This window comes from Ruegeria sp. AA3, assembly GCF_056542905.1.
The window spans coordinates 1-56025 of record NZ_JBQGAQ010000003.1 but is presented as its reverse complement, the minus strand read 5'-3'; the positions used below and the strand labels follow the sequence as shown (position 1 = coordinate 56025).

General features: G+C 57.2%; 57 protein-coding genes (1 of these 57 only partly in view). 22 read left to right on the top strand and 35 right to left on the bottom strand.

Going from position 1 to position 56025, the window contains the following annotated elements:
- Positions 1-725, top strand: partial view of a threonine aldolase family protein gene (locus ACR0JR_RS06815; RefSeq protein ID WP_480455545.1) — the 3' portion only. It extends 310 nt beyond the left edge of the window; 725 of the gene's 1035 nt are visible here — the last part of the coding sequence; the start codon falls outside the window, past its left edge; the stop codon is at positions 723-725.
- Between the two features lie 18 nt (positions 726-743).
- Here the strand turns inward: ACR0JR_RS06815 and ACR0JR_RS06810 are convergent, their stop codons facing one another.
- On the bottom strand, positions 744-1343 hold the full coding sequence (locus ACR0JR_RS06810) for a 2-hydroxychromene-2-carboxylate isomerase (RefSeq protein ID WP_170473013.1): 600 nt from the start codon (positions 1341-1343) through the stop codon (positions 744-746).
- A gap of 108 nt (positions 1344-1451) precedes the next feature.
- Between ACR0JR_RS06810 and ACR0JR_RS06805 the strand changes: the two genes are divergently transcribed.
- Positions 1452-2471 carry a ribose-phosphate pyrophosphokinase gene (locus ACR0JR_RS06805; RefSeq protein WP_010441767.1) on the top strand — a complete coding sequence of 340 codons (1020 nt, stop codon included), beginning with the start codon at positions 1452-1454 and terminating at the stop codon, positions 2469-2471.
- 51 nt (positions 2472-2522) lie between these two features.
- Here ACR0JR_RS06805 and ACR0JR_RS06800 read toward each other — a convergent pair whose 3' ends face one another.
- From ACR0JR_RS06800 to ACR0JR_RS06765, 8 genes are all read right to left on the bottom strand, one after another.
- Entirely contained in the window at positions 2523-3215 is a 693-nt protein-coding gene (locus tag ACR0JR_RS06800; RefSeq protein ID WP_480455543.1) for a nitroreductase family protein, read from the bottom strand.
- Between the two features lie 98 nt (positions 3216-3313).
- Positions 3314-3664 (bottom strand): H-type lectin domain-containing protein, encoded by a 351-nt coding sequence (locus ACR0JR_RS06795; RefSeq protein ID WP_010441765.1) that lies wholly within the window; start codon positions 3662-3664, stop codon positions 3314-3316.
- Positions 3665-3775: 111 nt separating this feature from the next.
- Positions 3776-4186: a F0F1 ATP synthase subunit epsilon gene (locus ACR0JR_RS06790; RefSeq protein ID WP_010441764.1), complete on the bottom strand. Its 411-nt coding sequence runs from the start codon at positions 4184-4186 to the stop codon at positions 3776-3778.
- Positions 4187-4198: 12 nt separating this feature from the next.
- Positions 4199-5623, bottom strand: coding sequence for a F0F1 ATP synthase subunit beta (gene atpD / locus ACR0JR_RS06785; protein ID WP_039537698.1), 1425 nt, complete (start codon positions 5621-5623; stop codon positions 4199-4201).
- A 20-nt stretch (positions 5624-5643) separates the two neighbouring features.
- Positions 5644-6519 carry a F0F1 ATP synthase subunit gamma gene (locus ACR0JR_RS06780; protein WP_170541380.1) on the bottom strand — a complete coding sequence of 292 codons (876 nt, stop codon included), beginning with the start codon at positions 6517-6519 and terminating at the stop codon, positions 5644-5646.
- A gap of 12 nt (positions 6520-6531) precedes the next feature.
- On the bottom strand, positions 6532-8070 hold the full coding sequence (atpA, locus tag ACR0JR_RS06775) for a F0F1 ATP synthase subunit alpha (protein WP_010441761.1): 1539 nt from the start codon (positions 8068-8070) through the stop codon (positions 6532-6534).
- Positions 8071-8631 (bottom strand): F0F1 ATP synthase subunit delta, encoded by a 561-nt coding sequence (locus tag ACR0JR_RS06770; protein WP_480455542.1) that lies wholly within the window; start codon positions 8629-8631, stop codon positions 8071-8073.
- Between the two features lie 302 nt (positions 8632-8933).
- Entirely contained in the window at positions 8934-9668 is a 735-nt protein-coding gene (locus ACR0JR_RS06765; RefSeq protein ID WP_480455541.1) for a class I SAM-dependent methyltransferase, read from the bottom strand.
- Positions 9669-9729: 61 nt separating this feature from the next.
- On the opposite strand from ACR0JR_RS06765, the gene gloB reads away from it, so the two are divergent.
- The 3 genes from gloB to ACR0JR_RS06750 all read left to right on the top strand — a co-directional run bounded on the left by gloB (position 9730) and on the right by ACR0JR_RS06750 (position 13690).
- A complete protein-coding gene (gene gloB / locus ACR0JR_RS06760) occupies positions 9730-10497 on the top strand; it encodes a hydroxyacylglutathione hydrolase (protein ID WP_480455540.1) in 768 nt (255 codons plus the stop codon).
- 170 nt (positions 10498-10667) lie between these two features.
- Positions 10668-12992 (top strand): ATP-dependent Clp protease ATP-binding subunit ClpA, encoded by a 2325-nt coding sequence (clpA, locus tag ACR0JR_RS06755; protein WP_010441757.1) that lies wholly within the window; start codon positions 10668-10670, stop codon positions 12990-12992.
- An 89-nt stretch (positions 12993-13081) separates the two neighbouring features.
- A complete protein-coding gene (locus ACR0JR_RS06750) occupies positions 13082-13690 on the top strand; it encodes a DJ-1/PfpI family protein (protein ID WP_480455539.1) in 609 nt (202 codons plus the stop codon).
- A 14-nt stretch (positions 13691-13704) separates the two neighbouring features.
- On the opposite strand, the gene ACR0JR_RS06745 is transcribed toward ACR0JR_RS06750, so the two are convergent.
- The 3 genes from ACR0JR_RS06745 to ACR0JR_RS06735 form a co-directional block, all read right to left on the bottom strand.
- Positions 13705-15384: a peptidoglycan -binding protein gene (locus tag ACR0JR_RS06745; RefSeq protein ID WP_480455538.1), complete on the bottom strand. Its 1680-nt coding sequence runs from the start codon at positions 15382-15384 to the stop codon at positions 13705-13707.
- A 3-nt stretch (positions 15385-15387) separates the two neighbouring features.
- Positions 15388-16566: a biopolymer transporter ExbB gene (locus tag ACR0JR_RS06740; protein WP_480455537.1), complete on the bottom strand. Its 1179-nt coding sequence runs from the start codon at positions 16564-16566 to the stop codon at positions 15388-15390.
- Between the two features lie 68 nt (positions 16567-16634).
- Positions 16635-17165, bottom strand: coding sequence for a gamma-glutamylcyclotransferase (locus ACR0JR_RS06735; protein WP_170772623.1), 531 nt, complete (start codon positions 17163-17165; stop codon positions 16635-16637).
- 67 nt (positions 17166-17232) lie between these two features.
- Between ACR0JR_RS06735 and ACR0JR_RS06730 the strand changes: the two genes are divergently transcribed.
- Entirely contained in the window at positions 17233-18234 is a 1002-nt protein-coding gene (locus ACR0JR_RS06730) for a DUF2125 domain-containing protein (RefSeq protein ID WP_170541397.1), read from the top strand.
- Here the strand turns inward: ACR0JR_RS06730 and ACR0JR_RS06725 are convergent.
- The 5 genes from ACR0JR_RS06725 to ACR0JR_RS06705 form a co-directional block, all read right to left on the bottom strand.
- Complete coding sequence (locus tag ACR0JR_RS06725; protein ID WP_480455535.1) at positions 18231-19052, bottom strand: extensin-like domain-containing protein; 822 nt, start codon at positions 19050-19052, stop codon at positions 18231-18233. The genes ACR0JR_RS06730 and ACR0JR_RS06725 overlap by 4 nt on opposite strands.
- Positions 19049-19969 (bottom strand): prephenate/arogenate dehydrogenase family protein, encoded by a 921-nt coding sequence (locus ACR0JR_RS06720; RefSeq protein WP_480455534.1) that lies wholly within the window; start codon positions 19967-19969, stop codon positions 19049-19051. The genes ACR0JR_RS06725 and ACR0JR_RS06720 overlap by 4 nt, the downstream gene beginning before the upstream one ends.
- On the bottom strand, positions 19966-21051 hold the full coding sequence (gene hisC, locus ACR0JR_RS06715) for a histidinol-phosphate transaminase (protein WP_480455533.1): 1086 nt from the start codon (positions 21049-21051) through the stop codon (positions 19966-19968). Before hisC ends, ACR0JR_RS06720 begins: the two co-directional genes overlap by 4 nt.
- Positions 21052-21345: 294 nt before the next feature.
- A complete protein-coding gene (gene rpsD / locus ACR0JR_RS06710; RefSeq protein WP_170473046.1) occupies positions 21346-21966 on the bottom strand; it encodes a 30S ribosomal protein S4 in 621 nt (206 codons plus the stop codon).
- A 212-nt stretch (positions 21967-22178) separates the two neighbouring features.
- Complete coding sequence (locus ACR0JR_RS06705) at positions 22179-22685, bottom strand: hypothetical protein (protein WP_480455531.1); 507 nt, start codon at positions 22683-22685, stop codon at positions 22179-22181.
- Positions 22686-23312: 627 nt separating this feature from the next.
- Between ACR0JR_RS06705 and ACR0JR_RS06700 the strand changes: the two genes are divergently transcribed.
- On the top strand, positions 23313-23720 hold the full coding sequence (locus tag ACR0JR_RS06700; RefSeq protein ID WP_480455529.1) for a hypothetical protein: 408 nt from the start codon (positions 23313-23315) through the stop codon (positions 23718-23720).
- 227 nt (positions 23721-23947) lie between these two features.
- On the opposite strand, the gene ACR0JR_RS06695 is transcribed toward ACR0JR_RS06700, so the two are convergent.
- Both ACR0JR_RS06695 and ACR0JR_RS06690 read right to left on the bottom strand, forming a co-directional pair.
- Positions 23948-24397: a hypothetical protein gene (locus tag ACR0JR_RS06695; RefSeq protein WP_170466098.1), complete on the bottom strand. Its 450-nt coding sequence runs from the start codon at positions 24395-24397 to the stop codon at positions 23948-23950.
- Positions 24398-24527: 130 nt separating this feature from the next.
- Positions 24528-24848 carry a hypothetical protein gene (locus ACR0JR_RS06690; protein WP_480455528.1) on the bottom strand — a complete coding sequence of 107 codons (321 nt, stop codon included), beginning with the start codon at positions 24846-24848 and terminating at the stop codon, positions 24528-24530.
- 280 nt (positions 24849-25128) lie between these two features.
- Here ACR0JR_RS06690 and ACR0JR_RS06685 point away from each other — a divergent pair, with 280 nt between their 5' ends.
- Positions 25129-26226 carry a manganese-dependent inorganic pyrophosphatase gene (locus ACR0JR_RS06685; RefSeq protein WP_480455526.1) on the top strand — a complete coding sequence of 366 codons (1098 nt, stop codon included), beginning with the start codon at positions 25129-25131 and terminating at the stop codon, positions 26224-26226.
- A gap of 54 nt (positions 26227-26280) precedes the next feature.
- Here the strand turns inward: ACR0JR_RS06685 and lepA are convergent, their stop codons facing one another.
- Positions 26281-28080 carry a translation elongation factor 4 gene (gene lepA / locus ACR0JR_RS06680; protein ID WP_170782809.1) on the bottom strand — a complete coding sequence of 600 codons (1800 nt, stop codon included), beginning with the start codon at positions 28078-28080 and terminating at the stop codon, positions 26281-26283.
- Positions 28081-28359: 279 nt separating this feature from the next.
- On the opposite strand from lepA, the gene ACR0JR_RS06675 reads away from it, so the two are divergent.
- The 3 genes from ACR0JR_RS06675 to ACR0JR_RS06665 all read left to right on the top strand — a co-directional run bounded on the left by ACR0JR_RS06675 (position 28360) and on the right by ACR0JR_RS06665 (position 30980).
- On the top strand, positions 28360-29511 hold the full coding sequence (locus ACR0JR_RS06675; protein ID WP_480455525.1) for a hypothetical protein: 1152 nt from the start codon (positions 28360-28362) through the stop codon (positions 29509-29511).
- Between the two features lie 152 nt (positions 29512-29663).
- Entirely contained in the window at positions 29664-29972 is a 309-nt protein-coding gene (locus tag ACR0JR_RS06670; RefSeq protein ID WP_480455524.1) for a hypothetical protein, read from the top strand.
- Between the two features lie 66 nt (positions 29973-30038).
- Positions 30039-30980 carry a LysR family transcriptional regulator gene (locus ACR0JR_RS06665; protein ID WP_480455523.1) on the top strand — a complete coding sequence of 314 codons (942 nt, stop codon included), beginning with the start codon at positions 30039-30041 and terminating at the stop codon, positions 30978-30980.
- A 1-nt stretch (position 30981) separates the two neighbouring features.
- On the opposite strand, the gene ACR0JR_RS06660 is transcribed toward ACR0JR_RS06665, so the two are convergent.
- From ACR0JR_RS06660 to ACR0JR_RS06645, 4 genes are read right to left on the bottom strand one after another with little or no spacing between them, the layout of a single operon-like run.
- Positions 30982-32256 carry an aspartate aminotransferase family protein gene (locus ACR0JR_RS06660; RefSeq protein ID WP_480455522.1) on the bottom strand — a complete coding sequence of 425 codons (1275 nt, stop codon included), beginning with the start codon at positions 32254-32256 and terminating at the stop codon, positions 30982-30984.
- Positions 32257-32259: 3 nt separating this feature from the next.
- Positions 32260-33363, bottom strand: coding sequence for a mandelate racemase/muconate lactonizing enzyme family protein (locus tag ACR0JR_RS06655; protein ID WP_480455521.1), 1104 nt, complete (start codon positions 33361-33363; stop codon positions 32260-32262).
- The gene (locus ACR0JR_RS06650; RefSeq protein ID WP_480455519.1) at positions 33360-33962 is read right to left on the bottom strand and encodes a dimethylsulfonioproprionate lyase family protein; all 603 of its coding nucleotides are present in this window, start codon (positions 33960-33962) and stop codon (positions 33360-33362) included. Before ACR0JR_RS06650 ends, ACR0JR_RS06655 begins: the two co-directional genes overlap by 4 nt.
- On the bottom strand, positions 33959-36403 hold the full coding sequence (locus ACR0JR_RS06645; protein WP_480455518.1) for an FAD-dependent oxidoreductase: 2445 nt from the start codon (positions 36401-36403) through the stop codon (positions 33959-33961). Before ACR0JR_RS06645 ends, ACR0JR_RS06650 begins: the two co-directional genes overlap by 4 nt.
- Positions 36404-36469: 66 nt before the next feature.
- Here ACR0JR_RS06645 and ACR0JR_RS06640 point away from each other — a divergent pair, with 66 nt between their 5' ends.
- The 4 genes from ACR0JR_RS06640 to ACR0JR_RS06625 are packed head-to-tail and all read left to right on the top strand — an operon-like array spanning position 36470 to position 39256.
- The gene (locus ACR0JR_RS06640; protein ID WP_480455517.1) at positions 36470-37357 is read left to right on the top strand and encodes a MurR/RpiR family transcriptional regulator; all 888 of its coding nucleotides are present in this window, start codon (positions 36470-36472) and stop codon (positions 37355-37357) included.
- A complete protein-coding gene (locus ACR0JR_RS06635) occupies positions 37354-38451 on the top strand; it encodes an aromatic ring-hydroxylating oxygenase subunit alpha (RefSeq protein ID WP_480455516.1) in 1098 nt (365 codons plus the stop codon). The genes ACR0JR_RS06640 and ACR0JR_RS06635 overlap by 4 nt, the downstream gene beginning before the upstream one ends.
- A 33-nt stretch (positions 38452-38484) precedes the next feature.
- Positions 38485-38889, top strand: a complete 405-nt coding sequence (locus ACR0JR_RS06630) for a hypothetical protein (protein ID WP_480455515.1) — start codon at positions 38485-38487, stop codon at positions 38887-38889.
- Complete coding sequence (locus ACR0JR_RS06625; protein WP_260023011.1) at positions 38876-39256, top strand: carboxymuconolactone decarboxylase family protein; 381 nt, start codon at positions 38876-38878, stop codon at positions 39254-39256. Before ACR0JR_RS06630 ends, ACR0JR_RS06625 begins: the two co-directional genes overlap by 14 nt.
- A 585-nt stretch (positions 39257-39841) precedes the next feature.
- On the opposite strand, the gene ACR0JR_RS06620 is transcribed toward ACR0JR_RS06625, so the two are convergent.
- Both ACR0JR_RS06620 and ACR0JR_RS06615 read right to left on the bottom strand, forming a co-directional pair.
- Complete coding sequence (locus tag ACR0JR_RS06620) at positions 39842-40108, bottom strand: hypothetical protein (protein WP_480455514.1); 267 nt, start codon at positions 40106-40108, stop codon at positions 39842-39844.
- Positions 40109-40432: 324 nt separating this feature from the next.
- A complete protein-coding gene (locus ACR0JR_RS06615) occupies positions 40433-40882 on the bottom strand; it encodes a low molecular weight protein-tyrosine-phosphatase (protein ID WP_480455513.1) in 450 nt (149 codons plus the stop codon).
- 28 nt (positions 40883-40910) lie between these two features.
- Between ACR0JR_RS06615 and ACR0JR_RS06610 the strand changes: the two genes are divergently transcribed.
- Entirely contained in the window at positions 40911-41615 is a 705-nt protein-coding gene (locus ACR0JR_RS06610) for an NAD-dependent deacylase (protein ID WP_480455807.1), read from the top strand.
- Positions 41616-41676: 61 nt separating this feature from the next.
- Positions 41677-42285, top strand: a complete 609-nt coding sequence (locus ACR0JR_RS06605; RefSeq protein ID WP_050806461.1) for an HdeD family acid-resistance protein — start codon at positions 41677-41679, stop codon at positions 42283-42285.
- A gap of 104 nt (positions 42286-42389) precedes the next feature.
- Here the strand turns inward: ACR0JR_RS06605 and ACR0JR_RS06600 are convergent, their stop codons facing one another.
- The 5 genes from ACR0JR_RS06600 to meaB form a co-directional block, all read right to left on the bottom strand.
- Positions 42390-42830 carry a copper chaperone PCu(A)C gene (locus ACR0JR_RS06600; protein WP_319545108.1) on the bottom strand — a complete coding sequence of 147 codons (441 nt, stop codon included), beginning with the start codon at positions 42828-42830 and terminating at the stop codon, positions 42390-42392.
- A 45-nt stretch (positions 42831-42875) separates the two neighbouring features.
- Entirely contained in the window at positions 42876-43226 is a 351-nt protein-coding gene (locus ACR0JR_RS06595) for a hypothetical protein (protein ID WP_170779438.1), read from the bottom strand.
- Positions 43227-43633: 407 nt separating this feature from the next.
- Positions 43634-43921: a 50S ribosomal protein L28 gene (gene rpmB, locus ACR0JR_RS06590; protein ID WP_008756960.1), complete on the bottom strand. Its 288-nt coding sequence runs from the start codon at positions 43919-43921 to the stop codon at positions 43634-43636.
- Positions 43922-44040: 119 nt separating this feature from the next.
- Positions 44041-45234, bottom strand: coding sequence for a Hint domain-containing protein (locus ACR0JR_RS06585; protein ID WP_480455511.1), 1194 nt, complete (start codon positions 45232-45234; stop codon positions 44041-44043).
- 170 nt (positions 45235-45404) lie between these two features.
- Positions 45405-46382 carry a methylmalonyl Co-A mutase-associated GTPase MeaB gene (gene meaB / locus ACR0JR_RS06580; protein ID WP_480455510.1) on the bottom strand — a complete coding sequence of 326 codons (978 nt, stop codon included), beginning with the start codon at positions 46380-46382 and terminating at the stop codon, positions 45405-45407.
- 120 nt (positions 46383-46502) lie between these two features.
- Here meaB and hrpB point away from each other — a divergent pair, with 120 nt between their 5' ends.
- From hrpB to ACR0JR_RS06565, 3 genes are all read left to right on the top strand, one after another.
- Positions 46503-48941: an ATP-dependent helicase HrpB gene (hrpB, locus tag ACR0JR_RS06575; protein WP_480455509.1), complete on the top strand. Its 2439-nt coding sequence runs from the start codon at positions 46503-46505 to the stop codon at positions 48939-48941.
- A 204-nt stretch (positions 48942-49145) separates the two neighbouring features.
- Positions 49146-49604 (top strand): NUDIX hydrolase, encoded by a 459-nt coding sequence (locus ACR0JR_RS06570; RefSeq protein ID WP_170541471.1) that lies wholly within the window; start codon positions 49146-49148, stop codon positions 49602-49604.
- A gap of 89 nt (positions 49605-49693) precedes the next feature.
- Positions 49694-51172: an inorganic phosphate transporter gene (locus tag ACR0JR_RS06565; protein ID WP_170541473.1), complete on the top strand. Its 1479-nt coding sequence runs from the start codon at positions 49694-49696 to the stop codon at positions 51170-51172.
- On the opposite strand, the gene ACR0JR_RS06560 is transcribed toward ACR0JR_RS06565, so the two are convergent.
- Both ACR0JR_RS06560 and ACR0JR_RS06555 read right to left on the bottom strand, forming a co-directional pair.
- Positions 51141-52148 carry a 2-dehydropantoate 2-reductase gene (locus ACR0JR_RS06560; protein ID WP_480455507.1) on the bottom strand — a complete coding sequence of 336 codons (1008 nt, stop codon included), beginning with the start codon at positions 52146-52148 and terminating at the stop codon, positions 51141-51143. The genes ACR0JR_RS06565 and ACR0JR_RS06560 overlap by 32 nt on opposite strands.
- A gap of 64 nt (positions 52149-52212) precedes the next feature.
- Complete coding sequence (locus tag ACR0JR_RS06555) at positions 52213-53178, bottom strand: pirin family protein (RefSeq protein ID WP_480455505.1); 966 nt, start codon at positions 53176-53178, stop codon at positions 52213-52215.
- Positions 53179-53454: 276 nt separating this feature from the next.
- Between ACR0JR_RS06555 and ACR0JR_RS06550 the strand changes: the two genes are divergently transcribed.
- Positions 53455-53943 carry a peptidase associated/transthyretin-like domain-containing protein gene (locus ACR0JR_RS06550; protein ID WP_480455503.1) on the top strand — a complete coding sequence of 163 codons (489 nt, stop codon included), beginning with the start codon at positions 53455-53457 and terminating at the stop codon, positions 53941-53943.
- Positions 53944-53946: 3 nt separating this feature from the next.
- Entirely contained in the window at positions 53947-54543 is a 597-nt protein-coding gene (locus tag ACR0JR_RS06545) for a ferric reductase-like transmembrane domain-containing protein (RefSeq protein ID WP_480455501.1), read from the top strand.
- A 27-nt stretch (positions 54544-54570) separates the two neighbouring features.
- On the opposite strand, the gene ACR0JR_RS06540 is transcribed toward ACR0JR_RS06545, so the two are convergent.
- Together ACR0JR_RS06540 and argF are read right to left on the bottom strand one after the other, a co-directional pair.
- Entirely contained in the window at positions 54571-54915 is a 345-nt protein-coding gene (locus tag ACR0JR_RS06540; RefSeq protein ID WP_480455500.1) for a 5-carboxymethyl-2-hydroxymuconate Delta-isomerase, read from the bottom strand.
- A gap of 54 nt (positions 54916-54969) precedes the next feature.
- Positions 54970-55896 (bottom strand): ornithine carbamoyltransferase, encoded by a 927-nt coding sequence (gene argF / locus ACR0JR_RS06535; protein ID WP_480455499.1) that lies wholly within the window; start codon positions 55894-55896, stop codon positions 54970-54972.
- Between the last annotated feature and the right edge of the window lie 129 nt (positions 55897-56025).

Genomic DNA, 56025 nt, shown 5'->3' with positions numbered 1-56025 from the left:
TGGTGCCGGGCGGCGACAAAATGACCCCCGAAGCGTTGACCAAGTCCATTGAGGGGGAAGAAACCCGCGGCGTTCATGGTCCTCAACGCGGGCCTGTCTCTATCACTCAGGTGACTGAGCGCGGCTCGGTTTACTCGCTGGCCGAACTACAAGCCCTATGTGGTGTTGCCAAATCTTTTGGATTGCCAGTGCATTTGGATGGCGCTCGTTTCACCAACGCTCTGGTTGCCCTAAATTGCTCACCCGCTGAGATGACATGGAAAGCCGGTGTTGATGCGATCAGTTTTGGCGGCACCAAAAACGGGCTGATGGGTGTCGAGGCCGTGATCTTCTTCGACGAAAGCAAAGCATGGGAATTCGAGCTGCGACGTAAGCGCGGTGCGCACCTGTTTTCCAAGCACCGTTACCTGTCGGCCCAAATGGCCGCCTACCTAAAGGATGACCTGTGGTTGAAATCTGCCCGCAAGGCCAATGCCAACTGCGCGCGTCTGGCGGACGGGTTGCGAGCGGTCGGCGCCGAGTTCCTGCATGAGCCCCAAGCCAACATGGTATTTGCCAGTTTCCCCCGCGGACAGCACAAGCGCCTGCACGAGGCAGGCGCTGTCTATCACCTGTGGGGCGATACGCTGGCGGGCGAAGACGATGACGAGAGGCTGGCCTGCCGCCTGGTTTGCGACTGGTCCATCGGAACCGAACAGATCGACCAGTTTCTAAGCCTTCTTTAGGCGGGCGCGCCTGCCCGGCTATTTCATCTCAGCGAGATGACGGTCCAGGTCGTCAAGACGGTCTTGACCCCAGAACCTTTGACCGTCCGGTGTGATATAAAACGGCGCGCCGAATACACCACGATCCACGGCCTCTTCAAGATTGGCGGCATAGGTTTCCGCACCTACCAGAAGACCGCTATCGGCAAGACTTGGATTAAACCCGGCCTGCTCTAGGCAATCGCGGATAACGCCATCGTCGGCGATGTCCTTTTCCTCTGCCCAGCACGCTCGCAGGAAAGAATGGCACAGCTTTCCGACATCCCCTGATCCATCCTGAATGGCCGCAATCACGGCATATGAGGACGGCGCCATATTCGTAGGCCAGTGCGCAGGTTGCAGGTTCAGCGGCATGCTCAGATTACGCGCTTGGCGGACCAGTTCCTGCGCGCGGTATTCGATACGTGAGATATGTCGATCTTTTGGAGGCACTCCCCCGGTTCGGCCGAACAGAGCAATGATATCCAGCGGTTTATAATTGATCGTCGCACCATGCTTGGCTGCAATCTCTTCAAGTCGCATCCCCGCCAGGTAGGAATAGGGCGAGAGTGTCGCAAAAAAGTAGTCAATCTGGGCCATGTTCACTTTCTCCGCTGCGTTATCTTTGCGCGACGGTAGACCCATGCTAAGCGGTGTCAACATCACGAATCTGTCACATTGCCACTGCTGCCCGGGGAAAATCAGCCGATGCCGACACTTCACGAACCCAAGCTTATCGCTGGGAACGCCAATCTTCCGCTTGCCGAAACCATTGCCCGCCGCATGAGCCTGCATCGCGGCGTTGACCAGGGGCTGGTCGATGCGCGGGTCGAACGGTTCAACGACGGCGAGATTTTCGTCGAGGTATTCGAGAACGTGCGCGGCGAAGATATGTTCATCATCCAGCCGACCTCGAACCCGGCCAATGACAACCTGATGGAGTTGCTGATCATTGCCGATGCCCTGCGCCGTTCGTCCGCGGCCCGCATCACTGCTGTGATTCCCTATTTCGGCTATGCCCGACAGGACCGCCGCACTAAAGCGCGCACACCGATAAGTGCCAAGCTGGTGGCTAACATGCTGACTGGCGCAGGGATCGAGCGTATCCTTACGATGGATCTGCACGCCGCCCAGATTCAGGGCTTTTTCGACATGCCGGTGGACAACCTCTATGCCTCACCGATTTTTGCCCTGGATGTAAAGAAGCAATTCAAAGATCAGATGGACGATCTGATGGTGGTCTCGCCGGATGTTGGCGGTGTTGCGCGCGCGCGCGAATTGGCCAAACGTATCAACGCTCCGTTGTCGATCGTTGACAAGCGCCGCGAAAAAGCCGGTGAAATTGCTGAGATGACAGTGATCGGCGACGTCAAAGACAAGATCTGCCTGATCGTGGACGACATCTGCGATACAGCTGGTACACTATGTAAAGCTGCCCAGGTGCTGATAGATAATGGCGCCAAAGAGGTGCATTCTTATATCACGCATGGCGTCATGAGCGGACCTGCAGTTGAACGTGTAACCAATTCGGTCATGAAATCTTTGGTGCTTTCGGACACAATCCAACCAACAGCCGAGATCGAAAAGGCCGCAAATATCCGCATCGTACCTACGGCTCCGATCTTCACGCAGGCAATCCTGAATATCTGGAACGGCACCAGTGTGTCATCCCTGTTCGAGGATAAGACGCTGACTCCGATTTACGAGTCGCTCTATCACATGGACTAATCAGCAAAACTGCTGACCACAGCTTCTGCCATTTGAGATCATGACGGCCTGCTACTCGGCGACCGTCATGATTTCATCCAACGGCTTTTTCATCTTTGCTACTTTCGGCACCTTCGCCTCTTCACTTGGATGACCAACCGCAACGATCATGATCGGTTTTTCGTGATCAGGGCGATCCAATAGTTTATTCAGGAATTTCATAGGGTTGGGTGTATGAGTCAGGGAGACCAACCCAGCGTGATGCAATGCCGTTAGCAGGAAGCCCGTCGCAATACCTGTACTCTCGGGCACATAGTAATTCTTGAACCGCACCCCATCATCGAAATGGCCCCATCTCTGAGCGAATATCACAATTAGCCACGGCGCATCTTCAAGGTGCGGCTTCTGGTCATTTGTTCCAATCGGTTCCAGCGCTTTCAGCCATTCATCCCCGGCACCGCCATCATAGAACTTGCGTTCCTCTTCTTCCGCTTCCTCGCGAATTCGGCGCTTCATCTCGGGATTTGAAATTGCGACGAAGTGCCAAGGCTGATGATTAGCCCCTGATGGAGCGGTTCCTGCGGCGCGAATACACTCTTCGATGACTGCGCGTGACACAGGGCGGTCCGAATAGTCCCGTACGGTATGGCGACGCTTCATCTTGTCATAAAATGCCTGCGCCTCACTCAACATCTCGTCATCCGACATGTCCATACGATCAGGCAGATTCAAAGCTCTGTATTCAATGTGCTCGCGTGCAAACACCGGCAAGGTCCTCCGTATCCATCGCGCGTCGCAGGCGCTTTTTCCGTTATGGTACGGCTGTCAAAAAGGTGCAATCTCCTCTTACGTGCAATACGGACTCAGGAGATATTCCAATCATCTTCGTGCGCCACCTCGCCGATCGCTGTCCAGGATACCCGAATTCTGGCTATACGCGTATCAGACCAAGTCCGAAACACAGCATTAAATCCCTCGGGGGTAATATCTTCTGCCTGCACCTCAGCTCGCAACGCAGATGACGTATCCACATCCCAAAGCGCCACGCCGATCTGCACAAATGGCACTGATCGAAACGCCTCTTTGAACCGAATGGCAGTTCGGCGTTCGCGCGCGCCTTGCCCGGTCCACATATCTCCACCGTCGGCGAAATCGGAAAACAAAACGGATTCGCCCTGATCAATACCGATGGGATGGGTCAGAAATTTCTTCATCGTGTCGTCTTTTCTTTCAATTCCGGCACCTTACCCTGCACCTTTGACGAAATCACGACAAAAAAACGGCCCCGCAAAGCAGGGCCGTTTCGAATGGGTTGAGACGAACTTTTATAAGCTCATATGCGTTCCAAGGGCTTCCATATCAGCCAGCAACTTAGCTGCATCGTCGACAATGGATTGATCGTCACCCGCTTTCGCGGCCTCATGCGAGGCGCGGGCTTCCGCGATCAGGTCATCCATATGCGACCGGGTCACTTCTGCGACCGGAATGGCTTTTTCTGCCAGAACCGAAAGGCCATCGCCGTTGATCTGGGCAAACCCGCCGGTGACCAGGTATTCGCTGGCGCCTGCGGGTGCCTCGACCTTCAGGATGCCCGGGCGCAGCGTAGTGATTGTGGGGGCATGATCGGGCATCGCCGTCATGTCCCCGTCCGCGCCAGGGATCTGGACCGCTGTGGCCTCAAGCGAAGCAAGGCTCCGCTCGGGGCTGACGAGGTCGAATTGCATCGTGTTTGCCATCAAGGATACTCCTTAGGCGGCTTCTGCGGCCATCTTCTCCGCTTTGGCGATCACTTCTTCGATGCCGCCAACCATCAGGAAGGCCGCTTCGGGCAGGTGATCGTATTCGCCAGCGACAACCGCTTTGAACGACGCGATGGTCACATCCAGAGGAACCTGAACGCCGGGCGAACCGGTGAAGACTTCGGCCACGTCGAACGGCTGCGACAGGAAGCGCTCGATCTTACGGGCACGGGCCACGGTCAGTTTGTCCTCTTCCGACAGTTCGTCCATGCCGAGGATGGCGATGATGTCCTGCAGCGACTTGTAGCGCTGGAGGATCTGCTGAACGTCGGTCGCAACTTTGTAGTGCTCTTCACCAACGATGGCCGGATCGAGCAGACGCGAGGTCGAGTCGAGCGGGTCAACCGCCGGGTAGATACCCTTTTCCGAGATCGCACGGTTAAGAACAGTGGTCGCGTCCAAGTGAGCAAATGAGGTTGCCGGCGCAGGGTCGGTAAGGTCGTCCGCAGGCACGTAGATCGCCTGAACCGATGTGATCGAGCCCGACTTGGTCGAGGTGATACGTTCCTGCAGGGCGCCCATGTCGGTAGCCAGTGTCGGCTGGTAACCCACCGCCGAAGGAATACGACCCAGCAGAGCCGACACCTCAGAACCCGCCTGTGTAAAGCGGAAGATGTTGTCGACGAAGAACAGAACGTCGGTACCGGATTGGTCGCGGAACTGCTCGGCTAGAGTCAGACCGGTCAGAGCAACACGTGCACGTGCTCCCGGAGGTTCGTTCATCTGACCGTAAACCAGGGCAACCTGCGATTCTGACAGGTTGTCCGGCTTAATAACGTTCGATTCGATCATCTCGTGATACAGGTCGTTCCCTTCACGGGTCCGTTCGCCAACACCTGCGAACACCGAGAAGCCCGAGTGCACTTTTGCGATGTTGTTGATCAGTTCCATGATCAGAACGGTTTTACCAACGCCGGCACCGCCGAACAGGCCGATCTTACCGCCTTTGGCGTAGGGGGCCAGCAGGTCAACAACCTTGATGCCGGTTACCAGAACTTCCGACTCGGTCGACTGTTCGTCGAATGTCGGCGCGGGCTGGTGGATCGCTCGAGCCTCGGTTGCTTCAACCGGGCCTTTTTCGTCGATCGGCTCACCAACCACGTTCAGGATGCGGCCCAGGGTGGCGTTACCAACCGGAACCGAGATCGGTGCGCCGGTGTCGGTGACGGCTTCGCCACGGACCAGACCTTCGGTCGCGTCCATTGCGATGGTGCGGACGGTGTTTTCACCCAGGTGCTGAGCAACTTCCAACACCAGGCGCTTGCCGTTGTTGGTGGTTTCCAGCGCGTTCAGAATTTCAGGCAGCTGATCTTCAAAGTGCACGTCGACGACGGCCCCGATGATCTGTGTGACTTTGCCTTTTGCATTCGCCATGTTTCGTCTCCGGTATGTCTCTACAGCGCTTCGGCGCCGGAAATAATTTCAATCAGCTCGTTGGTGATCACGGCCTGACGCGAGCGGTTGAACTGGATCGTCAGCTTGTCGATCATTTCACCCGCGTTGCGTGTCGCGTTGTCCATCGCGGACATCCGTGCTCCCTGTTCAGACGCTCCGTTTTCGAGCAGAGCCGAGAAGATCGCGGTCGCGACCCCCTTGGGCAGCAGGTCGGCCAGAATGGCCTCTTCGCTGGGCTCGTAATCGAACACGGCACCGCTGTCGTCATCCTCGGTTTCCTCGAACGAGGCGGGGATGACCTGCTGTGCCGTCGGGATCTGGGTCACAACGTTGACGAACTTCGAGTAGAAGATCGTGGCAACGTCGAACTCACCCCCGTCGAAACGTGACAGGACGTCCTTGGCAATGTCTTGCGCGTTGTTGTAGCCAATGCGCTTGACCTCACTCAGGTCGATATGCCCAACGAACAGATCGCCAAAATCACGCTTGAGCGCATCGCGGCCTTTCTTGCCGACGGTCAAAACCTTGACCGTCTTGCCTTTGCCGCGCAGCTCGTCCGCTTTGGCGCGGGCAAGCTTGGCGATGTTCGCGTTGAAGCCGCCACACAGGCCGCGTTCAGCTGTCATCACAACCAGCAGATGGACATCATCGCTGCCCGTACCACGGAGCAACTTGGGAGCGCTGTCGCTGCCCCCGACCGACGCCGCCAGCCCCGCCATCACGGCATTGAACCGTTCGGCATAAGGGCGCGAGGCTTCGGCAGATTCCTGGGCGCGGCGCAGTTTTGCAGCCGCGACCATCTGCATGGCCTTGGTGATCTTGCGGGTCGATTTGACCGACTCGATCCTGTTTTTAAGGTCCTTCAGACTAGGCATCGGAACCCCCTATCAAGCGAAGGTCGCGGCGTATTCGTCGATCGCTGCCTTGAGTTTGTCTGCTGCGTCACCTTTGATCTTCGGATCTTCGTCGGTAATCCACTTCAGCAGGTCAGCGTGCTTGCCGCGCAGATGCGCCAGCAGGCCAGCCTCATAGCGGCCAACGTCAGATACGTCGATCTTGTCGAGGTAGCCGTTGGTGCCTGCGAAGATGACGCAGACGATTTCGGCGTTGGTCAGCGGCGAGTACTGAGGCTGTTTCATCAGCTCGGTCAGACGCGCACCGCGGTTCAGCAGCTGCTGAGTTGCGGCGTCGAGGTCCGAACCGAACTGCGCAAACGCAGCCATTTCGCGGTACTGAGCCAGTTCCAGCTTAACAGGACCAGCAACCGATTTCATCGCATCGGTTTGAGCCGAGGAGCCCACACGCGAAACCGACAGACCGGTGTTCACAGCAGGACGGATACCTTGGTAGAACAGTTCGGTTTCCAGGAAGATCTGACCGTCGGTGATCGAGATCACGTTGGTCGGAATAAACGCCGAAACGTCACCACCCTGAGTTTCGATAACCGGCAGAGCGGTCAGCGAACCTGCACCGAAGTCTTCGTTCAGCTTCGCCGAACGCTCCAGCAGACGCGAGTGGAGGTAGAAAACGTCGCCAGGATAGGCTTCACGTCCGGGCGGACGACGCAGCAGCAGCGACATCTGACGATACGATACAGCCTGTTTCGACAGGTCATCATAGATGATCAGCGCGTGGCGACCGTTGTCACGGAAGTACTCAGCCATCGCAGTCGCGGCATAAGGCGCCAGGAACTGCATCGGTGCCGGGTCGGAAGCGGTCGCGGCCACAACAATCGAGTATTCAATCGCGCCGGACTCTTCCAGTTTCTTCACCAGCTGCGCAACGGTCGAACGCTTCTGACCAACCGCAACGTAAACGCAGTACAGTTTCTTCGACTCGTCGTCGCCTGCTGCGTCGTTATACACTTTCTGGTTCAGAATGGTGTCCAGAGCCACAGCAGTTTTACCGGTCTGACGGTCACCAATGATCAGTTCCCGCTGACCACGGCCGATCGGGATCATCGCGTCAACCGATTTCAGGCCGGTTGCCATCGGCTCGTGCACCGATTTACGCGGGATGATGCCGGGGGCTTTAACGTCTGCAACGCCACGTTTGGAGGCATTGATCGGGCCCTTGCCGTCCAGCGGGTTGCCCAGACCGTCAACAACGCGGCCCAGCAGTTCGTCACCGATCGGAACGTCCACGATCGAGTTGGTGCGCTTAACAGTGTCACCTTCTTTGATGTCACGGTCAGAACCGAAGATAACGACACCGACGTTGTCGCTTTCCAGGTTCAGCGCCATGCCCATGATGCCACCGGGGAATTCGACCATCTCACCCGCTTGCACGTTGTCCAGGCCGTATACACGGGCAATCCCGTCACCGACGCTCAGCACGCGGCCGATCTCGGCTACTTCGGCTTCCTGACCAAAATTCTTGATCTGGTCCTTCAGGATTGCAGAAATCTCTGCAGCTTGGATTCCCATTTATCCGACCTCTTTCATTGCATTCTGTAGGGAGTTCAGCTTCGAACGGATCGAGCTATCGATCATTTTCGAGCCCACTTTAACGACAAGACCGCCGATGAGACTTTCATCAACGGTCGCATTGATTGTTACGGTCTTGCCCACACGCTCGGACAGCGTCTTGGACAGTTTTTCCATCTGAGTCTTGGTCAGCGCCTTGGCCGAGGCGACATCGGCGGTCACTTCGCCGCGCTCATCCGCCAGCATGTCGCGCAGAACCTGTACCAGCTGCGGTACAACAAACAGGCGGCGTTTCTGCGCCATTAGACCCAGCGTATTGCGCAGGATGGCATGCAGGCCCATCTTGTCGGCAACTGCGGTGATTGCGCTTTCCTGTTCGGCGCGCGAAACCAGAGGCGATGCAATCAGGTCGCGCAATTCGGCGCTGTCGCCCAATGCTGCTGCCAGATCGTTGATTCCGGTTTCCAGACCTGCGAGGTCATTATTCTCTTTCGCGATCTCGAAGATCGCGGTGGCATAGCGCTCGGCAATGCCTGTGGAAATCGAAGCTGGTTCGGACACGTCCACCCTTCCGATATTTGAGGCCCCGATTTCGAGTAGCGGCCGCTACCTTGGGGCGTGAGGAAACCCCGTCCATTTAGGGCGGGGATCAAAATCACCGGGGATGTAGCAGAGGTGTTCCAACCAAGCAATACGCTATAGCGGTAACAGATTTATCCACAAATCCATATTTTTCATACACTTAAGCCAAGTGCGACCCTTTGGACCGATTGCGGCAGTTGAAAAATGTTACGAATATGCAGGTTTTTGCGATTCCTGTGACCTTTTTCCCGCATTTTTTCCATTCGAAACGCGCCGGATTGTCACGCAGGCTTCAACAAACCATCCAGCGCTTTGATCGGACGTTTCGCGGCGTCTTTGGTGACGTTTCCACTGGGTGGCCGGATAAGCTTGGTCGCCTCAACCATCAGTACCCCACCGGCCATGACGGTTGGAATCCGCTGCCCAGTTTTTTCGATCAGGCTACCTGATTTCAGCCAAAACCGACGAAACGAGGGCGGAAGATATAGCGCCGAGCAATGGCTTTCGGGTACAAAATGATGCGCGCGCAGTTGGTTCTCAAGCTGGCTTGTTGAATAGGGCTGCCCAAAGCCGAACGGCGTCCGGTCTGAACGCGACCAAAGTCCTGCCCGGTTTGGCACGACAAACAATGCCCGCCCACCGGGTCCCAACGCGCGCCAGCATTCCTCAAGCAGTTGACTCGGGCGGTTCGAAGTTTCCAAACCATGCATCACTACCAATTTGTCTACATGACCAGTTTCGATTGGCCACATCGTCTCTTCGGTCAGAACCGAGACATTGGGCATTCCCGCTGGCCATGGCATTACGCCCTGCGGCCCCGGCATCAAGCCGATCACACGACGTGCATCTTTGAGGTAGGGCCGCAACAAAGGTACAGCAAAACCAAAGCCTACCACAGTTTGCCCTTTGGCTTCGGGCCAAAGATCCACCAGTCGCCCACGGATCGCCGCTTGGGCCGCGCGACCCAAGGTGCTGCGATAGTAAAAATTCCTCAGATCCTGCACATCAAGATGCATTGCGGACACCCGGTCAATCGGCTTAGCTGGGCGCAGTCTAGCAATGAAAGGGCAAAAGGCCATGCCTCTTGAGATCGTTACCGTCCCCTGCCTCAGCGACAATTATGCCTTTCTCACCCACGATCCCGTCAGTGGCGAGACCGCATTGGTTGACGCGCCAGAATCCACTCCGATTCTGGCGGAACTTGAGGCGCGAGGCTGGCAATTAAGCCACGTGTTGCTGACTCACCACCATTGGGACCATGTGGATGGATTGAGTGGCATACTGGAAAAACAACCTGCGCGCGTGATCGGCGCAAAGGCGGATGAACACCGGCTGCCAAAACTCGACCAGGCAGTTGTTGAAAGTGACACATTCTATATAGGCAGCGAACCGGTCGAAGTTCTGGATGTCCCGGGTCATACCGTCGGGCACATTGCATTCTACATGCCGGAATCCGGCGCCGTCTTTACGGCGGACAGCCTGATGGCTTTGGGATGCGGTCGGTTGTTCGAGGGCACGCCCGCACAAATGTGGGCCTCTCTCAGCAAGCTGGCGGCCCTGCCAGATGAAACAATCGTGTGCTCGGGCCACGAGTATACGCAGTCAAACGCCAAATTCGCCCTGACAATCGATCCTGACAACCCTGCCCTGTTGGATCGCGTGGCCGATATCAACCGCGCCCGCGCTGCCGGAGAACCCACAGTGCCCTCAGTTTTGGGGCAGGAAAAGGCGACAAATCCGTTTCTGCGCGCTGCGGATCCGGTGATTCAGGCCCATCTGGGTATGAAAAATTCTGACCCGGCGTCGGTTTTTGCCGAAATACGTGCCCGAAAAGACCACTTTTAGTGCCTTTCAAGCCCCTATCACGGCCACGGTCACAACAAATGTGACTGTCAAGTGAAAGAAAACCCTTGAAGCCGGGCCACGATCAACCAAACTCTAATAGTATGAGGACATGGTTGGGATGGGGATCCGGCCTAAGGCCCCCTTCCGGCCCAATACAGAGGAGCACCCGCGTGCCTTCATTCTCGAGCACACTTGAACAAGCCATCCACGCGGCCCTTGCGGCGGCGAATGAACGGCGACATGAATTTGCAACGCTAGAGCATTTGCTGCTGGCGCTGCTGGAAGAACCCGACGCGATACGCGTTATGAAAGCATGCAGCGTTGATCTTGATGAGTTGCGCAGCACCTTGGTCGAATTCATCGACGAAGACCTGTCTAACCTCGTCACCGACATAGACGGGTCCGAGGCCGTGCCAACGGCTGCGTTCCAACGTGTCATCCAGCGTGCAGCGATCCATGTTCAAAGCTCTGGCCGCACCGAAGTGACCGGGGCGAATGTTCTGGTCGCTATCTTCGCCGAACGCGAAAGCAACGCGGCCTATTTCCTGCAAGAGCAAGACATGACCCGCTATGACGCGGTGAACTTTATCGCCCACGGTGTCGCAAAGGACCCGGCCTATGGTGAAAACCGGCCGGTGACTGGTGCGGATGAAGCCGAAGAAGAAGCGCAGACCACCTCTGGCGAGGCCGATCAAAAGGAAAGCGCGCTTGGCAAGTATTGCATCGATTTGAACGCAAAATCGCGCGCGGGAGATGTTGATCCGCTGATCGGACGCTCGGACGAGGTTGAACGCTGCATCCAGGTGCTGTGTCGCCGCCGCAAAAACAATCCCCTGTTGGTAGGGGACCCCGGTGTTGGCAAAACAGCCATCGCGGAAGGCTTGGCACATAAGATCGTGGCTGGAGAAGCTCCCGACGTTCTTGCGGAAACCACTATCTATTCGCTGGACATGGGGGCCTTGCTCGCAGGGACCCGCTATCGCGGTGACTTCGAAGAGCGGCTGAAAGCGGTTGTGACCGAGTTGGAAGAACACCCCGATGCGGTTCTCTTCATCGACGAAATTCACACCGTAATCGGCGCTGGAGCGACTTCGGGTGGAGCCATGGATGCATCGAACCTGCTGAAGCCGGCGCTGCAGGGTGGCAAACTGCGCACCATGGGCTCGACCACTTACAAGGAGTTTCGTCAGCATTTCGAAAAAGACCGTGCGCTTAGCCGCCGATTCCAGAAGATTGACGTAAACGAGCCTTCGGTCGAAGACAGCGTGAAGATTCTGCGTGGTCTGAAACCGTATTTTGAAGAGCATCACTCGATCAAATACACTGCTGACGCAATCAAGACGGCTGTCGAACTGTCGGCGCGCTACATCAATGACCGCAAACTGCCCGACAAGGCCATCGACGTGATCGATGAGGCCGGGGCGGCACAGCATCTGCTGGCCGAGAGCAAACGACGCAAAACCATTGGCGTCAAAGAGATCGAGGCGGTGGTTGCAAAGATTGCGCGTATCCCGCCCAAGAACGTTACCAAGGATGACGCCGAGGTTCTGAAAGATCTCGAAACCTCGCTGAAACGCGTGGTGTTTGGTCAGGATGAAGCCATCGAAGCGCTGTCCAGCGCCATCAAACTGGCCCGTGCCGGTCTGCGGGAACCAGAGAAACCCATCGGTAACTATCTGTTTGCCGGTCCGACCGGTGTGGGTAAAACCGAGGTGGCGAAACAACTGGCGGATACGCTGGGTGTGGAACTGCTGCGCTTTGACATGTCGGAATACATGGAGAAGCACGCGGTCAGCCGCCTGATTGGTGCCCCTCCGGGTTATGTCGGGTTTGATCAGGGCGGTCTGTTGACCGATGGCGTCGATCAGCATCCGCATTGTGTGCTGTTGCTTGATGAAATCGAAAAGGCGCATCCGGACGTGTTCAACATTCTGTTGCAGGTGATGGATCATGGCGAGTTGACCGATCACAACGGTCGTACGGTGAACTTCCGCAACGTCGTGCTGATCATGACCTCGAATGCAGGGGCTCAGGAACAAGCCAAGGCCGCCATCGGCTTTGCCCGCGACCGTCGCGAAGGCGAGGACACTGCAGCGATCGAACGCATGTTCACGCCGGAATTCCGCAACCGCCTGGACGCCGTGATCTCATTTGCGCCGCTGCCGAAAGAGGTCATCTTGCAGGTCGTCGAAAAGTTCGTCCTGCAGCTTGAAGCTCAATTGCTGGATCGTGGCGTGACCATCGATCTGACCCCCCGTGCCGCCGAATGGCTGGCCGACAAGGGCTATGATGACAAGATGGGTGCACGTCCGCTGGGACGTGTCATTCAGGAGCACATTAAGAAGCCTCTGGCCGAGGAGCTGCTGTTCGGTAAATTGGCCAAAGGTGGCGTGGTCCGTGTTTCGGTCAAAAAAGGCGAATTGAGCCTTGAAATCCTGGGGCCCGATCAGCCACGTATACCCGGTGACAAGCCCCCGCTGCTGACAGCAGACTGACCTTAATCTTGAAACCTGCTTGAACGCCTGCCAACTTCATTTGGCAGGCGTTTTTCATTTGCATAAGTCGGCTGAGAACAGGTGCAGAATTGCGTAGAATCGGTGCGTTGATATTTCCCGGGTTTGAATTGCTGGATGTCTTTGGTCCGATGGAGATGTTCGGCCTTCTGGAGGACGATTTCCAATTGGAACTTGTCGCTGAAACCCCAGGGCCAATTCAAAGCAACCAAAGGCTGAAAGCGATCGCCGAACACTCGATCAGCGACGATACCCATTATGATATCCTCTTCGTCCCCGGCGGCACCGGAACGCGCCGCGAAGTCGGGAATCGCCGCCTGCTGGATTGGATCTCGATCAGCGCCGAGAAGGTGGAGTTCACCCTGAGTGTTTGCACCGGCAGCGCCCTTCTTGCCAAAGCTGGTGTTTTGGACACTCGGCGCGCCACCACGAATAAGGCTGCGTATTCGTGGGTCCGCACGCAGGGGCCAAATGTCGACTGGGTGCCTCAGGCGCGATGGGTCGAAGATGGCCCCTTCCTGACATCATCCGGAGTTTCTGCCGGTATGGACATGACGCTGGGCGCTATCGCCTTGATGCACGGAGAAGACAGAGCCGAGGAAGTTGCCAAGTGGTGCGAGTATTCGTGGCACAAGGACAAGAGCCACGATCCCTTTGCCCAAATTCACGGGTTGGTCTGATACCCGTTTGCTGCTTACCGCTCGGTCAGTTTCAACTCGATCCGGCGATTCTGCGCACGGGCCTCGGGGGTGTCCGCTGGGTTAACGGGCTGGAATTCCCCGAACCCGTTTGCTGCAAGCCGATCCGGAGGAATACCCAGCGCATCAACCATATAGCGCACCACAGACAAAGCGCGGCCCTGGCTGAGTTCCCAATTGTCGCGATACCGTCCAGTACTCACAAGCGGTACATTGTCGGTATGCCCATCGACCCGGATGACCCAGTTCAATCCACCAGGGATTTCTGCGGCGACACTACGCAGAATATTGGCGACCTTGGCGACCTCTTGGCGGCCTTCGACAGACAACTCTGCCGAGCCTGTGGCAAAAAGAACCTCGGACGAGAATACGAATCTGTCACCCTCGATCCGAACACCTTCCTGATCGCCCAGCACATCCCGCAAACGCCCGAAGAATTCCGAGCGGTAACGCTGCAGATCTTCCGCCTGTGCTGTCAGCTCCTGGTTTTGACCGGCGAGTTCCTCGGCTTCGGCCTCAAGACGGATACGCTCGGCCTCTTCCAGCAACCTCCGGCGGCGCTCTTCCGAGGCCGCACGCGCGAGGGCCGCATTCAAATCCTGCCCCAGCGTCTGAATCTGAATTTCAGCTGCCGCATTTCGATCTTCATAATCATCCAAAAGCGCCTGCAAGGATCCGAGCTGGCTGCGCAACGCCGACATCTGCTGATTTAACAGGGCGGTCTGCCGCTGCGCCTCTGCCGATATCTCTTTCTCTGACGCAAGTGTATCTTGTGCCAAAGCCAAGAGCGCAGCACGCTCGTCTGCGAGTGACTTTTGTTCGTCGACCTGCGCTTGAGCTTGCGTTTGTGCCTCTAGCGCAGCCTGAAGCTGAGCTCTTAACTCTTCGGCATTGATTTCGCCAAATTTCTGCTCCAACTCTGCCTGCGCGGCTCGCGCTGCGGCCAGCAAGGTCAGTGTTTCTTCGGCTTCCTTACGTTGTGCTTCTAATGCGAGTGTCATCGCCGTCAGCTCGGCATCTGCATCCTGCAAACGATTGCGCAAGGTTTCCGCCGCAGCCGCCTCGGCGAGACGCGCGGCTTCTTCTTCGGTCAGTTGTTGCTCAAGCTCAGTGATTTGAAGGGCTTGAGCATCTTTGTTGGTTTCAAGGTCGGCAATCAAGGCCTCAAGCGCTTCGCGCCGTGCAGCGGCCAGACGCGCGGCTTCGGCTTGCGCGTCGATTTCCTCCCGACTTTGGGCAAGCGCCAGATTGAGGGCCTCTTGTTCAGTCAGCAGTTCATCACGCTGAGTTTCCAGCGCTGTAATATCTCCCTGTGCCCGTTCCTGATCAGCAAGTAATGCGGCGACCTGCGCCTCGAAGTCGGTGATGCGTCCTTGTGCTTGCGCCAAATCATCTTCGACCCGATTCAGGGTCGTGTTCAGCGTTCCCAACCGAGCTTGAAGGCGGCTGTTTTCCCGCTCTTCCAGCCCCAACGCCCCAGCCAGTGCTGCGATTTCGTCGGACAGCGCGGTCAGTTCATCCTCTTGGCCTGAAATGGTCTCGCGCAGCACAAACTGGACAACCATGAAGATGGTCAACACAAAGGTCAAAACCATCAGCAAGCCGGTCATTGCGTCCACGAAACCGGGCCAGACCGAGCCCGAGAACCGTTGACCTGTGCGGCGGGACAGCGCCATCCGTTACTCTCCTTCCGGAGAGCTACGCACCGCGCCGCGTGGAAGAGTGAGTGCTTTGACCAGTAGCTCGAAGTCCTTGCGCAGCTCGTTCATGCTGTCCTGACGACCGGCGGAAATCTCTTCGAGAATACGCAGTAGCTGTACATCCATCGATCGCAGGCGCATCCGGCTTTCGGCATCGATCCCCTCACCCGCGCCGTGTTCGCGCATATGATCCAGCAGTGCATCTTGCCCAAGCGCCACACGTTCCAATGCCGCCGTAACGCCATCGGTCTGGGCCTGCCGCTGGTTCATTTCCCCGATCACATCAACCAATTGACCCAGTTTGGTTGAGACATTGATCCGGTCAACTTCTTGCGCCGAGAACATATCCTGCAGGGCATCCATCTGCTCGGACATCGCATCAAGAACCGGTGTCAGCACGGCCAGTTCTGCGCCCCCTTCATCACCCGCCGCAAATCCGACGCGGGTAATTGATGACAGCCATTCCTCCAACTCACGGTAAAATCGGTTCTGGCCATGACCTGCAAATAATTCCAGCAAGCCGACGATCAGTGATCCAGCCAAGCCCAGTAGAGACGAGCCAAAGGCAACACCCATTCCCTGCAGCTGTGATTCCAGTCCTGTCATCAGACGATTGAAGACGGCCAAGCCCTCCTCGCCTTCTTGAGGGTTCAGGCTGCGGATTGTGTCGACGATGGCCGGAACCGTTGTAGCCAGTCCAAAGAAGGTACCCAAAAGACCAAGGTAGATCAGCACGTTGGTGATATAACGCGTGATCTCACGCTCCTCCTCCACCCGTTCGGCGACGGAGTCGAGGATTGACCGGGTTGAGCTGGAACTGATCTGAGACCGCGCACCCCGTTCACGTAGAAGCGACGCCAGTGGAGCCAACAATTGCGGCGGGCGCACATCGTCCCGCTCGACCCCACCGATGAAAGCTTCAATCCAACGAACCGAGCCGATCAACTGCGTAACTTGCAGAAAACAGGCGGCAACACCGATGACAAAAACGAGCAGGATGAATCCGTTAAGATACAGATTGGCTTGAACGACGGGCATCACATAGGGCAGTGCCATGAACACGCCTAGCCCCGACAGCCCGATTGCAATCAGCATCATCAAGATTTGACGGATCGGTTGTGAGAAATGCGGTCTCACGCCCTGATGTGCCTGCGCCATGCGCGTGGCTCCTGGTATTGTCTGCTCTGGGCTGAACCTAACGAAGTTCGTCCCGCGACGCCAAGAGTTTATGCACTGATTGTCCGCACCCGTTGCGACAACCACTCAAGGTCCGGGTCGTGCAGCCCTATATCGGTCAGGTGCGACGCGGTATTATAGAGATACTCGGTATTCGGTCCGCGCCCGCCAACCGCATGGGCGATGATCTGGGCTTGCTCTTCCAATGGCAGGCCACCGCAATACTGAACATGATGCGCGTCGATTACGTAAGTCACTGCGTTCACGATCGTCCCGCAGTCCAGATGCACATCAAGCATTCGTTCAAGATATGCTGACGAGATCAGCTCGCGCTCGCGCAGCTCCGCCAAGGTGCGATCTTCATGTCCTGCTTCGACGGCCAGAGCCAAACCAGTGCAGAGCGCGTCGGGCTGCTCGTCTAGCGCCAGAACCAGACCGGGGTCCTCTTCGGTGCCGCGATGGTGGATCGAACGCATACAAAACGACCGCGCATATCCATGCAAAGTGGCACGTTCACTGCGGGCTACCGAGAAACCCGGGTTCCAAAGCAGCGATCCATATCCGAATACCCACATCGTCATTGCACTGGTCCTTGCCTGTTTGGCCCTATAAACATCAAATCCGAGGCAGGAAAAAGGGCCATTCATCATGCGTCGTCTGATACGCGTTTTTGTATTTATCGCCCTTGCGTGGAGCGCGTATTGGTTTGTGGCCGGTTACGGGCTGCGCAACGCACTGACCGGTTGGTTTGACAGGCAGCAGGAACTGGGCTGGCAGGCTGACTTCTCAGACGTGACAACAGCCGGATATCCGTTTCAACACATCACGCGCCTAGATAACCCCGCTTTGGCCGATCCAGTTAACGGAACTGCATGGAGCGCGGATTGGATCGAGTTCCAAAGCCCAGCAATCTGGCCTGGCCGTCAGATGCTGCGCTTTGCCAGCACGCCACAGCGCCTGTCCTATTTCGACCAGACCACAACCGTTCAGGCTGAGGAGCTACAAGCCGAACTGCACCTCCAACCTGGCGTCGCACTGGTGCTTGAGAAAATGGCGCTGACTTCTGAACGCTGGTTGCTGACCACCGAAGGTGATCCGCAGGCTGGTGGTCAAACGCTGGGTCTTGTGATGGAACAATCCGGAGCACCCGAAAGCTATGGGATTACGGCAAATGTCGACGGATTTACACCTGGTGATGATCTGAGGCGTCTGATGCGTTCAGCCTCGACCCTACCGCAATCGTTCGAAACACTTGAGCTGGATATGTTTGTCACTTTCGACAAACCCTGGGATCGCTCAGCGCTTGAGCAGCGTCGCCCTCAACCCGTCGAGATCGACCTGCGATTGGCAGAGGTGAAATGGGGAGAGTTGCGCCTGTTCGCCACCGGAGAATTGGATGTAGACGAACAAGGCATCCCAACCGGTGAAATCGCGATGAAGGCGGAAAACTGGCGCGATATGATCGCGATGGCAAATGCTGCAGGCGCACTTCCTGATCAGGCAGTTGATGCGGTGACCCGCGCTTTGGGGTTCATGGCCGGTTTGGGCGGCAATCCGAATGCGCTGGATTTACAACTGAATTTCCGTGACGGATTTGTCGCCTTGGGGCCGCTGCCGCTTGGCCCTGCACCCCGGCTAGTTCTCCGTTAACGGCAATAAGTACCGCTGCGATACCGCGCAGTATCAAGGTGGAAATGATCCCGATGATAGCGATCCAAGTTTGGCCCCAGAACCGTGCCAAACGGCCCACAAGCGCCGCGCCAGACTTTGGTTAGTTGTTTCTTGGACGGATTCTTGCGCCAACCATCCAGGACTGTCACCACCTCACCATCCGCCATCTTGAAACCCGATATGTCGATGGCGCGCCCCTTGCCGTGTTCGGATATTCGCGCCCCTTTGCGGTTGTTCCGCGTTCGACAAGCGTAGTGCGCGGCGACCTGCAGTTCGACCACCGGACCACGTCGTTTGAACGTGGGTTTAACGGCTTTGTCGACCCATTTGTTCAGTGCCTGCGCTGTGCCGCAATCCATCGTTGAAGGGCGGCTTAATTTGACCCCCGAAACCGACGTGATCTGAACCGCGTCCTTGATCCCACAGGCTTTGATCTTGCCGTTAACGCGCCCGACCGCCTTGCCCTGTATGTCGATGTCACCGCACACCGAGGTTTTGCGCAGCTTGCGTTTCTTGAAGAGAACTTGCTGTTCCAATAGTTCTGGTCGAACAAATGGCCGGATCGAATTCTCTGGCCCCAACAATGGGAGATCAACCGGTCGGGCCGCCGCGGCCGTTACCTGAGGTGAATCAGGCCTTAGGATGGGGCGGATGTTGGAAGTGACAACGGTTTTAACCACCTCGGAGTTCGCTGGGCGTGTCAGCGGCACAAGAGAGGCTTCAGGCGCAGCGGAATGTGAAGTCGTTGCCGTCAATACGGCAAAACCTATCAATAAGCCGCTGCTCAAGCCTCTCATGTCGATGTCTTTCCCCGCCCAAAATCTGGTGCATCCGTGTCCTGCCCAGCATCGATAATGCCTCGGCGGATCGCCCGTGTGCGCGTAAAGTAGTCGAACAATTGCTCTCCGTCACCTGTGCGGATAGCCCGTTGAAGTGCAAAGAGTTCTTCGGTGAAACGTCCTAGAATCTCCAGCGTCGCGTCCTTGTTGGTCAGAAAAACATCGCGCCACATAGTCGGATCTGAGGCTGCGATTCGCGTAAAGTCGCGGAAACCGGCGGCCGAGTATTTGATGACTTCGGTGTCTGTAACCCGCCGAAGATCATCTGCGACACCCACCATCGTGTAGGCGATCAGGTGCGGAGCATGCGAGGTAACGGCCAAAACCAAATCATGGTGATCAGCGTCCATCTCATCGACATTCGAACCCATGCCTTCCCAGAAAGCGCGCAGTTGCGCGATTGCGCCTATATCTGAACCTTCTACCGGCACCAGCAGACACCAGCGGTTGTCAAACAGCTCGGCGAAACCAGCTTCGGGGCCGGAATGTTCGGTTCCGGCTAGAGGGTGGGCAGGAATGAAATGGACTCCATCGGGGATGTGCGGCGAGACAGCCTTGATCACATGACGCTTGACCGACCCGACATCCGAAACTGTTGCACCCGGCTTCAGAACTGGTGCGATATCTTCTGCCACGGCTCCCATCGCCCCAACAGGAACACAAAGGACCACTAGGTCAGCATCTTCGACTGCCTCTTTCGCGGTATCGCATACCCGGTCGCAAAGCCCGATACGACGCGCAGTCTCACGTGTCGCCTCAGATCGGGCATAACCGGTAACTTCGCCTGCAAGCCCGGCGCGTTTGATCGCCCAGAACATGGAGGATGCGATTAGGCCCAGCCCAATCAGCGCCACACGGTCGTATATCTGGGTCATGCAGCGCCCCCTTTGAACGCGGTAATGGCTGCAACCACGCGGCGGCAGGCGTTTTCGTCACCTACGGTAATCCGCAGAGCGTTTGGCAGGTTGTAGCCCGCAACCCGCCGAACGATCAAACCCTGAGTTTTCAGGAAATCGTCACAAGCCTCAGCCTCGTTCCGATCAGCAAAGCGGGCGAGTACGAAATTGGTGCAGGAGGCATCTGAAGCCACTCCAACCTTGGCCAGTTCCTCGGACAACCAAATGCGAAGGCGCGCATTCTCTGACTGGCAGAACCGCAGATATTCTTCGTCGCCTACAGCGGCTTCTGCGGCTGCCAGCGCGGTCAAAGACAGATTGAAGGGCTGCCGGACGCGGTTCAGCACGTCGATTATCTCTTTCGCTGCATAGCCCCAGCCAACGCGCATCCCCCCAAGACCGTACACCTTGGAGAATGTTCGGGTCATGATGACGTTGCTAAACTTGTCAACAAGCCAGGCCCCACCATCGAAGCCGTCGACAAATTCTGCATAGGCGCCATCCAGCACCATTAGGCAATCGGTGGGCAACCCCTGCGCCAACCGTTCCAACTCTGCGTCAGAAACCATTGTTGAAGTCGGGTTCCCTGGATTGGTTACAAAGACAATCCGTGTCCGGCCTGTGACCGCAGCGAGGATGTTATCCACGTCCACTCGACGATCCCGCTCGGAAACCATGACTGGGGTCGCCCCAGCCATTCGCGCGATGATTGGGTACATGGAAAACCCATGCTCGGTATAAATCACCTCATCGCCCGGCCCGGCATAGGCCTGCGCTACGAATTGCAGCACCTCGTCACTGCCGACGCCGCATATAATACGGTCCGGGTTCAACCCATGCTTTTCAGCAATCGCGTTGCGCAGGCTGGCGTGATCGGTGCTGGGATAACGATGCAACGAAGCTGCGCTATCGCGCACGGCCTCGATTGCCTTGGGGCTTGGTCCGAAAGGGTTTTCATTGGAACTCAGCTTGATGACTTCAGCCACGCCCTCAACATGTGACTGCCCGCCCTGATACAGTGCGATGTCCATAATGCCGGGTTGTGGGGTGATCTGGTTCATGAGGGGCTCCAATAACGTGGCCCCTCTTACCCTTCTCATCGCATTGAGAAAAGCGGCAATTCCTTCAGACCGCCTCGAAGCAGGTCATCGCCGGTTCAGCAGAATGAAATGCCCGGATATCCTCGGCTCAGCCCTTGCGATATCGCAACGCTCACCGATGGTGCCTCCTCGGATCCGCCTCTTCATCTGGCTCAAAATATCTCGGGGGAGTCGCAAAGCGACGGGGGCAGAGCCCCCCAAATAAAAAAGACCGCGCTGTAAGCGCGGCCCCTAAACTCTACAGGTCGGCGAAGATTAGTTCTTCGCGTAGAATTCGACGACCAGGTTCGGTTCCATCACTACCGGGTAAGGCACATCGCTCAGGCCTGGCGCACGCACGAAGGTCGCGGTCATTTTTGAGTGATCCGCGTCGATGTAGTCAGGGACATCACGCTCGGCCAGAGCAGCCGCTTCCAGAACAACAGCCAGTTGCTTGGACTTGTCACGTACTTCGATCACGTCGCCTTCTTTGACGCGGTAGCTGGGGATGTTGACCCGCTTGCCGTTCACTTTGACGTGGCCGTGGTTCACGAATTGACGCGCGGCAAACACGGTTGCAACAAACTTGGCACGATAGACAACAGCGTCCAGACGACGTTCCAGCAGACCGATCAGGTTTTCACCGGTGTCACCGTTCACACGAACAGCTTCGGCGTAGATGCGGCGGAACTGCTTCTCGGTCAGGTCGCCATAATAGCCTTTCAGCTTCTGCTTGGCACGCAGCTGCAGACCAAAGTCCGACAGTTTGCCCTTGCGGCGCTGACCGTGCTGGCCGGGGCCATATTCACGACGGTTGACCGGGGATTTCGGACGACCCCAGATGTTTTCGCCCATCCGGCGGTCGATTTTGTACTTGGCAGACGTGCGTTTGGTCACGGCTGATCTCCTTCGTTTGGTCGAGGCCACATTGGCCACTATGAAGGGCGTTGTCCTCTTGAGGTTTCCCCCATGACAGGCATCCCCTTGCGGGGGCCACCAACACCAATGAAGCCGCGCTTATATCTGCAGTTTTACCAGAGTCAACATGCCGAACCGAACAGTCGGGCCGTTTTCCGTATTATTCATACAATTTTCAGCGGTGCGGCCTGCTATTCAGCGGCAACACCCACGATTTTTGGCATATCTGCGGGAATTGCGATCACCCCAGCCCCAGAACCGGGGAAGGCAATCACCTTACTGTCATCGATAAATCCAATATCGGCGGGCTCCATATTCTCAGCCGCCTCACTGACCCAAAACTCTTGATCCGCTTCGGGGCATCCGTCCTTGAAAATCAACATCAGAGAAGAACCACCGACAATTTGCACAAGCTCGGCAGTGAATTTCTGCGCTCCATTTGTCAGCTCGACGAGCGAGCCCTGAGCTACAGCAAGCGGGTCAAAAGCAACATCCGCTCGTGCCGCCAGCGCTGATACAACATTTGAGTATGCATCGTTCTGAACATAAACATCAGCATCTGCCGACAATTCGATCTTGCGGCCCCGCCAAGACCAAGCTGCACCGACAACCATATGGGCAAGAGGCGCCGCCTCAAGCCCGTCAATCTCTGTCTGCGACCAAGATATCGCTACCTGACCGTTAAACCCGGTTCCCATATACCCGCCCGTACATTTACTCGCCCAACTTTTTATGTTGCATGTGTATCAGTGAAAAAATGGGCGGAAAAGAGACCGAAATGCAGCATTCACAAAAATGTTGCCAAAGAACAAAGTCACTTTGAGACTTAACCCGTTTCGCCGCCAGGCTACATGCATGCAGCCCTGCAAATATCAAATAACTCGAGTGCCGCAGTCGGCCGATCTTGTGATAGAAATTCCCGATGAGTGCGTTGAAGTAATTGGCAAGAGTATCCGATCTTAAGACCTCTGCGAAAGCACTAACAATGAATGGTCATTGCTGTGAAATCGCCCATAGTGCGTAGAAGTAGCGTAGACGAGATCCAATTTCGGAAAGCAAGCACGACAGGTCTTACTGGAACATTCCTTTGACGAAAGCATGCATTTTGCCCAGCGACGACCAGCTGAGGTACACGTTGGCTATAAGGTCAAAGGTTTTCACAGGCATACACGCACAGGTTGGTTTAAACGTTCAATTTGATACCATATTTTTCAGAAAGAACTCTTGGCTTCACGAATAATCCATTTCAAGGGAACTTCTGTTGATGATCAGTCGCATTTTAGTCGTCGGAGCACTAACCGTTGCTGGCGCAGGAAGTGCCAGAAATGAAGAGGCCCTTGGGCTACCCCGGGTTCAATGGCACGATCGAACTGAATGTCAGGGATTCTGAATCCGATTGGGCTCGGGTCGCGCCAAAGGCTTCCGCGGAAGGTGCCCCGAATATCCTCTTTGTGCTATACGATGATACCGAACTGAGTGCCTGGTCCACTTATTGCCCGTCCAAAGATCTGGCTGATCAGGCAATCCAGATGTTGCGGGATCAGAACTCAACCAACCTGTACATGGCAGCAGCCTTGAGAATCCGATGGGCTGGCAATGAGCCCTATCCACGAAACGATCCAGTGGAGTGGGAAAGCTACCCAGAAACCCTGCAGTGGATAGTTTCAGTTCCTATCAAGCGGTACTCTCAAGGCCGGACGGCAGGTACCTCACCGCGCGCGACGCCGCGCTGAAGGTCCGCGAGATCCAGATGACCCGTGCCGAGGAACGCCGCATTCTCGAACGCGGGGTCTGGACCCTGTCGCGGGCGGCGAGATCGCCGCCCGGCCTGTCTCCTCCCTATGGAGACGATTGTTGATGCGAAGCGCTCCGACCTGAACGGGGTACCTACTACTCCTGCCGCAGTCACAAATCTCAGCGGCATTAACCCCCTTTAACATCCGATCGGGCCGGAAACGCTTCAGTTCACCTGACGTTCCAGAACTGTGCTGTAGGTCGTTCCGTTCCGCAGGCTACGGAAATCGGCAAAGATCTTGCCGTCCTCGTACCGCGCATCGATCAACGCATTGGCGCCAATCACCAGCGGGGAAGTTTCAACAATGCCGATCGAGCCAGACCCATCGAGGCTGATGGTTCCGGTGGCCTCATATTCGTTCCATTCGGTATCGCCATCCCGACGCCACTTGCTGGGCCCCCAGAAGACATTGTCTTCCTGCATCTGGACGTCGAGCATCCATTCGGCCTGATTAAAGCGGGGCTGATCCCCCTTGTAATAATGGCTGGGCTGCACGGTCGTGTAAGACCCGACCCACGTGCCGCGCAGATCCGGTGTGGTATCGGCCAGTGCTGCGGTTCCGAGGGCGAGGGACGTGGCCAGAGCGGCGGCTCCGGCAGTCATGTATCTGGTCATGGGGATCTCCTCCTAAAAGCGACCCTTTGGAGTTCAAAAGCGAACATCCTTGCTGTGGGATACAGATTGGGCGGAGGTGCGCCGGTTACAACTTACCTGAGGGAAACTTCATGAACCGGTAATGTTTGCGTCAGGCCCAGGCCAGCGCAGTGCCGAGGATGACCAGACCGATACCTGCCGCCTCGCGATACGAGAAGTTCTCGCCGAACAGAAAGAATGAGGCGATGGCGATAAGAACCACCTCGGCCCCCAGAATGCCGGTATAGATGATGCCCAATCGTTCGTTGCGCAGCGCGGCGAGTTCGAGCGTCGCCCCGGCCAGCAGGGTCGCGACGATCAGCAGGCCAAGGCCCACACCGGGGAGTTTCCACCAGAACTTCATCGCGATCATGGCCACGGAATAGAGACCCGCCGACCCGAGGGCGATGATAGGGATCATGGATGTGGACATCTGCGCCTCCTGCCGGAATTGCCGTGAGATCAAGTGTAGCAGGATGGCACAGTCGAGGCTGTGAGGTGGTTCACAGTCGCCAATCAGTATGTCCGATAAGGGCTCATTGGTTTTCGACTGAAGCGCCCAAAAATTCCTAAAGGATTGTTCATGTTGGTTTAATGTGAGCCTTATGAGTCAATTCTTACCTGACTCTTGAACACTGACCAAACTTGCCGACCACAAAGCCCATCTCTGGCACCGACAGGCCGGGCAATCAGCGAACAGACGGAGGTCTCTGATGCAGTTTATGTCATCGAAACAAACCCATTCCGACCCACGCTCGAAATTGGCACTCATCAATCGGATTCGTGTGACCGCAATCGCGGCAACCTGTTTTGTTGCAACTGCGACGTGGGCGCAATCAAACGAGCGGCAGGGGGCTGCTTTGGACTATCTGCAAAAAGATCTGGCAAACGTACAAGGGCTGGTTTGGACCGGACACCTCAACCCAGACACCGACTCGGTTGGTGCCAGTTTGCTGGCAGCCCATATCTATGGCGGACAGCCCGGAGTTCCCGGTTCGATCAACCCAGAATCCCGGTTCGCAATTGAACAGTGCAACGCGGTTGAACCGAAGGCTATCGGTGATTTCTCGGGAATGACTGTTGGGCTAGTCGACTTCAATCAAAGCACACAACTTCCGCCCAGAATTGACTCTGAAAACATCGTCGCCTTGATCGACCATCACGCGCTTGGGGGATCGCCGGTCAACCTGTCTGAAGCCATCAGCATCGAGATGCGGCCATGGGGATCAACAGCAACAATACTGGCCGATCAGGCGCAGATGCTTGGCGTTGAACTGCCTGCACCTCTGTCCTGCATCGGGATGGCTGCGATCCTGTCCGACACCGTCAACCTGACGTTGCCAACCACCACGGATTACGACCGCCACTATGTGCAGGAACTGGCGCGGCAGGCCGGCATTGAGGATGTCGATACGTTTGCGGAAAACATGCTGCTGGCGAAATCCGACCTAAGCGCGCTGTCGGCTAAAGATATCGTTCTGCTGGACTACAAGGACTTCGTGTATGGCGGCAAGAATGTCGGCATCGGGGTTGCCGAGACATTGACAGCGCAGCAGCTGATCGACCGTCGGCACGAGTTAAAAGCCGCAATCGAAACGCAAAAGAATGCGAGCGGTCTGGACCATCTGGTCTTTGCGATTGTCGATACCCGCGATCAGAAATCCTACATGCTGTGGGGGAATGACACCGACAAGGACCTGGTTCTTGTCGCATTCGGCGGAGAGATCGCGAACGACATGCTGGAAGCAGAGGACGTAATTTCCCGCAAACGTCAGATTGGTCCGGCAATACAACGCGCGGTCGAGAACTAATCAGGTCACGAGTGACATTTGATTTCGTAGCCAACCTATTGAAGATAGACAGCCTTAGCTGTCCATCTTCAACGCTGAAATAAACGCCTCCTGCGGGATATCAACCTTCCCGAACTGGCGCATCTTCTTTTTACCCGCCTTCTGCTTGTCCAGCAGTTTGCGTTTCCGCGTGGCGTCGCCTCCGTAGCATTTGGCGGTCACGTCCTTGCGCAGCGCCGAGAGTGTCTCGCGGGCGATGACCTTGCCTCCGATGGCGGCCTGGATCGGGATTTTGAACATGTGGCGCGGGATCAGGTCTTTGAGCTTTTCGCACATCGCCCGGCCCCGCATCTCGGCCCGGTCGCGGTGAACCATGGTTGACAGCGCGTCAACGGGTTCGTCGTTCACCAGCACCGACATCTTGACCAGATTGTCCTCGGTATAGCCGGTCATCTGGTAGTCGAACGAAGCATAGCCCTTGGTCACCGATTTCAGGCGGTCGTAGAAGTCAAAGACGACCTCGTTCAGCGGCAGGTCATAGACGACCATGGCGCGGCTGCCCGCATAGGTCAGGTCCAGTTGGATGCCGCGGCGGTCCTGGCAGAGTTTCAGCACGTCGCCGAGATATTCGTCGGGCACAAGGATGGTCGCTTTGATGCGCGGCTCCTCGATATGGTCGACCTTGGACGGGTCGGGCATGTCGGCGGGGTTGTGCAGCTCGATCATCTCGCCGTCTTTCATGTAGACGTGATAGATCACCGAGGGCGCGGTGGTGATGAGCTCGATATCGTATTCGCGTTCGATCCGGTCGCGGATGACCTCAAGGTGCAAGAGCCCGAGGAAGCCGCAGCGGAAGCCGAAGCCCAGCGCGGCCGAGGTTTCCATTTCAAAGCTGAAGCTGGCGTCGTTCAGGGCCAGTTTGTCAATCGCGTCGCGCAGGTCCTCGAATTCGGAACTGTCGACGGGGAAGAGGCCACAGAACACCACGGGCTGCGCGGGTTTGAAGCCGTCCAGCGCGTCTTCGGTGCCGTTGCGGTCATTGGTGATGGTGTCACCAACGCGGGTGTCGCGGACCTGTTTGATCGAGGCGGTGAGAAAGCCGATCTCACCGGGGCCGAGGCTGTCGACCATCTCCATCTCAGGCCGGAAGACACCAACGCGGTCCACGTGGTGCAGGGTGTTGTTCGACATGAACTTGACCCGCATCCCCTTTTTCAGCGTGCCGTCCATGATGCGGACCAGAACGATGACGCCGAGATAGGCGTCGTACCAGGAATCCACCAGCATCGCCTTGAGCGGCGCGTCGAGATTACCTTGCGGCGCGGGCAGCTGCTGCACGATGGCCTCAAGCGTCTCGTGGATGCCCTGCCCCGTCTTGGCCGAAACCTGAATCGCGTCGGTCGCGTCGATGCCGATCACATCCTCGATCTGCTCGGCCACGCGGTCACAATCGGATGCAGGCAGGTCGATCTTGTTCAGCACCGGCACGATCTCATGATCGGCGTCGATGGCCTGATATACATTCGCCAGCGTCTGCGCCTCGACGCCTTGGGTCGAGTCCACAACCAGCAGCGAGCCTTCGACCGCGCGCATAGACCGGCTAACCTCATAGGCAAAGTCCACGTGGCCGGGAGTGTCGATCAGGTTCAGGACGTATGCCTCGCCATTGTCGGCAGTATAGTCGATGCGAACCGTGTTGGCCTTGATGGTGATGCCCCGCTCGCGCTCGATATCCATGCTGTCGAGCAGCTGTTCCTTCATGTCGCGATCCTTGACCGTTCCGGTCTCTTGAATGAGCCGGTCAGCAAGGGTGGATTTGCCATGGTCGATATGCGCGACGATGGAGAAATTGCGGATATGAGCGAGGTCTGTCATGGGTTGGGGATATGTATAGATTCTGGAGTTTGGTCAATGGATGAAAGCACGAACGATCCGTATGACTCTTCTTTTACACCCTCATCCACCAATTCGCCTCATCTAGTCTTTCGGAAGCTGATGTATGCATTTGGAGCGACCGGACCCTACAAGATGCGGTCAATAGGTACAGCAGATGGCAATCATGGTGCTGCCGACGGATCATCCAATACGCAAGACCAAAACCTTACTTATGACTATTAAGCTCTACCGGCTTTAACCACGCTAGCTTATTTGCGGATGTTATTAACTATCGAAACTTGCCTAGAGACGACCAACGCCGAAGACTTTGATGCGGCTGATCTGGCATTTAGCTGCGCTGAGTTTTTTGTCCGCAATGTTGGGGGCAGTTCGACATCAGTTAAGTTTTCATCCGCTTTTGATGCTCAGAGTTTTGATAGTGGGAATCACGACACTACTCCAACTGCAGATAACTCCTACCTGTATGGAATTGGAAACGCGCTGAAACCACTATGTGCAGTCTTCTACGCTAAGGAATTCACAAATACGGACCAAGACCGTTTTGCAGTTGAAGCATTTGAACTAGCTCGTAATGCTCTGGTTAATCACCCCAAAGGGTCAGCATTCATAGGCTCAGTGCTCTCTAACGCATTGACGAAGCCAGCGCCCACTTCCGCGACGCCAACTGAGTTAGAATTGAGCCAAAATCTAACTGGTTTCTTAGATTTTGAACCTCGCTGGTCATTTTGGTCGGAATGGTTTCACAGCTTCTTAGACGGTCGAAGTCTGGAACCGGCACTTCAAAGAAGAGTCGTCCAGATCCACGATGAAATCTGGGAATCCGGTCCGGATGCAGTCGCCGCAGAAATCGAGCGCATTCGAAAAGAGTTGGAGCAACAGCAACGAGCTGCTCGTGCCCCCATAGGGCCAACCGATTACGAAAAATCCTTGGTTAAGAAATCGGTTGTTCAGAATCGTGATGCAATTGTGGTGTCCACCGCAGGGTTGATCGAGCAAGTTGAAGGTTTTCGAGAAAAGATCAGAGGAATGAATTCGCTCGAAGCGGGTATACGCAGCGAAATTCTCGAGTTCACTGACTACTTTCATCGACACCTTCAGCAATTGCTTGAATCGTTACCTCAGTCAACCGATGATATAAGCGAGGATCTCACCGGACGTATCGCATTATGGCTTCGCGACTACAGAGGTGTTTTGTGGACGAAACTGGCGCACTATTCGTCTCCCGAAAATATGGCGGAAGCAACGGTACCGACAGGCATTGTTTTGACGGCAACAGGAATTGGCGCGATGTTGGGCCAACCGCTCGCGGGTGCAGCTGTAGGTGGGCTGATAACTAATCAGATGAAATCAACGCAGGCTGCAAAGGAATTGCTGAAACCCAAGGACACCGGAGAAACGGGCGACAAGTAAATGCCGTCCAAGGATAAAACCCAGCCTCTTAGACTCAGCTATTCACTTTTTCGAACCACCCGATTGATCCCGAATCCACTTTGATTCATACTCCGCCGCAGACCGAGAGGGGCATAAGACCCGTCCGGGCAGGCAAAAAACGAGGCTCGAGTATGAAACAGTTCCTCCTAATCGCGTTTTGTGCGGCATCGCTGACGGCGGTGGCCCACACGGTGGACGCGGCGCAGATCAAGCGGGCGTGTATGGCGTCGGACCGTGAGGCGGCGACGCGGGCGCGGTGTACTTGTATCCAGCGCGTGGCCGATCAGGCGTTGACGCGGGGCGATCAGAAGACCGTGGCAAAGTGGTTCGAAGACCCCCATCAGGCGCAGGAGTTGAAGATGTCGCAGACCGCGCGCGATGATGCGCTGTGGGATCGGTATCAGAACTTTGGCCAGATGGCGCAGGCGATCTGCAGCTGAGCCAGAGGCAATCCTTGACCTGATGCACGCTGCGCCTCAAAAAAGGCGCAGCGAAAGGTATGTGCGATGGTGATGAAAGGGCTGACCCTGCGGGGCCTTGAGGTGTTCGAGGCGCTGGCACGGACCGGATCGGTGGCGCAGGCGGCCGAGATCACGGGGCTCAGCCAGCCGTCGGTGTCTCAGCAATTGCGCAATCTGGAAAAGGCCTTGGGCACCGATCTGGTCGATCACGGGCGGCGACCGATGCGGCTGACGCAGGCCGGGCGCAGTTTCCTGGCGCGCACTCAAGCGGTGCTGGGTGAGCTGCAAGTGGCGCAGAGCGAACTGGCGGTCATGGATCTGGGGCATCTGACCACTCTGTCCATCGGATTGATCGACGATTTCGACAATGATCTGACGCCCAGGCTGGCCACCCTGCTAGCCGATAGTCTGACTCGGTCGAAATTCAAGCTGATCACGCTGTCGAGCCTCGATCTGTTCGAAGCACTGGAGGCACAGCGGTTACACATGGCTGTCTCGGCCCATTCTGGTGAAGTATTGGAAGGTGTCATCGAATACCCTCTGGTCCAAGACCCCTTCATTTTGGTCGCGCCCAAGGGCGCCGAGCAGCCGATGCAGGACCTGCCCTTCCTGCGCTACGCCCGCGAACAGTTGATCAGCCGCCAGATCGAAGGTCATCTAGCCCGGCAGCATATGGAGTTTGAAGAACGGTTCGAAATCGGCTCGCATCTGGCATTAATGGCGATGGTAGCGCGGGGCTTGGGCTGGGCAATCACCACACCGCTGGGCTATATGCGCGCCGCGCGGTTCCATGACGGGCTGGAGGCGCACCCTGCCCCGTTTGGCGAGTTCGCGCGCAGAATCTCACTGATTACTCGCTCCGACTGGTCGGATCAGGTGCCGCAGGAAGTGGCGGATATGATTAAGCGACTAATGCAGAGCCAGATTGTTGACCCTGCTTTGGCGCAGTTGCCGTGGCTGGACGGGCAGCTGAAGGTGATAAGTTAAATCAAGCATGAATGGATCGCACCGCTGCCTGAACTGCATTTTTTGTCAGCTCAAGGTCCATCTCGGAAATCGCCAGTGAAGGATAGAGTTTGCCGGGCGACTTGAAGATGCCGTGGCGTCGAAGCGTCGCATTATAGGCTTCGTTACGCTTTGGGTCGTCATGCTTGGCGGTCCGATAGTCTCTGCAAACACTGGTTGTAAAAAAGATGTCAAACAAGGTCTCATCACCACAGATTAGATGCGGAATATCAGCCTTGCTCAACTCCTCACTTTGCATGTCTTGCAGCTCTTTTCCGATGGCGCGCAGGCGGTCATAGCTGCCCTCGCGGCGTAGGATGTCCATCGTCTTAAGGCCGGATGCGGCAGCGATCGGATTGCCTGATAGTGTGCCAAGCTGCATTAGCCATTTGTTCGCGCCGACAATAGACTTGTCGAAATGCTGCATGATCTCGGTATTGGCCCCAATGGCGGCCAGAGGAAAACCGCCACCGATGATCTTGCCCAAGGTGCAGATGTCTGGAGTCACTCCATAGCGTTCCTGTGCGCCGCCATAGGCCAGCCGGAAGCCCGTAACGATTTCGTCAAAGATCAAGAGGACACTGTATTTGTCGCACAGGTCGCGCAGCCCTTGCAAATAGCCAGGCAAGGCGGGAATTATCCGCTGCAGTGGCTCTACGATAATCGCGGCAACGTCCTTGTTTTCGGCCAGCAGCGCCTCGACCGCGGTCAGATCGTTAAACGGGGCGATCAACATCTGATCAGCTACCCCTTGCGGGATGCCCGCGCTGTCGGGAATAGCTTGGGGGAAGTTGATGCGGACTTCGGGCGCAAGGCTCATCTGTGCTTCGGCGCTCATCCCGTGGTATCCGCCTTCAAACTTCAGGACCTTGTCGCGGCCGGTATAGGCGCGGGCAAGGCGGATGGCGTACATGTCGGCCTCGCCACCCGAGGCCACAAATCGGACCTGTTCGCAGCACGGCACCGCCTCAACAATCGCCTCGGCCAGTTCGATGCCCTTGGCATTGTTAGCAAAGAAGGTCATGCCCTTGGGGAGCTGCTCAAGAACGGCCTCTATGACTTCAGGATGGCCATGCCCCAGAAGCATCGGGCCAGAGCCGATCAGATAGTCGACATATTCGTTCCCATCCTCGTCCCAGACACGGCTGCCTTCACCGCGCGCGATGACTATGCCGGGATCGAAATTGCCGAATCCTCCGGCAGGCAACACGGTGCGGGCACGGGCGATCCAATCGGCTTGAGAGGTCAGTTTCTGCATAGGTTAGTCCAGTTCAAGAATTGGGGTACCAAGGATGTCCGGATCGGGCCTCACCCCAAGCCCGGGGCCTTCTGGTGGTGCAATACGCCCTTCCTTGCGGGACGGACAATTCGGCGCAATGCGTGGCCCTACATAGGACGACAGATCGCAGGTGTTCAGTAGGGCATCTCGCGGTGTCGAGGCGGCGAAATGCAGCGATGCGGCGGTGACGATGTCTGATCCCCAAGTGCATTCCGCACAGATCTCGGCCCCCAGATGCACAGTCAGATCACGCGCGCGGCGCATTGCGGACAGCCCGCCGAATTTCGACAGTTTCAAGGCCACTGCGTCCAGCACGCCCAGTTCATGCGCGTGCATGAGCGACGCCTGATCATAGGCATTTTCGTCGATTTTCATAGGCAGACCAGTTGCCTGTCTGACAGCTGCACAATCTTCCAGCGTTTTGCAGGGCTGCTCCAGCATAACATCCAGATGTGCCACCGCGCGTCCCGTCCGCGTGGCCTGAAGTTTTGTCGCCCCGCAGTTCCAGTCACCATAGACCAGTGGGCCGTCGCCCACGGCCTCGCGTACCTTGGCCAACCGTTCGGCATCTGCTTGCCAGTCGGCGTCGGCCCCAAGCTTGACCTGAAACTGTCGGATACCCGTCGCATAAGCTTCGCGGGCAATCCGCGCCATGTCGTCGGGCGCGATGCAGGTGATCGAGTGATAGAGCGGCATGTCAGCTTGGGTGCGGCCACCAAGCAGCGCGTAAAGGGGCTGCCCGCTCGCTCCGCCGAACAGATCCCACAACGCCATGTCGACGATAGATTTCGCATAGAAATGTCCTTGCAGGAACGCATCCAGTTTGCGCATTGGGGCATCAATGCCGAACGGTTCGACTCCGAGGATTTCGGGTGCCATTTCCTCGATCGCACCGGGGACACCAATGGCGAAGGCGGGCAGGTAATGCGGGATCGGGCAGACCTCGCCCCAGCCTTTCTTTCCGTTATCGGCCTCCAGACACAGGACATGGCTTTTGACCGTGTCGCAGGTCTTGCCCTCGGCCATGTAGTAGGTCTCATGGCTGGTCAGATCGACAGACCATAACGAAATGCGAGAGATTTTCATGATATGTCATTTCCATCAGTCAGTTGCGGCCCGGACTCGAACTGATTGCGCCAGAATACCAGACATAGAACCGAGTCTGCGCCCGTCGTCATCGCGTGAGGCTGGTTAGAGGCGTGGAACGCAGTGTCGCCAGAGCTCAGCCAGCGCTTAGCTTGTCCGGCACGTAGGAACTCTGCCTGCCCGGCAAGCACTAAATAAAGCTCTTCCGCTGGGTGATGATGCCACGGATAGTGCAGATGTGGCGGCATATAAACCAGCCAGACACGGAGTTGGTCTGATGCAAAGCCGCCCTGATCGCCGACCAGACAGAAGCAGCCAAACCGATCCATGAAATCATCGCCTATCCCGCTATCTCGATAATGCTCGAGCCAGTGCGCGTCGCAGGCAAGCGCAAGCACAGCGTCACGCAAAGTCGAGACTGTCCCAGACCGCAAGGCTTGGTCAGTTGCCAGCAAATCAAGCGGGGGCAAGGCCCGCGTCGTGACCTTTTGTGGCACAAGATCAGTCGGAAATGAACTGAACTCCGCAAGAGAGGGGTAGGTACGAAAGCAGCGGGCAAGCTCGGCTGCTGCGTGCGTCCAGACCTGTGCTTGTGTCACGCTATCTCCCTTGCGTCGGTTCTGGGCTTTTTGGATTTGGGGTCGTAGGCGGGATCGCCCAGCACACGGGCTGCACGGCGGATGCCGTGGATCACCACTTCAAGCGCCGTGCCGGGAGTGGCGGCGTGAGGTTTGACATAGGCAAAGGCCAAAATCTTCCCGACTGTTGGGCCAAAGGCCACGGACGCTGTGGATCCGACCACCTGCCCGTTCAAAACCACCGCCTCACCGCCGTGGCCGTCCGCTTTTCCGTCGGGCTCGATTTCCAGATAGGCGCAGACCCACGGCAGGTCAGTATTTAGAGTTTTGTCGCGGCCCAGATACTCCTTGTCCGTCCGAGCAAAACGCAAAACATTAGCCTCGGCCAGTGTGACCTCGTTGGTTAATTCGCCAGCCCCCTTGAAGCCCTTCTCCATACGCATCGCATTCATCGCGAAGCTGCCGTAATCGGCAATGCCGTGTATCTCACCCGCAGCCCACAGCGTAGTGTAGACATCAAGGCTGGCGTCATTGGGCATGTGGAATTCCCAGCCGAGCTCGCCCGCGTAGGACATACGGAATGTCCAGACATTGTGACCTGCAACCGTGATTTCCCGCGCAGACAGCCAGCGGAACCCGGCGTTGGACAAGTCGGCGTCAGTGCAGGCGGCCAACACGTCCCGCGACTTGGGACCGTTCAGGGACAGGGCACTCCACTCGGACGACAGGGCCGTTATCGTCACATCTTCCTCCGCGCGTTGATGGTTCAAGTGGTCCAGCAGGCGTTGTTCGAAGAAAGCGGCGCAGACCAGATAGAAGCGGTCTTCAGCCATCCGCACAATCGTCGTTTCCAGTTCGATCCGGCCAGCGCGGTTCAGCATGTGGGTCAGGGTGATCGAGCCGATCTTCTGCGGCATTCGGTTGGCGGTCAGCCGGTCCAGCAATGCGTATGCATCCGGCCCTTCGACCAGCACCTTTGCGAAGGCGGTCACATCCATGATGCCGACGCCGGTGCGCACCGCTTTCACCTCGGCCGCTACCATATCGTCGACGGGGGAACGGTTGAAGGAATAGTGGTCGCACTGTTCGATCCCCTTGGCGAAAAAGCGTGGGCGTTCAAAGCCATAGACCTCTTCATGCACGGCACCTTTGCTTTTCAGCAGATCATGCAAGGGGGACGGCTTGATCGGGCGTCCGACCAGACGGTTGAAATGTGGGAAGGGGATTTCGTGGCGCAGACAGTAATCCTCTTCGGCCTTCACTACCTGCCAGTTCTTCGTGGCATAACTGCCAAACCGGCGCGGGTCGAATTCGCGCATCGAGATGTCAGCCGCCCCATGCACCATCCAGCGCGCCAGCTCGCGGGTCAGGCCGGGCCCCCATCCAATGCCGATCTGAGTGCCGCAGCAGCACCAGTAATTGCGCACACCGGGTGCCGGGCCGATCAGCGGGTTGCCGTCTGGGGGATGGCTGATCGCGCCGTGCACGACGCGTTGAATACCCAGATCGGCAAAAATCGGCATCCTGTCCAGGCTTTCTTCCAAATACGGCATGACACGGTCATAATCCGCGTCAAACAGCCAATTCTCGTAATGCCATGGGCATTCATCGTGCCAGACCGAGTTCGGGTTTTCTTTCTCGTAAATCCCGATCAGGCCCTTCTTTTGCTCCATCCGGATATAGCCCGAAACTTTCTTGTCGTCACGAATGACGGGCAGTTCTACGTCGAGACCCTGGAATTCGGGCACCTCGTCGGTCACGAAGTAATGGTGCGTCATCGAGGTCATGGGCAATTGCAGCCCCGACCATTCGCCCATCTGCCGCGCATATGTGCCGCCGGCATTGACGACATGCTCGCAGGTGATTGTGCCCTTCCCAGTCTCAACCACCCATTCGCCATTGTCAGCTTGCTTGATGTTGGAAGCACGGCATTGGCGGATGATCCGCACGCCCTTTTGACGGGCCCCAGCGGCCATCGCCATCGTGACATTCGTCGGGTCCACGTGACCGTCATCCGGCGTGTGAAGTGCGCCCAGAACACCACTGAGGTTATAGAACGGGTGCAACTCGGCCACCTTTTCCGGCCCAACCAGTTCGATGTTGAAACCCAGCGAGCGACCCACCGATAGCGTATGGCGCAACCAGTCCATTTCGTCTTCCGTATAGGCTAGGCGAAACGACCCGCAGCCGTGCCATGTCACCGGCTGGCCTGTTTCCGCTTCCAATCCACCGGAATAGAGGCCGATATTATAGTCCACGCACTTCCCCAACCCAAAGGACGAGGTCGAATGTGTGATCTGTCCGGCGGCGTGCCATGTGCTGCCCGAGGTCAGCTCGGCCTTTTCAAGTAACACCGTTTCCTCACCCCAGCCTTCATGCCCAAGATGATAGGCCAGCCCGACGCCCATGATGCCGCCGCCGACGATGACCACGCGTGCGTGGGATGGAAACTCACTTGCCACGACAACATCCTTTTCGAGTCGTTTTCCTCTCGACAGGCTAAGCAAACAAAAATACCATCGTCAATCATGAATGGGACAAATGTATCAAATACGATTCTCGAGCGTCTGGCCGATGAGCTTTCCGAGCTGACGCCCGAGGCACGCAAGGCGGCAACCTATGTCTTGGAAAACCCCCGTGATGTGGGGGTGTCGACGGTGCGCGAAATCGCAGAGGCTGCGAATGTCAAACCCAACACCGTCGTGCGCATGGCCCGTCAGGTCGGGTTCGAAGGCTACGAAGATTTCCGCGCGCCCTTCCGCGATGCCATCCGACGCGGCGCCGCCGACTTCCCGGACCGCGCGCGCTGGCTTCAGGACATTCGCAAATCGGACGATCTGGGCGGGCTATATGCCGACATAGTGCAGGACGTGCTGCGCAACGTCGAAGAGACCTTTGCGGGTATCTTGACCGACGACCTGAAGACGGCGGCCGAGGCGATCTGGGCCTCGCGCAATGTGTTTACCCTTGGCGTGGGCGTCAACAACTCGATCGCGCGCAATTTCACCTATCTGGCCTCGACCGGTATGAAGGAGTTTCACGCCATCCCGCGTCCGGGCTCGACCCCTGTCGATGATCTGACGTGGGCAGATGAAAGTGACGTGCTGATCGCGATCACCTGCAAACCCTACCGGTCCGAGGTGGTCAAAGCCGTCGAGATAGCGCGCGAACAGGGCATGGTCATCGTCGCTCTGTCCGACAGTCCCGCCAGCCCGATCCTGCGTCTGGCCGATCATGACTTCGTGGTATCGGTCGATACACCGCAATTCTTCCCGTCCTCGGTCAGCATCATCGCGCTGCTTGAGACTCTTTTGTCATTCGTCATCGCCGTTGCCAGCGACGAGATCGTCGAACGGGTCGAGAAATTCCACAACCGTCGCCACCAGCTGGGACTGTATCACGAGGAGAAGACATGACCGAACCCATCAGGTCTTTGGCCGCGCGTTATTACACCGATCCCGATATTTATGCGCAAGAAATGTCCGGCCTGCTTGCCCGGACATGGCAATTCGCGGGCCATGTCAGCCAGCTTCCCAATGTCGGTGACTATTTCACTTTTGAAATTGCGGACCAAAGCCTGTTCTCGATCCGTGGCCGGGACGAAGTGATCCGCACCTTCTATAACGTCTGCCAACACCGCGCCCACGAAATGGTCACCGGGACTGGTAACACTCGTGTGGTGGTCTGCCCCTATCACGCCTGGACCTACGAACTGACTGGACATTTGCGCGCGGGTCCGAACATCAAATCCGTTCCGGGCTTTGACCGCTCTGAGATCTGCCTGACCGAAGTCCGGACCGAAGATTTCCATGGCTTTCTTTTCGTCAACCTCGATGACGATGCCGCGCCGATGGACGATTGGTTCCCCGGTGTCCGTGAAGAGATCGCCGAATTCGTTCCCAATGTCGTCAGGCTTGCCCCTCTGGAATGGGTCGAGGTGCCTGAGAACTGCAACTGGAAGGTCTCGGTCGAGAATTACTCAGAGTGCTACCACTGTCCCATTAACCATGCGACCTTCGCCGAGGGTGTCATTAAGCCGGAAACCTATGACATCCAACCGGATGCGGACGGCGGATATGTTCTGCGCCATACGACCGAATGTCAGCCAATGGAAAAGATGACCTATCCCGTGGACATGTCGGTGCCCCATGCAGGGGATTATCAGAGCTGGTTCCTATGGCCCATGTTCTCATTCCAATGCTATCCGGGCAATGTTCTGAACACCTATCACTGGCGTGCCCACGGCCATGAAAACTGCACCGTCTGGCGCGGTTGGTTTACGCCGGAAGGTGCTGAAAGTGAGGTAATCCGGGGTCTTTCCGCTCAAGATCGCGAGACAACAGTAAAAGAGGACATCCACCTCGTGGAAAGCGTGCAGCGTGGGTTGAAATCTCGTGGTTATCGCCCCGGCCCCCTTGTGCTGGACCCCAACTGCGGGGTCAGTTCAGAGCATTCCATTGCTGCATTGCAGCGCTGGATGCGCGAGGCCGTAGATGGTCAAGAACATTAATGCACAATGCACCAACATATTGATCGATCTGTAATGAAGGCCTATCGGCTAAGCTACGTTGATGGCGCGTTAGTCAACGGCAGAGCCAGCCAGTTCCATGCGTTGAACCCTGGCACCGACGAAAAGTTGGCCGAGTGTGCGCTTACGGATGCGGGTGAGGTTGTCGGCGCCGGTATGGCTGCAAAACGCGCGCACCTATCAGGTGCCTTGTCCGATCTGCGCCCAGTCGATCATGGTCGCATGGTGCAGGCCATGGGCCACTATACGCTGACCCAAATTATTGCCAATGGCACATCTTATAGTTGGTCGGCGGTGTTTTCACCTGCAACCTCGACTGCGCCACGACGCCGCCCCCCAGATGCGCGAAGACTTGTGGAACTATGTACAAACCAAAAACGTCGCCATCAAACTGAAGGACTAGACCATGAGCGTATTTGACGAAGATCTGTTTCTGAAAGGGCTCGAACAGCGCAAAACTACGCTAGGGGCTGAATATGTCGAAAAGAACTTGGCTACAGCAGATGATTTCACTCGCCCGTTTCAGGAGGCCATGACCGCGTGGTGTTGGGGCTTTGGCTGGGGGGATGACGTGATCGACGCCAAGACCCGGTCGATGATGAACCTCTCGATGATTGGCGCACTAGGCAAAATGACTGAATGGGAGACCCACTGCCGCGGGGCCATCAATAATGGCGTCACAAAAGAAGAAATCCGCGCAATTGTTCACGTGATTGGAATTTATTGCGGCGTGCCGCAGGCGTTGGAGTGCTTCCGTGTGGCCAAGACGGTGCTGGAGGAGAGTTAGAAAGCGCAAGCGCTGAACCTTACACTTGGCGGTCTCGCGCCACAACGCCGCAGACTAAATCGCACAGACAGTTTCCGAAGTAGTGCCCGGATGTGTTGTGCCGCAAGCAAAGAAGTTCACTGTTTAAGAAACGATCCTCCTCTGGGCGTGCGAGTCGATAGAACATTGGACTTGGTTTAGTGACAGTTCTAGAAGGCGCCGCGAAGCAGTAAATTCGCGCAAGGGATGATCAACTTCGGCCGCCTTCGATCCACACTGGGTCCGCAATAGGGATAATTGCTGCCCTCCAGCGCGACTGTTACATTCGGCACTATGGCCTTCTCTGGCACTTTCGCCGCCTGATGCGCCAATGCAGGAGGTTGGACGCCACTACTGTACACTTGGTCTGCATCCAATGGGGAAGACGCGGGACAAAGGGTCAATACGCTGCGGCTGATCGAGCGTCGGCTGCAAAGTACTGCTTCGGTTCTTTCCATACCACGTATCAACTGCCACTTGTGCGCACCGACAACGGAATTGCGATATGACGCCCTAAGAGTACTCCTGACCGGGCACATCCCACTCGCGCATTATCCGGCGCTTCCGTCAGTATTGCGACTGCAACCCCAGCAGGAACGCAGAAACCATGTCGGTTATCTCGGCTTCCCTCTCCTCGTCCACTTCTTTTCCGTTCAGCCATGTGACGCTTAAAAATACTAAGATCATCGAGCGGCGCGCGATTGTAATCTGACCCAGCTTTTTTCGCCCAAGCTTGCTCAGTACGAGATGGCGGCTGATCAGTTCTGCTTCGATATCCAAACCGCAGACGATAATGGCTTCGTTTTCATCAAAAGCATCGCGGGTAGGATCCAAGCACTTCGTTAGAGACGAAAGTGAAGCCGAGGTGCCGCTGCAAACGCCCGGAGACTACTGGTATCAACCAGGCGGAGAGCATCACAATGACTTGTTTCCCACCGGCGAACCAACAATTCTGTTGATTCAATGGGAAGGTCCAATGGACGTGCGCTTTCATCCGAATGAATAGAACCAAGATTCAATTGGAGGAGTACATGCCCCTCTATTAGTTTTAATTTCACCTCAGTTCGGACATTGGTGCGCAGTACAGAATCGATCTAAATGAGGTCTGAGCAGGCATCGGGGCGTTCAGTGCCCTGAATTCAGGGCGTACTCCAGCTTCTATAGCTCAGCGCTCAAGTACGCCTGCAAGCCATCAACAGCGATCTCGATCAGGTCCAGCGCTCCATCGAAATCGCGGGTATAATACGGATCGGGCACGTGATCGGCGCCGGAATGTGGCGCGAAATCGGTTAGCAGGCGGACAGGAGTATCGCTGCCATCGGGGCGCAGGTCCTCGATATTGGCGATATTATCCGCATCCATACCGATGATCAGATCGAAGCGGTGGAAATCCTCGGCCACGAACTGGCGCGCGCGCAGGTCGCTGAGGTTAATATCGCGGGCGTGGGCGGCTTTTTGCATTGGGCCATAGGGCGGATCACCAATATGCCAACCCGAGGTTCCGGCGCTGTCGGTTTGGTGATGGGGCGCCCGGGCGCGAAAAACGCCCTCGGCTGCCGGAGAGCGGCAGATATTGCCCAGGCAGACGAAAAGGATACGGTGTGTCATGGGAATGGGTGTAGCGCGTGAGGCGGCCATGGAAAAGATCGTCATTCTGACTGGAGCCGGAATTTCCGCCGAAAGCGGGCTGGGCACGTTCCGCGACGAGGGCGGTCTGTGGGCGCAGCACCGGATCGAGGATGTCGCAACGCCCGAAGGCTTCGCCCGCAATCCGGCACTGGTGCACGGGTTTTACAATGCCCGCCGGGTGCAGGCCGCCAAGGCACAGCCCAATGCCGCACATTGGGCGCTTGCCCAGTTACAGAAGCGATGGCCCGGCGAAGTGGTCATCGTCACGCAGAATGTCGACAGCCTGCATGAAGCAGGCGGGGCTGCACGGGTGCTCCATATGCATGGCACGCTGGCCGGTGCCCTATGTGGAGTTTGCGGGCACCGCTGGACCTCGCCACCCGAGATGGAGGTACACGAGCCTTGCCCAGCCTGCTTTCAATCGACGGCCCGACCCGATGTGGTGTGGTTTGGTGAGATGCCTTATTTTATGGATGAAATTTACGATCACCTGGCTGAAGCAGCACTGTTCGCCTCAATCGGCACTTCGGGTCAGGTTTATCCGGCGGCGGGTTTTGCGCAAGAGGCACGGGCCGGAGGTGCGCGAACGATAGAGTTGAACCTTGAACCTTCCTCTGGGGCGTCCGTCTTTGATGAGACACACCTGGGGCCTGCTACCGAGGTGATCCCGTGTTGGGTCAATGAAATGTTGGTACGGGGCCGCACGCGATAGGGGCAGACAGAGTAGCGCTTTCGCGTCTATGGTGCTGAAAACAATAGTGCTGAGTGAGTTCATGACAGATCTACCACCCAAAGACGGAGAAATCCTTGACGATAGCAGCATCAACGCGCGCGACACCCTAAGCGAGAATCTTGCCAACCTGTGGTGGACCTTCTTGCTGCGCGGAATTCTGGCCGGTCTGATCGGGATTGCGGCGCTGTTCTGGCCCACCAGCAGTATCTCAGTATTGCTGCGGCTTGTGGGGGCGCTGCTTATTCTGGATGGTGCGCTCACTTGGCTTGGGTTTGGGCGACGTGGGTTGGTTGGAGGCTTTGGCATCGGTGCTGCTCTGATCGGATTGATACTATTGATCTGGCCGCAGGGAGTGGCGTGGCTGGCCTTTACGCTGATGGGGGCGATGGCGTTATTCGTGGCCATAGGCTCCTTCATGGCCCTGCCTCAGATGCACCCACAGGATCCCGAGCGTGCAACGGTGCGAAATTCAGGTATCTTTGCCCTCATCATCGGGCTGGTGCTTATATTCTGGCCCGGCAGCGGAATGGTGGCTTTGGGTTGGGCAATTGCTTTCTTTGCGTTGACCTCAGCCATCGTGATGTTCTTTCTGGCCGCACGGTTCAAAAATGCGGGTGATCGGTTGGGAATGAAAACTGTCAACCGCTAGCAATACAGGCCGGGCATTGTCCGGCCTGATGCCTTGATGATGGCTGATGAAACGGCGGATTAGTTCGAATGCGAGTGGTCGCGTGAGCCGTGCCCGCCCTGATACTACCGCTCCAAATCTACCGGGATTTCTACAACAACCTCTCCGGCCTGTTCAAAAATCAGCGTCACCGCCACAGAAGATCCCTGTTCAAATGGCGCATTGAGTCCCATGAACATGACATGGTCACCGCCACGTTTCAGCAGGTGGGTTTCACCTGCCGGTATGGCAAATCCTTCTTCGACATGGATCATCTGGGCAACGCCGTTTTCATCAACTTTGTGGGTGTGAAGCTCAACACGTCCTGCCACATCCGATTTGACGCCGATCAGGCGGTCATCGGTATCGCTGTGGTTTTCGATTACCATGAAGGCGGCACCGGCCTTGGCAGATTTACCTGAGGACCGCGCGTAGGCATCGTCAACAACGATAGCATCGGCAGCCATGGCGCCTGAGGTGAATGAAAGCGCAGCCAAAGTTGCGAGCAAAGTGGATTTGAGGGTCATTGCGACTCTCCTTACGTAAATGTCTGATTTTGTTAGATGTCTAATTCAGACAGAGATCGGAGGAGCGCGGGCAGGATGCCGTGGCAAGGGGGCCGAAATCAAATCCGCCGAGCGTAGTGGTGGAGCGGGCAACGCCCTGGACGGAGCCAAAGGCAGGGCAGCGCGCGCGTCGTGTACAGCACCCAGCAGGCTAAGCGCATAGTCCGGACAGTAATGCGGCGCACGTGTCGGTTGACCTTCGTCATCCATATACACAACCACAGGCCCGGTCCCGGTGCACAGAACCATCTGCCCCACCGCGCGATCAATGCCGCGCGATGCAGCAAGGCCCTGCCCCGTGACAATTACGAGCAGGGACAGCGCATAAGGCAGTATCTGGCGGAAAATGTCTTTCATCCTAGCCCGAGATATACGCCTGAGTTTCTATACGCTTCAAGCGAGAAGGCCAGGCTGAGACAGAATGGCCCGGTTCAGGATTTGGGTGGTTTTGCCGGGTCGGCGTTCATACTCGTATGTAGACGATTCACCCGACGTTGCATCCGCGTGCATCGAACCACTGCCGCCGCAAGTGAAGCTGGCAAAAAAGACAATAAATTTGTTACTCGAAACTGCATGATGACCCCCCAGAATCAACAATATGCATAAACATATATTGATCTCATCAAGGCTTCTGTGAACAAAGTCACGGAGAGGCTCACTTTGTTGGCTTTTTGAAAACAAAAGACAGGTCCACTGCAATCATCACCGACAAAAAAGCCCCGCATCCAAGGATGCAGGGCTGAATATTTGTGTGTCGGTAAGACTTACGCCGAAGCTTGCGCTTTGGCGATTTCCTTCTTCACTTTCAAGGCGTTCGCCGACAGTTCGTCATCCTTGGCTTTCGCCAGAAATGCATCCAGACCACCGCGGTGGTCTACCGAGCGCAGGGCTGCCGCCGAGATGCGCAGCTTTACGCCGCGGCCCAGGGTTTCCGACTGCAGGGTAACGTCGTTCAGGTTGGGCAGAAAACGACGACGAGTTCTGTTTTTGGCGTGGCTGACATTGTTGCCAGTCATCGGGCCTTTTCCGGTCAGTTCGCAACGGCGCGACATGGTTTCTTCCTTTGTTTCTGGAGGCCGGGTACAAGACCCGCGGCCAAATCACAAGGGGCGCAACCCGAAGTCGCGCCCGAAAACTGGTTGGATGCGTGTAGTGGGAATCACGCGAAGGGTCAAGACGGGTGCGACGAAATCTTTATCCCGAAGTCGTTTTCCATTGTGGCGCCAGCTTCCGACCGCTGCAATAGAGGTTTGTTGTTCTTCAGATGGCGCGAGATCAACTGTGTCTGCAAACGCCCACGCGGGATCAGGCGGGCCGGATCGGTGCGATAATCTAGTTCGGCCAACTCCGGGAAGATTTCGAATACTTCACGTCTCGCCGCAACACTAAGAGATTTTAACGCTTCGCGGCCGGTATAAAGGCTTTCGGTCGGGGTGTTTTCAGCAAAAATCACTTGATGGCGATCAAACAGCAGGTGAAAATACTCAACGTTTTCCACACTTTCATCAACGTAGATATCCGGCATCGCAGTGAGCTTGATGGCCGGAATCAGAACCTCGGTCGTGCCAAACATGCGTTGGGCGATCTTTGAGTGCACCAGCATCCGGTGCTGGCGCGAGACCAGCAGATCACGATACGGCAACCCCTCACCCAACGCGCCTGCAAGGATGCGCACAGGCCAGAGTCTGGGATTGGCCTCAAGCTGGGGGTGGTCAAATTCGCGCCATCCGATCCAGCGGATCGGGTGCAGGCCCTGCCCCAGCGTGGGGATCAGGTCACCGGTGCGCAGCGACTGGATCGGTGTTTGGCCGTGCTGCGTCGTGATCAATGTATCGCGCGTGAAACAGGGCATGCCTGACCCGTTCTCGAACGCCGAATAGGTGACAGTTATTCCGGATGGCAGAGTGAATGTGCCGCTTGAGATTGAATATCCAACCCCGTCTACGACCGTAATCACCCCGAATGTATCGTCCGTGATAACAGTGCCCTCAGGCAGGTTCAGCGTGTCGGTTCCGCTGCCGCCGCGAATGTCGCCTGTCACCGTGGTGCTGATGAAATTCAGCGTGTCATTGCCGCCGCCGAGCCGGATATTGCCCACGGTTGACCCGCTGACATCAACCGTGTCCGCATCGGACCCGCTGGCGATGCGCCCGCCAACCGTGCTGTTGGTGACAGTGATCGTGTCGATACCTGCGTTGCCCAGGACATTGTCGGCAATGGTACTATCGGTGATGGTGATATCGTCATTGCCGCCACGGCCCCGGATATTATCAATCGGTGTCCCCTGCGGCGTGCCATTCAACGTACCGTTGTCATTTGTGACATCGATATCGTCATCGCCGTTGGTGCCATTGATATTGGGCATTCTGACGTGTCCCGTTCCTCGGAGCATCCGGGCACGATCCGAGCTGATCAAGCCCTTTCTCAACCCGATTCAAACGCAGCAACTCACACTCAAACACAGCAATATATGCAACGATAATACACTACTAGCGGTCAGCGCACCAGCCGCGCGCACATCAATCCGCCAGAGTGTTACGTGTCGGACAGCCCGGCGAGGATTTGTTCGGCCGCCGCCGACGGGCTGAGGCGGCCCGCGCTGACCTGCGTGCCCAGATCACTCATCCGGTCGCGCATCTGTGGCGTGTCGAGACGCGCCAGCAGCGCGTGGCGCACCTCTTGTTTGAACCAGTATTGTGCTTGTGTGGCACGGTTCGACGCCCAATGCCCGGCGTCGCGCCGCCAAGTGGTCAGGGTCTGCATCTCGTCCCAGGCCTGTTCCAGCCCGTGTTCTTCAACCGCAGAAACGGTCATGGCCTTGGGGAACCCTTCGGGGTCCTGCGGGCGTTTGCGCAGCAGACGCAACGCGCCCGCGTAATCGGCGCAGGTGCGGGTGGCGGTCGCTTTCAGGTCGCCATCGGCCTTGTTGATCAGGATCATATCGGCCATCTCCATGATGCCGCGCTTGACGCCCTGCAACTCATCCCCGCCCGCCGGGGCCAGCAGCAGCAGGAACAGGTCAGACATCTCGGCCACCACGGTTTCCGATTGGCCCACACCCACGGTTTCAATCAGCACGACGTCAAAACCCGCCGCCTCACACAGCGCAATCGCCTCGCGCGTGCGGCGGGCAACGCCGCCAAGATGGCTCTGGCTGGGGGACGGGCGGATAAAGGCGTTTTTCTCGCGGCTCAAGCGCTCCATCCGGGTCTTGTCGCCCAGGATCGACCCGCCCGAGCGCGCCGAACTGGGATCAACCGCCAGCACCGCCACGCGCAGCCCCTGCCCCGTCAGCATCATGCCGAAGCTTTCGATAAAGGTCGATTTGCCGACACCCGGCGTGCCCGACAACCCGATCCGCAACGCCTGACGCCCGGCGCCGGTCAAATGATCCAGCAACGCGGTTGCCTGCGCGCGATGATCTTCACGCCCGCTTTCGACCAGCGTGATCGCTCGGGCCAATGCCCTGCGCTCTCCGTTCAGGATCCTGTCGCCAAGCTCGGCAATGTTCATCGGTACGTCCCCGGCTGGAATTTGCCCTAGATGAGAGGGGATGACCCGGTTTGTCCAGCCCCAACCGGGATCGGGTTGGGCGATGCTGGACCTTAGCCGAGGCTTTGGCGATAAGGCGATATGACCCGGTTGCCTATTGACGACGCCATTCCCGATCTTCTGAACGCCCTGCGAGCGCATGGGCGCGCGGTGCTGCAGGCACCTCCGGGTGCAGGCAAGACCACCCGCGTGCCGCTGGAGATGCTGCGGGCGGGTCTGTGCGGGGATCGGATCGTGATGCTTGAGCCGCGTCGACTGGCCGCGCGGGCCGCTGCAGAGCGCATGGCTGAGACTTTGGGTGAACCTGTGGGTCAGACGGTCGGCTACCGCGTACGCGGTGATACGAAGGTTTCAAATTCCACGCAGATCGAAGTGGTGACCGAGGGCATTTTGACCCGCATGCTGCAATCCGAACCGGATTTACCAGGCGTGGGGGCAGTAATTTTCGATGAATTCCACGAGCGCTCGCTGAACGCCGATCTGGGGCTGGCCTTATGCCTTGAGGTGGCAGGAGCACTTCGGGACGATCTTATCCTGCTTGCAATGTCTGCGACACTGGATGCCGAACCGGTGGGGCGGCTGATGGATGCGCCGCTCATCACTTCCGAGGGGCGCAGCTATCCGGTTGAAACCCGTTGGCTTGACCGACCTCTGGGTGCGCAGGCTCGGCGCTTGGATGCGTTTATTGATCTGGTTGTTCAGGCTGAGCGGGAAACTACAGGTGGAATGCTGGTTTTCCTGCCCGGCGAAGGGGAAATCAGGCGCGCCGAGACTGCTTTGACACGCCGCCTGCCCAACGACTGCACGGTGCACCCTCTTTTTGGTGCCCTGCCATTTGCCGCCCAACGCGCAGCAATTGCGCCAGTGACGACAGGCCGCAAGGTCGTGCTGGCGACATCGATTGCTGAGAGCTCGTTGACCATACCCGATATCCGCGTGGTGGTGGATATGGGCCAAGCGCGGCGCGCACGGTTCGATCCGGGTTCTGGCATGTCGCGGCTGGTGACCGAGCGGGTAACACGGGCCGAGGCCATTCAACGTGCTGGCCGCGCAGGCCGGGTAGCCGAAGGCGTGTGCTACCGGCTGTGGTCCAAGGGCGAAGAAGGCGCGCTGCTCGCATACCCACCCGCTGAAATCGAAGCTGCCGACTTGACCGGAATGGCGCTGGAACTCGCGCTCTGGGGCGCGGAGCCGGGTGATCTTGCGTTCCTGACTTCGCCACCTGAGGGTGCATTGACCGAGGCACGATCCTTGCTAACCATGCTCGACGCCTTGGACAGCAAGGGCCGGATTACGGAACACGGGCGCGCGTTGGCTGCGTTGCCGCTGCATCCACGTCTCTCGCATATGTTGGTGCGTGCGGGCCGCGAGGCCGCGCCCTTAGCGGCGCTGATGGCAGATCGAGATCCACTGCGTGGCGCGCCTGTAGATCTGTCGTTGCGGCTCGAGGCGTTGCGGGATATCCGCAAGTTTCGGAACAATCGCGTCTGGCAAGTCAACGAGGGCGCGCTGGACCGGATCAGTACCGAGGGAAAACGATTGCGTGCGCAAGCGCAGGGCTCTGGCGATCTGAGCCCTGCGGCGACGGCAGCCCTGGCCTATCCGGACCGCATCGCGCAGCGCCGCAAGGGTGATACCCCCCGCTATGTACTCTCGGGCGGTAAGGGCGCGGTGTTGGAGGCTGACGACACCTTGGCAACAGCTCCTTATCTGGTGGTCACCGACACAGACGGCAACCCGCGCGAGGCCCGCGTACGCATGGCCGCGCAGATTTCCGAGGGCGAAATCCGCGATTTATTCGGCGATCAGATTGAATGGCTCGATAGTTGCGAATGGTCCAAGCGCGAACGCCGTGTCGTGGCCCGACGGCAGGAACGCTTCGGGGCTATCACCCTGGATGACCGAATTTGGAAAGACGTACCCGAGGACGCTGTGGCTCAGGCAATGCTGGTCGGGGTGCGTGATCTGGGAATACGGCTTCAGGGGGCCTCGGCAAGGTTGGCAGCGCGGGTCGAATTGGTTCGAGCCGAAGGTGTTGACCTACCCGATTGTTCGGAAGGGGGTCTTATGGACGCGCTGGAGGACTGGCTGCTGCCTACGCTCTCGGGCGTACGCAGCGCCGAAGACTGGAAGCGTTTTGACCTGTTACCAGCACTGCGCGCCCGGCTGGATTGGGCACAGACGCAAGAGCTGGACCGCCGCGCGCCAGGGTCGTTTGTAACTCCGCTGGGACGCAAGCTGCCAATCGACTATGGCGGTGCGGTGCCCGAGATTTCGGTGCGATTGCAAGAGGTCTTCGGTGTGACCCAACACCCGGTGATCGGCGGTGAGCCCTTAAAGATCACACTACTATCACCGGCGCAGAGACCGATCCAGATCACTCGCGATCTACCAGGGTTCTGGGCTGGGTCTTATGCGGACGTGCGCAAGGATATGCGGGCGCAATATCCCAAACATCCCTGGCCTGAAGATCCAACTCGGGCTGACCCAACTCTGCGTGCGAAACGCCGAAAGAACTGAGGTTGAAGTCGAAATTCATGTGAAATTTAAAAATCTATCCTGAATTCGCCCCATAAAACGGCAAAAAACACACATAATGAACTGCAATTCGGCCAAAATTGCTCAACAAGGTAGGGACGTATTGTTTAATCTGCGGTACATAATTATGTAATCTTTTCTGACAACATTGAGGGACGCCCATTTAAACGTCCAAGAAGGCCGAGCATGACGAAATGGATACGCAACATCTGGGAAGAGGTCGCGCGACCGTTATTCCAGCGCCCGAACCGGGTGCAGGTTGCGGCGCTATGCACGCGGGGCACAGAGACCGGCGATGATGTATTACTGATCACCAGCCGCGGAACCGGACGTTGGATTATTCCCAAAGGCTGGCCCATTGATGGCCTTAACGGCCCCGAGACTGCGTTGCAGGAAGCATGGGAGGAAGCTGGCGTTCAGGCGACGGATGTTCCAAAGGAACCGATCGGCCAATACTCTTATGACAAGACATTGAACGACGGCACGGCGCAGCATGTGGTCACCAGCGTATATCGTGTTCAGGTGACGAATCTGGCCGACGACTATCCTGAGGCCAATCAGCGCGAACGCTGCTGGGTTTCGCCCAAAGTGGCAGCTGGACGGGTGCAGGAGCCTGAATTGCGCGATCTGCTGCTGCAAATGTAACAATTACGTATATTTCTCATGACAAAGGTTGCCGCTTTCGACGGAACAGGGTAGCGGCGGGCGTCAAATCGAACGGCCTGTGAAAACCGATGTCTGATCTACCACCCAAAGCTCGCTGGCACGCGCTCGACAGCGACCTCCACCGCATTTCTCGTCTTGAGTATGCCAATGCACATGTGGCGCGCCCGCTGCTGGCGCCCGGTATCGCGCTCGTATTTATCGCTCTGGCAGGTTTGGCCGCCGCAGTTATGTTTGGTCGCGCCGATGGCGGATTAATCGTTGTCGCCGCTGCAGCCTTCGGGGCCTATATGGCGATCAACATCGGGGCCAACGACGTCGCCAACAACATGGGACCGGCGGTTGGTGCAAATGCACTGACAATGGGGGGCGCGATTCTGATCGCCGCAATTGCCGAAAGTGCTGGCGCACTGCTCGCGGGTGGAGACGTGGTTTCGACCATCTCCAAAGGGATCATCGATCCAATGTCGGTGCAAAACAGTGATGTCTTCATTTGGGCGATGATGGCTGCACTGATATCTTCCGCGTTGTGGGTAAACCTAGCCACTTGGGTGGGCGCGCCTGTTTCAACCACGCATTCGGTCGTAGGAGGCGTTATGGGCGCCGGCATCGCTGCTGCCGGGCTTGGTGCCGTAAGCTGGGGCACGATGAGCGCAATTGCCGCGAGCTGGGTTATCTCACCCGTGTTGGGTGGCGTGATCGCTGCGGGATTTCTGGCGCTGATCAAACACAAGATTCAATACCAGGACGATAAAATCGCAGCTGCACGTCGCTGGGTTCCCATTCTGGTCGCCGTGATGGCCGGGGCTTTTGCCACCTACCTTTCGGTCAAGGGCCTGAAACGCATCGTCAAAATCGATATTGAGTTCGCCCTGCTGATCGGGCTGGCCTCGGGCGGATTGATCTGGGCCGCGACCGTGCCTTGGGTGCGACGGAAATCCGAAGGCCTTGAGAACAGAACCCGGTCGTTGAAAACGCTGTTTGGTTTGCCATTGGTGATCTCCGCAGGGTTTTTGAGCTTCGCCCATGGCGCAAACGATGTGGCTAATGCGGTGGGCCCGCTGGCCGCGATCGTGCATGCTGCCGAATTCGGAGATTTTGCATCGAAAGTGTCGATCCCGACATGGGTCATGGTAATCGGAGCCTTTGGCATCTCTTTCGGTTTGTTCCTGTTTGGGCCCAAGCTGATCCGCATGGTAGGCAGCCAGATCACCAAACTGAACCCGATGCGCGCGTTCTGTGTTGCGCTTTCTGCAGCGATTACAGTTATCGTAGCCAGTTGGCTGGGCTTACCCGTCAGCTCAACCCATATCGCAGTTGGGGCCGTGTTTGGCGTGGGGTTCTATCGAGAATGGCATGCAGAACGGCGCTGGAAATATTCGAACCTTCAACGACCCGCTGAGCTGCGTCTTGCGCGGGAAGAGCGTCGACGGCGTAAGTTGGTACGGCGATCCCATTTTATGACGATCGTAGCTGCGTGGGTAATTACGGTTCCTGCAGCCGCAGCCCTATCTGCAGTTATCTTCTGGCTACTGACCGCATTTGGTTGATCGGGGATATTACCTGATCGACCGTAAGTGGCCCGCGCGGTGCTTGATGAATAAGGTCGCAGATGTGGCTGTTGATCGGAGTTGGGATCGCGTGAATTTGCCCGAGCTTGATGATTTCGCCTTGCAGATTGTCAATTTCGGTCGGGCGATCCTCCATCAGATCGTAGGCCATCGAGGTACGCGCGTTAGGGTCGATGGTAAGCATTTTTGCTGCAATCCGCGAAAAGATTGGTGTTGGCAACCGCAGTAGATGCGGGGTCGTCCATGCTGGCAGTGGCGTCGTTGAGGCAACTTCGTTTCCCGCGGCTTTCAAAACGCGCAAAGCCTCGGCCATTTGATCGGCCATCAAGCAACGCCAGCTTCGATCAAGCAGTTGATTTTGCAGGGTCAGACCTGATAACGCGTTCAGTGCATTGTTGAGATTGATCACCAGTTTGCCCCATTGCACCGCCTCGATCCGGTCGCTTTCGGTGACGGGCAAATCCGGGGCGCTGAGATGTCGGGCGAGATCACCCGGACCTTGTTCGATGACAATATCGCCGGAAGTGGCGCGATGATAGGACGCGGTATTGGTTGGCACCACATTAAAGGGCACCATTCCGGCCCGCACGTCGCGGCCGTCAAGAACCGCACGTAGTCCGCGGGCGTTTTCCAGCCCGTTTTGCCAGGACAGAACCGGGGCATTCGCCGGCGCGTGCGCCGCAATCAACGCTGCCATCTCGGCTGTTGCGCCGGATTTAACCGTGACGATGACCAATTCAGCGCCCACTAGACAGGCGGGATCTTCGCTGAGCATCAATTTCGCGGTGGGCACATGGCTGTCCAGATCTGCGAAATCGGTGACGGTCAGTCCCTGATCGCGGATCGGCTGCAGCACGCGGGCGCGGCCCAGCAGCGTGACTGCGTGGCCCGCATCTGCCAACAATGCACCGCAATAACAGCCTATGCTGCCTGCGCCCGCGATGACGATTCTCATTGAACTCCTCCGCTGTGGCCCAATGATCACCGGGATGGTTCATTGGCGCCAGAGTGACGTCAAGTCATACACGCGCCAACCGTGGCCGGGTACGTTCAAGCTCGTCTGGGATGGTAATGAACTCCTGATCGTCTCCGGGCGGAAGATGGAACGCACCGTTGGCCCAGTCGGCGGTGTTCCATTCGCGCGTTGCGGTTTCGATCTTTTCCTTTGAGGACGAGACGAAATTCCACCAGATGTAGCGATCCTCGCTCAGGGTTGCGCCGCCCAGCAGCATCAATCGCGCACCCAAAGGCCCCGCCCTGACCGAGAGCTTGTCACCGGGCCGAAACACCATCATACGCCCTTCGTCAAAGGTATCACCGGCTACCTCGACCGAGCCTTGCGTGACATAAACACCCCGATCCTCGTGATCGTCGGGCAATGGGAAAGATGCGCCGGGGTCCAGTTGCACGTCGACATAGAAGGTCTCGGACAACATGGTCACCGGGCTGGTTTCACCATAGGCGGCGCCAAGGATCAGGCGAGCGCTGACACCCCTGTCTTCGATATGGGGCAGCGCGCCCTGCTTGTGATGCTCGAAGTCAGGGGCCATGTCCTCATGGGCTTCTGGCAGCGCGAGCCAGGTCTGGATGCCGAACAGGTTGTGACGATTGCCGCGCGTTTCTGCGCTCGTGCGTTCGGAATGAGTTACACCACGGCCCGCGACCATCCAGTTGACCTCACCGGGGTGAATCATCTGGTGGGTACCGAGGCTGTCACGATGTTCGAACTCTCCCTGATACAGATAGGTTACGGTGCCCAGCCCGATATGAGGATGCGGCCGCACATCAATGCCACTGTCGGTAATGAATTCGGCAGGGCCCATCTGATCAAAGAAGATGAATGGGCCAACGAGCTGACGCTTGACCGAGGGCAGTGCGCGACGCACCTCGAACCCGCCCAGATCTCGCGCACGTGGGATGATCAAGGTTTCGAGAGCATCTTTTTCGGAGGCGCATTCGGGATTATGGGTGGGGTTCCAACTCATTCCAGATCTCCATTTTTTCAGTTCCATAAGACGCGTTCATGTTTGCCAATGCTGAATGTATTGGGAAAATATCGCAAGAAAAGTGCATTTTCGCACAATGATCGTGAAGTCCTTGGAACGACTTGCGGATACTCACCAAGGCGTGGAACGGGGCACCTGATACTCACCTTCGCCGACTCTCGGAATCATGAACAATCGTGCTATCCTTAGAAATCGGGTGTCGCCGGATCAGGGAAGCCGGTCCAAGATGAGGTTCAGCCGACAGGAGTGGATGCAATGACCCGACTCGAAATCAATCGCCGCAAGTTTATTGCGACAGGGGTTGGCACAATTGTAGCCGGTTTGACCGGCGTCATCACACCTGCGCACGCCTCTGGTCTTGCGCCGACACCGTCGATGCGGGGCGGGTCGAACAATTATCGACCCAGCGCGCCGATCGTGGAGCGCATCGGCGGTGGCGGGTTTTGGATGACCGGCACCGTGCGGCGTGCGGGTGACGGAGCCCCCCTGCCCGGTCAACGCATCCAGATCTGGGCCCATACAACCGAAGGGCATGAACGCGATCAGCGCAGCCATGGGGCGACACTCACCGATGCGAACGGAGAGTTCCGGTTGGAAATGCCTCAGATTGTGCCCGCCTTTGGTCAACCACACGGGCATTTGGCCTATGACAGCGGTGAATTTGAGACGGTATTCCTGCGCCCGGTGATGTCGAGCGCGAAGGACAAGACCCTTGCCGCTCATTTTGTCTTGCAACCTGTCTGACGGGTGTTAAGGCAAGCTGCGATTTGGGCGGCATTGGTCGCCACTCTTCTGGTACCGGTCGTAGCGGCGGCTTTCAGCCCGTATCTGGCGTGGCGTGAGCCGATTTACATCCTCGCCGGTTTTGCGGGCATTATCGGGATGTGCCTTCTTCTGCTGCAACCCTTGTTGGCCGGGCGCTGGTTGCCCGGGCTTTCTCCGGTCGACAGCCGCCATTGGCACAGGCGGTGTGGCTTGGCCCTTGTCGCAAGCATCGTGATCCATGTGATTGGCTTGTGGATCACAAGCCCGCCTGACGTCGTGGACGCATTGCTTTTTGTGTCTGCAACACCTTTTTCGACATGGGGTGTCCTCGCCATGTGGGCGGGTTTTGCGGCAGCGGCAATGGGGGTTTTACGGCAGCGCCTAAACTTGCGGTTTCGGGTCTGGCGCTTGGGCCATGCGGGGCTGGCCAGCGTGACCATACTTGGCAGCGTGGTGCATGCGATGCTGATCGAGGGCACGATGGAAGTCATGACCAAAACCGCCCTATGCGGGCTGGTCTTGATGGCGAGCGTCCGGACGCTCGCCCGATTGCGGGTTTGGGAGGTGCATCGGCGTTAGACGCCCAAGGCACGCACACGAACTGCGCTAACCTGATAGACGTTTGGCATAGGTTGCGCGGGTCATTTCAACATCTTGCACAGTGATGCTGCCGACCTCGGGCATGGTCTTGGCTAGAACGTCCAGAATAATCGCGTTCAGCCCGGCGCGTGTCGCCTCATCCCGGCCTCGCATCAGCAAAAGCGTGGCATGGACGAAAGTCTGCGGTTCGGTTCCGATACGAGAAAACGGAACCGGGGTGGCGCGGATTTTGAGCGTTGGCGGGTCAAACTCTTCATGCCCGGCGAGAACTGTATAAAGCTGTTCGCAGATGGCTTGAAAATCATGAGACTGTTCAAGACCAGCCGAGAATTCAAGGGAGACGTGCGGCATGGGAAGCTCCGAGATTTGAGAGAGCCATGTGGCTCTCTCTGTTTTCAGTGTGTCTCAGACGCCCAGGCACCAGCGCATGACCGCCTTTTGTGCGTGCAGACGGTTCTCGGCCTCATCGAAGATCACCGAGTTCGGGCCGTCCATGACCTCGGACGTGGCCTCTTCCTCGCGGTGGGCAGGCAGACAGTGCATGAACAACGCGTCGGGTTTGGCATGCGACATCAGCTCGGCGTTGACCTGATAGGGGCGCAGCATGTTGTGGCGGCGTTCCTTGGCGGATTGGCTGTCATGCATCGAAACCCAGGTGTCGGCGACCACCAGATCAGCGCCCTCAACCGCTTTGTGCGGGTCACGTTCGATCACGACCTTCGAGCCCTGCTGGCGAGCAAGCCCCATGAACTCTTCTTCCGGGTCAAGCTGGGCCGGGCCGGTGAAGGTGAAATCGAACCCGAATTGACCGGCAGCATGCAGGAACGAGGCGCAGACATTGTTGCCATCGCCGGTCCAGACGACTTTTTTGCCTTTGATCGGACCGCGATGTTCCTCGAAGGTCAGCACGTCGGCCATGATCTGGCAGGGATGGGTGCGGTCAGTCAGGCCGTTGATGACAGGCACGTCCGAATATTCCGCCATCTCAGTCAGGATGGTTTCATCGAAGGTCCGGATCATGATCATGTCGACATAGCGCGACAACACGCGGGCCGTGTCGGCGATGGTTTCGCCGTGGCCCAGCTGCATGTCCTTGCCCGACAGCACCATGGTCTGCCCGCCCATCTGGCGCACGCCCACGTCAAAGGACACGCGGGTGCGGGTTGAGGGCTTTTCGAAGATCAGCGCGACCATGCGATCCTTCAACGGCTGCTCATCATCTGGCGCGGCTTTGGGGCGGCCCAGACGCGCCTGTTTCATGGCACCAGCCTGATCGATCATGCCCCGCAAAGCGGTGGCGTCGGTTTTGTGGATATCAAGGAAGTGGTTCATTTTATTTCGCTTTTCAATCAGGCACATTCAGGCCGAAGCCATTGCGTTTTCAACTTGCGCCGCAGCCTTGTCGAGGCGGATCATGGCCTGGGCGATATCATCCTCAGTCACGGTTAGCGGAGGCAGCAA

Excerpts from the sequence above, each read along its gene's own strand:
- ACR0JR_RS06540 (WP_480455500.1), bottom strand. The coding sequence starts at position 54,915 with ATGCCGCACGTCTCCCTTGAATTCTCGGCTGGTCTTGAACAGTCTCAT.
- atpD (WP_039537698.1), bottom strand. The coding sequence starts at position 5,623 with ATGGCGAATGCAAAAGGCAAAGTCACACAGATCATCGGGGCCGTCGTC.
- ACR0JR_RS06635 (WP_480455516.1), top strand. The coding sequence starts at position 37,354 with ATGACCGAACCCATCAGGTCTTTGGCCGCGCGTTATTACACCGATCCC.
- ACR0JR_RS06695 (WP_170466098.1), bottom strand. The coding sequence starts at position 24,397 with ATGACCAGATACATGACTGCCGGAGCCGCCGCTCTGGCCACGTCCCTC.
- ACR0JR_RS06640 (WP_480455517.1), top strand. The coding sequence starts at position 36,470 with ATGAATGGGACAAATGTATCAAATACGATTCTCGAGCGTCTGGCCGAT.
- ACR0JR_RS06740 (WP_480455537.1), bottom strand. The coding sequence starts at position 16,566 with ATGGCGCAGGCACATCAGGGCGTGAGACCGCATTTCTCACAACCGATC.
- ACR0JR_RS06560 (WP_480455507.1), bottom strand. The coding sequence starts at position 52,148 with ATGAGAATCGTCATCGCGGGCGCAGGCAGCATAGGCTGTTATTGCGGT.
- ACR0JR_RS06700 (WP_480455529.1), top strand. The coding sequence starts at position 23,313 with ATGAAGAGGCCCTTGGGCTACCCCGGGTTCAATGGCACGATCGAACTG.
- ACR0JR_RS06550 (WP_480455503.1), top strand. The coding sequence starts at position 53,455 with ATGACCCGACTCGAAATCAATCGCCGCAAGTTTATTGCGACAGGGGTT.
- ACR0JR_RS06625 (WP_260023011.1), top strand. The coding sequence starts at position 38,876 with ATGAGCGTATTTGACGAAGATCTGTTTCTGAAAGGGCTCGAACAGCGC.
- ACR0JR_RS06705 (WP_480455531.1), bottom strand. The coding sequence starts at position 22,685 with ATGGGAACCGGGTTTAACGGTCAGGTAGCGATATCTTGGTCGCAGACA.
- ACR0JR_RS06720 (WP_480455534.1), bottom strand. The coding sequence starts at position 19,969 with ATGACCCAGATATACGACCGTGTGGCGCTGATTGGGCTGGGCCTAATC.
- ACR0JR_RS06615 (WP_480455513.1), bottom strand. The coding sequence starts at position 40,882 with ATGACACACCGTATCCTTTTCGTCTGCCTGGGCAATATCTGCCGCTCT.
- ACR0JR_RS06795 (WP_010441765.1), bottom strand. The coding sequence starts at position 3,664 with ATGAAGAAATTTCTGACCCATCCCATCGGTATTGATCAGGGCGAATCC.
- hisC (WP_480455533.1), bottom strand. The coding sequence starts at position 21,051 with ATGAACCAGATCACCCCACAACCCGGCATTATGGACATCGCACTGTAT.
- ACR0JR_RS06630 (WP_480455515.1), top strand. The coding sequence starts at position 38,485 with ATGAAGGCCTATCGGCTAAGCTACGTTGATGGCGCGTTAGTCAACGGC.
- atpA (WP_010441761.1), bottom strand. The coding sequence starts at position 8,070 with ATGGGAATCCAAGCTGCAGAGATTTCTGCAATCCTGAAGGACCAGATC.
- ACR0JR_RS06725 (WP_480455535.1), bottom strand. The coding sequence starts at position 19,052 with ATGAGAGGCTTGAGCAGCGGCTTATTGATAGGTTTTGCCGTATTGACG.
- argF (WP_480455499.1), bottom strand. The coding sequence starts at position 55,896 with ATGAACCACTTCCTTGATATCCACAAAACCGACGCCACCGCTTTGCGG.
- ACR0JR_RS06555 (WP_480455505.1), bottom strand. The coding sequence starts at position 53,178 with ATGAGTTGGAACCCCACCCATAATCCCGAATGCGCCTCCGAAAAAGAT.
- ACR0JR_RS06675 (WP_480455525.1), top strand. The coding sequence starts at position 28,360 with ATGTTATTAACTATCGAAACTTGCCTAGAGACGACCAACGCCGAAGAC.
- ACR0JR_RS06810 (WP_170473013.1), bottom strand. The coding sequence starts at position 1,343 with ATGGCCCAGATTGACTACTTTTTTGCGACACTCTCGCCCTATTCCTAC.
- ACR0JR_RS06600 (WP_319545108.1), bottom strand. The coding sequence starts at position 42,830 with ATGACCCTCAAATCCACTTTGCTCGCAACTTTGGCTGCGCTTTCATTC.
- lepA (WP_170782809.1), bottom strand. The coding sequence starts at position 28,080 with ATGACAGACCTCGCTCATATCCGCAATTTCTCCATCGTCGCGCATATC.
- ACR0JR_RS06765 (WP_480455541.1), bottom strand. The coding sequence starts at position 9,668 with ATGCATCTTGATGTGCAGGATCTGAGGAATTTTTACTATCGCAGCACC.
- ACR0JR_RS06780 (WP_170541380.1), bottom strand. The coding sequence starts at position 6,519 with ATGCCTAGTCTGAAGGACCTTAAAAACAGGATCGAGTCGGTCAAATCG.
- ACR0JR_RS06665 (WP_480455523.1), top strand. The coding sequence starts at position 30,039 with ATGGTGATGAAAGGGCTGACCCTGCGGGGCCTTGAGGTGTTCGAGGCG.
- ACR0JR_RS06685 (WP_480455526.1), top strand. The coding sequence starts at position 25,129 with ATGCAGTTTATGTCATCGAAACAAACCCATTCCGACCCACGCTCGAAA.
- ACR0JR_RS06690 (WP_480455528.1), bottom strand. The coding sequence starts at position 24,848 with ATGTCCACATCCATGATCCCTATCATCGCCCTCGGGTCGGCGGGTCTC.
- ACR0JR_RS06730 (WP_170541397.1), top strand. The coding sequence starts at position 17,233 with ATGCGTCGTCTGATACGCGTTTTTGTATTTATCGCCCTTGCGTGGAGC.
- meaB (WP_480455510.1), bottom strand. The coding sequence starts at position 46,382 with ATGAACATTGCCGAGCTTGGCGACAGGATCCTGAACGGAGAGCGCAGG.
- ACR0JR_RS06805 (WP_010441767.1), top strand. The coding sequence starts at position 1,452 with ATGCCGACACTTCACGAACCCAAGCTTATCGCTGGGAACGCCAATCTT.
- ACR0JR_RS06745 (WP_480455538.1), bottom strand. The coding sequence starts at position 15,384 with ATGGCGCTGTCCCGCCGCACAGGTCAACGGTTCTCGGGCTCGGTCTGG.
- rpmB (WP_008756960.1), bottom strand. The coding sequence starts at position 43,921 with ATGTCGCGCCGTTGCGAACTGACCGGAAAAGGCCCGATGACTGGCAAC.
- gloB (WP_480455540.1), top strand. The coding sequence starts at position 9,730 with ATGCCTCTTGAGATCGTTACCGTCCCCTGCCTCAGCGACAATTATGCC.
- ACR0JR_RS06660 (WP_480455522.1), bottom strand. The coding sequence starts at position 32,256 with ATGCAGAAACTGACCTCTCAAGCCGATTGGATCGCCCGTGCCCGCACC.
- ACR0JR_RS06735 (WP_170772623.1), bottom strand. The coding sequence starts at position 17,165 with ATGACGATGTGGGTATTCGGATATGGATCGCTGCTTTGGAACCCGGGT.
- ACR0JR_RS06605 (WP_050806461.1), top strand. The coding sequence starts at position 41,677 with ATGACAGATCTACCACCCAAAGACGGAGAAATCCTTGACGATAGCAGC.
- ACR0JR_RS06670 (WP_480455524.1), top strand. The coding sequence starts at position 29,664 with ATGAAACAGTTCCTCCTAATCGCGTTTTGTGCGGCATCGCTGACGGCG.
- hrpB (WP_480455509.1), top strand. The coding sequence starts at position 46,503 with ATGACCCGGTTGCCTATTGACGACGCCATTCCCGATCTTCTGAACGCC.
- ACR0JR_RS06585 (WP_480455511.1), bottom strand. The coding sequence starts at position 45,234 with ATGCCCAATATCAATGGCACCAACGGCGATGACGATATCGATGTCACA.
- ACR0JR_RS06655 (WP_480455521.1), bottom strand. The coding sequence starts at position 33,363 with ATGAAAATCTCTCGCATTTCGTTATGGTCTGTCGATCTGACCAGCCAT.
- ACR0JR_RS06790 (WP_010441764.1), bottom strand. The coding sequence starts at position 4,186 with ATGGCAAACACGATGCAATTCGACCTCGTCAGCCCCGAGCGGAGCCTT.
- ACR0JR_RS06570 (WP_170541471.1), top strand. The coding sequence starts at position 49,146 with ATGACGAAATGGATACGCAACATCTGGGAAGAGGTCGCGCGACCGTTA.
- ACR0JR_RS06565 (WP_170541473.1), top strand. The coding sequence starts at position 49,694 with ATGTCTGATCTACCACCCAAAGCTCGCTGGCACGCGCTCGACAGCGAC.
- ACR0JR_RS06595 (WP_170779438.1), bottom strand. The coding sequence starts at position 43,226 with ATGAAAGACATTTTCCGCCAGATACTGCCTTATGCGCTGTCCCTGCTC.
- ACR0JR_RS06610 (WP_480455807.1), top strand. The coding sequence starts at position 40,911 with ATGGAAAAGATCGTCATTCTGACTGGAGCCGGAATTTCCGCCGAAAGC.